Genomic DNA, 57671 nt, shown 5'->3' with positions numbered 1-57671 from the left:
GACCCGGCTGCCGATCTTCCCCAGGCCGAGGAGCCCCAGCCGGCGGCCGTGCAGGTCGGCGCCCACCGTGCTCTGCCAGGGGCCGCCCGAGCGCAGGGCGTTGTTCTCCTCGACGATGCCGCGGGCGAGGCCGAGCAGCAGCGCCCAGGTCAGCTCGACCGGCGGGGTGGAGGAACTGGCCGTGCCGCACACCGTGACGCCGTGCGCCTCAGCGGCCGCGTAGTCGATGACGGAGTTGCGCATGCCGGAGGCGACGAGCAGTCTCAGCCGGGGCAGCCGGGCGATCAGCGAGCCCGGGAACGGCACGCGCTCGCGCAGGGTGACGACGATGTCGAAGCCGGCCAGGGCGTCGGCGAGGGCGTCCTCGCCGTCGAGGTGCCGGTCGAAGGAGACGACCTCCACGTCGTCCGCGACCACCGACCAGTCGGCGACCTCGGTCGCCACCTTCTGGAAGTCGTCCAGCACAGCACAGCGCAGCCGCACGGCGAGCCCCTTTCACGGGCTGGGGTCCGGGTGTTCCGGGGGTTCGGGTGTCCGGGGATCCGGGGTTCGGGGATCCATGATCGCGCGCGGGTGGGGGTGCGGGAAGACCGAGACGCTCTACTTGCCCGGGCGTTCACGTCTCCCGGGGTGCCGCTCAGCCTGCCGGTGCCAGGTCCTCCAGCGCGGTGTCGTCGGCGGTGTCTTCGGACGGCGGGGCCTTGACGGTCACCGGCTGGTTGACCTCGAGGAAGGTGACGGTCATGTCGAGAGGGTCGCCGTCGGTGAAAGCGAGCGGGTCGCCCTCGTTACCGCCTCGCGTGGCGTAGGTATCGCCCCGAAGGCGGAACTGTTTGGTGCGGTTGTCGTTGTCGATCCACAGGTCCATGGTGAGCGTGCCGTCGAGGCGCAGAGCCATGAACTGATCAAAGCTCGCGATCTGCCGCTCGCGAGTCGCCCTGTCGGCGGCAGCGTCACGGGCGGCCCTCAAGCCGCTGCTGGTGACCGTTCCTCTGTAGTGGGTGGTGTGCGTGCCGTTGATCGTCTCGGTTCCTGTTTTCCGCAGGTCCTTCGAGCCGGTCAGCAGCGTGGACTGTACGGCTGGATTCACTTCCAGCTGGGTGGGCAGTACGCGGTAGGAGTTGTTGTCGATCGCTTCGCGGCCCCATGCGGCCCGGTCGGCTCTGATCCACCTCTTGCCGTCCAGCTTCTCTGAGTCGATCGGACTCACGCCGACATACATCACCTCGTCGAGGAACCGGACCTCCAGCCGGCGGTCTTCGCCTTGGCCGGTCGTGGTCATCCGCATACTCATGGCCGGCGGTTCCGTGCTCATGGAGGCCTCGGCCGCGAGACGCCCTGCCGCCGGCACGGTCCCGGTGATCCGGTAGCGGAGCGATGCGATGTCCTCGGAGTTCCTCGCTGCTTTCGCCACGGCCGCCGCGGGAGTCACCGGTGGCCGGTCCTCGTTCGCGGAATCACCCACGGTGCCCTTGCCGCAGGCGACCGCTCCACCGGCGAGCAGCGTGACGGCGCACGCCACGCTCGTCACTCTTCGCGGTACCGCAGCGCGCGCCGAAAACTTCATGATCCCCCCGAAGGCAGCTGTCCGATCCATGCCAAGACCGGGAGCGTATCCCCAATGGCACGTCCGGTGATCCGGTGGGTGCTCGTGAGGCGTGTGCGGGCTGCCGCAGCAAAAAGCCCTCCCCAAGGGGAGGGCGGAGACTTGCGCCCCCGGCAGGACTCGAACCTGCGGCCAAGCGCTTAGAAGGCGCCTGCTCTATCCACTGAGCTACGGGGGCCGGGTGTGGTGGCCTCTGTCTGGGTGCCCGGGTGTGGGCCGATCCGTGACGTTGCCGGGGACAAGGATAGGGCTCCCGCGTCCTTGTCCCTGTTGCTTCGCCTCCGTGGCTCGATGTGGAGGTTCGGTGAAGCGGTCCTGATAATCGCAGGCAGGTACGAATCGTGCATCGCTTTTGGCGTCTGGCGCATCGGGTGTTGTGCACTCGTTATGCCTCGCCTGTGCCTGTGTCCCAGTCGTCCCCTCTGCCCCTTCTGTTCCGTCGGCGCGCAGACATGCTCATATGCTTCAGAATTCCCCTAAAATTGGGCATTCTTCACATGTGGTGACCTTGGACGTACGGCCTCAGCTGCTCGACGCACTCTCCGCCCTGCGCGACCGTGTCGCCGCCGCACGCTTCCCGCTGCCCCTGGCGGGGGCCCCACGCGCGCGTGCCAACCGCGACGAACTCCTCGCGCAGCTCGACGACTACTTGGTGCCCCGGCTGAAGGACCCCGAAGCGCCACTTCTGGCCGTCGTCGGCGGCTCCACCGGGGCGGGCAAGTCCACCCTGGTGAACTCCCTCGTGGGGCGGCGCGTCAGCGAGGCGGGCGTGCTGCGGCCGACGACCCGGACCCCCGTGCTGGTCTGCCATCCGGAGGACCACCACTGGTTCAGCGGGATGCGGGTGCTGCCCGACCTCACCCGCGTGTGGGTGCCGCAGCAGGACGCCACGGACGACCTGCTGCTCCCCGGCGAGAACCCCGCGCGCGTGCTCCGCGTCGAGACCGCCGAGACCCTGCCCCCCGGGCTCGCCCTGCTCGACGCCCCCGATATCGACTCCCTGGTCGCCGACAACCGCACCCTGGCCGCCGAACTCATCTGCGCCGCCGACATCTGGGTGATGGTCACCACCGCCGCCCGCTACGCCGACGCCGTCCCCTGGCACATGCTGCGCACCGCCAAGGAGTACGACGTCACCCTCGTGACCGTGCTCGACCGGGTGCCCCACCAGGTGGTCAACGAGGTGTCACGGCAGTACGGCGCCCTGCTCACCAAGGCGGGGCTCGGCGAGGTGCCGCGCTTCACCGTGCCCGAACTGCCCGAGTCCGCCTGGGGCGGCGGGCTGTTGCCGGCCACCGCCGTCGCCCACCTGCGCAACTGGCTCGTCCACCAGGCCCAGGACCCCGCGGCCCGGCAGCAGGTCCTCGCCCGTACGGCCTACGGCGTCCTGGATTCCCTGAAGTCCCGGATGCCCGAGCTGGCCGGCGCCGCCGCCGCCCAGTACGCCGCCGCCCTGCGCCTCACCTCGGCCGTCGAGGGGGCGTACGACAGCGAGCACGCGCGCGTGCGGGGCCGGTTGCAGTCGGGGGCCGTGCTCGCCGGGGACGCGCTCAAGCGGTGGCGCGCCTTCCCCCTGGACTGCACCGCCGCCGAACTCCTCGACGCGCTCGTGGAGAGCCTGAGCGCGCTGCTGCTGTGCGCCGTCACCGCCGCCGACGAGCGGGTGGACGACGCCTGGCGGCGGGAACCGGCCTCGGCCGCACCCGAACTCGCCGGGCGCGAACCCGCGGCGGACAGCGCCGAGCACCGGATCGGGCTCGCCGTCCGGCGCTGGCGGCGCGAGCTGGAGGAACACGCCGAGGACGAGGTGCGCGAACTGGACCGCGCCGTCGCGCCCGACCCCGAGCTGGTCGCCGCCCTGGTCGCCACCTCCCTGCTCGGCGGCCGCCGGGGCCGGATGGCGGGGGAGGGGCTGGCCGAACGGATCGGCGCCCACGGCGCACTGCGGCTGCGGGACCGGGCCGGGCGGCTGCTCACCGAGCACGTCGACCGGGTCCTGCACGCCGAACGCGAGCGCCGGCTCGCCCCCCTCGACGCCCTCGGCGTGCACCCCGAGCCACAGGCCGAACTCATCGCCGCGCTGTCCGTACTGCAGAAGGAGAGGTGACCGGTGACCGCCGTCACTGACCAGGACCCCACCGAGCACGCCGATCAGCCGGACGACGGGGCGAACCGGGCACGCGCCGCCGGAAAACCGTCCCCGGGCACCTCGCAGGGCGAGCGCGCCGCCCGTACGGGCTCCCCGGAGTCCTGGGACGACGGGCTCATCGCGCGCCGGGTCACCGAGACCACCGACGGGACTGCCGGAACCGCGTTCCCCGTGCGCGACAGCCGCTCCGCCGCCCCGGCGACCGTGACCCCGCTCGTCTACGACGGACCGCTGCGCTCCCGGCTGGAGGCCCTGCGCGAACTCGTGGGCCTGTCCCGCACCCGGCTCGACAGCCGCACCCTGTCCGAGGCGGGCCGGGTGCTCGACGAGGCGACCGCCCGCCGCAGGCTCTCCGGGCAGCACACCGTCGTCGCCATCGCGGGCGCCACCGGCAGCGGCAAGTCGCAGCTGTTCAACGCGCTCGCCGGGGTGGCCATCTCGGAGACCGGGGTACGCCGCCCCACCACCGCGGCGCCCATCGCGTGCAGTTGGAGCGACGGGGCCGCGAGCCTCATCGAACGGCTCGGCATCCCGCCCCGGCTGCGCCGCCGTCCCCTGCCCAGCGGGGACGGCGAGTCGCCGCTGCGCGGACTCGTCCTGGTCGACCTGCCCGACCACGACTCCGCGGCCGTACAGCACCGCGAGCACGTCGACCGCATCCTGGCACTCGTCGACGCGGTCATCTGGGTCGTCGACCCGGAGAAGTACGCCGACGCCCTGCTCCACGAACGCTATCTGCGGCCGATGGCGGCCCACGCCGAGGTCATGTTCGTCGTCCTCAACCAGATCGACCGGCTGCCCGGAGAGGCCGCCGAGCAGGTCCTCGACGACCTGCGGCGGCTCCTCGACGAGGACGGCATCGCCCTCGGGGAGTACGGGGAGCCCGGTACGACCGTCCTCGCGCTGTCCGCCCTCACCGGCGACGGCGTCGGGGAACTGCGGGAGGCGCTCGGCCAGTTCGTCTCCGAGCGCGGCGCGCCGGCCCGGCGCATCTCGGCCGACGTCGACATCGCCGCAGCCCGGCTGTGGCCCGTCTACGCCACCCGGCGGCGGACGGGCCTCAGCGAACAGGCACGGGAGGAGTTCGCCGACCGGCTCGCGGACGCGGTCGGGGCGACGGCGGCGGGCGAGGCGGCCGAACGCGCCTGGCTGCGCAACGCCAACCGCGCCTGCGGCACGCCCTGGCTGCGGCTGTGGCGCTGGTACCAGGACCGTGGCGAACCCGCGACCGGCCGCATCCCCGCCCGCGCGCAGGCCGACGAGGAGGCCACCGCACGGCAGCGCGTCGAACAGGCCGTGCGCACGGTGGCCGACCGTGCCTCGGCCGGGCTGCCCGCGCCCTGGGCCCAGGCGGTGCGCGAGGCCGCCGCCCGTGGCGCGCAGGGACTGCCCGAGGCGCTGGACGAGCTGTCCGTGCGCGCGGGGGTGCCGGCCGGGCGGCCGCCGCGGCCGGGGTGGTGGCCGGTGGCCGTGCTGTCCCAGGCGTCCATGACCATCCTGCAGTTCCTCGGCGGGCTGTGGCTGCTGGGGCAGATCATCGGGTTCATGGCGCCGAACCTGGGTGTGCCGGTGCTGCTGATGGTCATCGGCATCGTCGGCGGTCCGCTCATCGAGTGGAGCTGCCGGATGGCGGCCCGCGGCCCGGGCCGGCGCTACGGCCTGGAGGCGGAACGGCGGCTGCGCGAGGCGGCGGCCGGGTGCGGAAGGGCGCGGGTGCTGGATCCGGTGGCGGCGGAGCTGCTGCGGTACCGGGAGGTGCGGGAGCAGTACGGGAGGGTGGTGGGGGCCTGAGGGCCCGAGGACCCGAGGGCCCCCAGGGCCCGGCGGACACCTTCGTCTCCCTCTTCGGCTGCTCGGCGTCACCCGTGGCGGTGACGGAGTTGTCCACAGCCTGAGGACGGTCCACAGCGCTCAGCGGGCCCCGGCCCGGCGGCGGCAGTCTGGCAGACACAGCCGTACGGGGCGGGCCCGTACGCGTGTCGGCCCGGTGCCGAGTCCGGGCGAGGGAGGGCTACGCGATGAACGAGACGATGGTGTGCGCGGTCGGCAGGGTGGCGACGCAGCCGGTGTACCGGGAGATGGCGTCCGGCCCGTCCGCGAGGTTCCGCCTGGCGGTCACCGCCCGCTACTGGGACCGCGAGAAGAGCACCTGGACCGACGGGCACACCAACTTCTTCACGGTGTGGGCCAACCGGCAACTCGCCACGAACACGGCGGCGTCCCTGACGGTCGGGGAACCCGTGATCGTCCAGGGCAGGCTCAAGGTGCGCACGGATGTGCGCGAGGGGCAGAGCTGGACCTCGGCCGACATCGACGCGATCGCGATCGGGCACGACCTGGCCTGGGGCACCTCCGCCTTCCGGCGCGGTGGCAAGCAGGAGACCACGGCCCCGCCGTCGCAGCCGGAGCCCAACTGGGAAACCACACCGGACGGTTCGAGCAGCACGCCGGCAGGCTCCACCCAACAGGGCGTAGAGCCGCATGCCTTGACGTGACGTCAATCACCGGCCGCCTGCCCGAACTGCGGCTTATCGGCGAGAGCGCCCCGAACGACCAGGGCCGATGCGGCCATCAGCCCTGCTCACAAGGGATCTTGGCGATAACGATTACGAGTCGGAATACTCATCGGACGGTCTGACCGGCGGGCGGGCTCCGCCGCCTCCCTAGGATGCCGGAATGGCTCTCGAGGCTCTTGGGGCCAGGGAGGCTTCTGAATCTGCTGGTGGGACCGTCCCCCCACGTCACGGGTCCTGCTCGAAGGAGATGTGGTGTTTGCTTCGTTGTCGGCGGTGTTCGCACGCAGGCGAGGGGCGGCCCGCTTCGCCGTCACGACGCTGGCGACCGGGCTCGTCACCGCGAGTGCGCTGGCGGGTGCCGGCCGGGCGGCCGCCGACGAGACGACGCGGAGCCAGGCGCTGAGTCGGACGGGAAGCCAGGCGGGAGGTCAGGCGGGAGGCCGGGCTGAGGGCCAGGGCGGAGCGGCCGCGACGATAGCCGGGCTCAAGACCTACGGCACCGCCGTCATACACGGCGCCGCCGGCGAACAGCAGGTGTCGGCCGGCCTGTTCGAGATGTCCGTCGAGGGCGGCGGCATGCTGCAGACGTACTGCGTCGACCTCCACAACCCCACGCAGCGGGACGCCAAGTACCACGAGACGCCCTGGAGCGGCACGTCCCTGGGCGTCAACAAGGACGCCGGCAAGATCCGCTGGATCCTGCAGAACTCCTACCCGCAGGTCAACGACCTCGCGGCGCTCGCCCGCAAGGCGGGGGTCCGCGGCGCGCTGACCGAGCAGGACGCGGCGGCCGGTACGCAGGTCGCGATCTGGCGCTACTCGGACGACGTGGCCGTCGACGCGCTCGACCCGCAGGCCGAACAGCTCGCGGACTACCTGCAGAAGAGCGCCCGCGCCCTGGCCGAGCCCCGGGCCTCGCTCACCCTCGACCCGCCGGCGGTCTCCGGCCGGCCGGGCGAGCGGATCGGCCCGGTGACGGTGCGCACCACCGCGGGGGGCGTGACGCTCACCCCGCCCACGGACGCCGCGACGACCGGGGTGCGCATCGTCGACCGGCGCGGCGAGGAGGTCACCTCGGCGTCCGACGGCGGGCAGGTGTTCTTCGAGGTGCCCGAGGACGCGCCGGCCGGCTCGGCGGCGCTGACCGCTCAGGCCTCGACGACCGTGCCGGTCGGCCGTGCCTTCGCCTCCGAGAGCCGCAGCCAGACGCAGATCCTGGCCGGTTCCAGCGAGTCCACGGTGTCGGCGACGGCCGGAGCCGCCTGGGCGGCGGAAGGCCCCCTCCCGGCCCTGTCGGCGGCGAAGAACTGCGCCGAGGGCGGCGTCGACGTCATCGCCTCGAACAAGGGGGACGAGCCGTTCACGTTCGACCTGGTCGGGCTGGAGCACACGATCGCCCCGGGCGAGACCAGGACGATCACGGTGCCCCTCGGGGAGGACCAGGCCTACGACTTCACCGTCCACGGCCCGGGCGGCTTCACCCAGCGCTTCACCGGCATGCTCGACTGCCGGACCCAGGCCGCCGAGCCGGCCACCAGCACCCAGACCCTGACCGAACCGAGCCCGGCCGCGCTGGGCTCCGCCGCGGACACCAACCTCGCCGAAACCGGCAGCTCGGGGCTGACGCCCCTGATCGGCGGCATGGCCGTCGTCCTGGTGCTGATCGGCGGGGCGACGCTGATCGTGCTGCGGCGCAGGGAGACGCCGGCCGGAGACTGACCGGGCCCTCGCGAGGTCCTTCCGGCTCCCCTCTCCGGTCACTTCCGACCAAGTGACGCTGCATCCCGGTCATCAGGCGATTCCCGGCCGCGTCTTCCCTAGCATCGCTGTCCCGTCCCCCGGCCAGAGGGGACGGGCACGCGCGGCTCTGCGTCCGACGACGGGGCGGCGACCGTCCACGCGAGGGAAGGCACCGGATGACATCCCGCCGACGCAGTGCACGCCCCGGCTCGCCACGAGCGCAGGGCCGCCCCCGGCCGACGAGGCCGCGGCCGGCCCGGGGTGAGGACAAGGTGCTGAGGGCCTTGCTGTCCTTCCTCGAACGGCTGCCCAAGCCGTACCGCCGGCTCCCGCAGCCGTGGCACTTCCTCGCCAAGCTGGTGACGGTCGCCGCGGTCGTCTACGTCTGCTGGGGCGTCATCACCGCTGTCGTCAGCGCGATCCTGTCGTTCCTCCTCCTGCTGGCCTTCGGCGGCTTCACGCTGGCCGTGCTCTTCGGCAGCTTCAAGTACGCCACGAGCGCGGAGGGCCGACGCGAGGAGGAACGCTGGTACGAGGAGAACGACCCGCGCGGCAACGGCCCGCGGGGCGCTCTCTAGGTCCGGCTGCGTCCGGGACCTGCCCGTCCCCGCACGACGGCATCGAGCCAACCGGCGAGTGCGCGGAAGTCGGCGTGGCCGAGGCCCTCGGCCGGGTCGACGCGGTGGAGGAGCGACGGGGCGGGGTGACCGGCATCGACCCACTGCCGGTCCACGCCACTGATCTCGTCGTCGACCCAGATGAAAGGCCGGCCGCCGGCCCACTCCACGAGTGGGCGGGTCTTCCAGTGCAGGCCCCGCGGGCCGTCGTCCGCCTCGGCATCCGGCCACGCCACGACGGGCAGCCGCGGCAGGCCGAGACGCGGGGCGACGACCTCGTTCGCCTCTTCCCCCCAGGTCGTCGCCCAGACGAGGCGGCAGCCCAGGGCCAGCAGACGCGGTCCGATTGCCGGGTCGAGCCGGGTCAGCAAGGGGTTGCCGGGACCGGCGGGCGCCCATGCGCCGCCGTCAGCGGCCCATGGGGGGCCGGCCGGCGATCCGAACGGGATCAGTGGGCCGTCGACATCGAGGAAGAGGAGAGGTCGCCCGGCTGCACTGGTCACGGCGGCACCATAGCCCGGCGCGCTGGAGGCGCCGCATCGCGTGCTCGGCCGTCCCCCCGGGGTACTTCGGAGCGGTTCCGGGCAGCCGCTCACCACGAACCCCCAGGTCACAGCCCCCCACTCATACGCGTTTCCGCCCAGGGCTGGCGGTACGGCAAGATGGGGTGTATCTGCCCACTGCCAGTTTCAAGCTGCCGGACGGTTTCTCTTGGCTGAGTTCATTTACACCATGCGCAAGGCGCGCAAAGCGCACGGCGACAAGGTGATCCTCGACGACGTGACGACGAGCTTCCTGCCGGGGGCGAAGATCGGCGTCGTCGGCCCGAACGGCGCCGGCAAGTCGACGATCCTCAAGATCATGGCCGGCATCGAGCAGCCGTCCAACGGTGACGCCTTCCTCACGCCCGGTTACACGGTCGGCATCCTGCTCCAGGAGCCGCCGCTGAACGAGGAGAAGACCGTCCTGGAGAACGTCCAGGAGGGTGTCGCCGAGATCAAGGGCAAGCTCGACCGGTTCAACGAGATCGCCGAGCAGATGGCGACCGACTACTCCGACGAGCTCATGGACGAGATGGGCAAGCTCCAGGAGCAGCTCGACCACGCCAACGCCTGGGACCTCGACGCCCAGCTGGAGCAGGCCATGGACGCCCTGGGCTGCCCGCCCGGCGACTGGGCCGTCACCAACCTCTCCGGTGGTGAGCGCCGCCGCGTCGCGCTGTGCAAGCTGCTGCTGGAGCAGCCCGACCTGCTGCTGCTCGACGAGCCCACCAACCACCTCGACGCCGAGTCGGTGAACTGGCTGGAGCAGCACCTGGCCAAGTACCCGGGCACCGTCGTCGCGGTCACCCACGACCGGTACTTCCTCGACAACGTCGCCCAGTGGATCTGCGAGGTCGACCGCGGTCGCCTCTACCCCTACGAGGGCAACTACTCGAAGTACCTGGAGACCAAGGCCGCCCGCCTGAAGGTCGAGGGGCAGAAGGACGCCAAGCGGCAGAAGCGGCTGAAGGAGGAGCTCGAATGGGTTCGCTCCAACGCCAAGGGGCGGCAGGCCAAGTCCAAGGCGCGTCTGGCCCGCTACGAGGAGATGGCCGCCGAGGCCGACAAGATGCGGAAGCTGGACTTCGAGGAGATCCAGATTCCGCCGGGCCCTCGCCTGGGCAGTGTCGTCGTCGAGGTCAACAACCTCACCAAGGGCTTCGGTGACAAGCTCCTCATCGACGACCTCTCCTTCACGCTGCCGCGCAACGGCATCGTCGGCATCATCGGCCCGAACGGCGCCGGCAAGACCACGCTGTTCAAGATGATCCAGGGCATCGAGGAGCCCGACTCCGGCTCGATCAAGGTCGGCGAGACCGTCAAGATCTCGTACGTGGACCAGAGCCGCGAGAACATCGACCCCAAGAAGACCCTGTGGGCCGTCGTCTCCGACGAGCTGGACTACATCAACGTGGGCCAGGTCGAGATGCCCTCCCGCGCGTACGTGTCCGCCTTCGGGTTCAAGGGGCCGGACCAGCAGAAGCCGGCCGGTGTGCTCTCCGGTGGTGAGCGCAACCGCCTGAACCTCGCGCTCACCCTCAAGCAGGGCGGCAACCTCCTGCTCCTCGACGAGCCGACCAACGACCTCGACGTCGAGACCCTCTCCAGCCTGGAGAACGCGCTGCTGGAGTTCCCCGGCTGCGCCGTGGTCGTCTCCCACGACCGGTGGTTCCTGGACCGCATCGCCACGCACATCCTCGCCTACGAGGGCGAGTCCAAGTGGTTCTGGTTCGAGGGCAACTTCGAGTCGTACGAGAAGAACAAGGTCGAGCGGCTCGGCCCGGACGCCTCCCGTCCGCACCGCGCCACCTACAAGAAGCTGACCCGGGGCTGATCTTGCGGCACATCTACCGCTGCCCGCTGCGCTGGGCGGACATGGACGCGTACGGCCACGTCAACAACGTGGTCTTCCTCCGCTACCTGGAGGAGGCCCGTATCGACTTCCTGTTCCGCCCGGACAAGGACTTCCAGCAGGGGTCCGTGGTGGCGCGCCACGAGATCGACTACAAGCGGCAGCTGGTCCACCGGCACCACCCGGTGGACATCGAGCTGTGGGTCACGGAGATAAAGGCGGCGTCCTTCACCCTCGCCTACGAGGTGAAGGACGGCGACGTCGTCTACGTGCGCGCCTCGACGGTGATCGTGCCGTTCGACTTCGAGGCGCAGCGCCCGCGGCGGATCACCGAGGAGGAACGGGAGTTCCTCCAGGAGTACACGGACGACAAGGCGGAGGCCGTCGCCGCATGACGGTGCTCCACCTCGCCGACGAGGGGGAGGCGGCGGATCTCGCGGCCTTCCTCTCCCGGCTGCTCCACTACGACCGCGGGGCCGCGGTGCGTCTGCAGGCCGCGGGCACCGCGCTCGCCGTCTTCGGCAGGCCGCCGTCCTTCGAGGTGCTGGCGATCCGCGCGGTACGGCTGGCGAAGCCGTACGAGAACGGGCTCGACGTCACGCTGGACGTGACGGTGTCCGCAGGAGAGCTGCTGGAGTCGGTGGACGAGAGGGGCGCCACGGCCGTCGTGCCGGGCGCGGTGACCGGCCCGCCCTGGGCCGGTGTGCTGCCGCCACGCGGCGGCTGGCGGCCCGAGCCGGGGCTGCCCGCGCCGGACGCGCTGCGGTCCCTGGTGGCCGCCGCGGTCGCCGAGTTCCGCTCGCGTACGGGGGAACTGCCCGACGAGCGGCGCACCCGCGCCGAGCTGGACCGGATCGGCCGGGACATCTGGTCCCGCACGGTCGGCGGCACCCGGCTGCCCGTCCGGGCCGTGCACGCCGCCCAGTCGCTGGGCTTCCTGCGGCCCGGGGCACCGCCCGCCCTGTTCTCCTCGGGCGCCTGGCTGCGGCTGCGCACGCCCTACGGATCGGTCGCCGTACGGCGGGCCGGGCTCGGGGCACTGGACGTCAGCGTCCGCTGACCGGCCCCCGGCGCCGGTCAGCCCGGGGTGTTCACCATGGAGGCCGCCGCGTACGTCAGGTAGCTCCACAGCGTGTGCTCGTGCTCCTCGGACAGGCCGAGCTCCTCGACGGCGACCCGCATGTGCTTCAGCCAGGCGTCGTGCGCCGCGCGGTCGACCGTGAAGGGCGCGTGCCGCATGCGCAGCCGGGGGTGGCCGCGGTTCTCGCTGTACGTGGTGGGGCCGCCCCAGTACTGGATCAGGAAGAGCGTGAGCCGCTCCTCGGCCGGGCCCAGGTCCTCCTCGGGGTACATGGGCCGCAGCAGCGGGTCCTCGGCGACTCCCTCGTAGAAACGGTGGACGAGCCGGCGGAAGGTCTCCTCCCCGCCGACCTGCTCGTAGAAGGTCTGCTCCTGAAGCGTGCCGCGCCGAATCTCTTTCACGCCGTCCATGGTCTCAGACGCACCGGCATAGGTCTGAAGACCTAGGTCCCGCGCGAAGATCCCCGCCTTACTGTGGAGGCATGGGCGGCCACGCATCCGGCAGGGAACTCGACACACGCGCCGCCTCAGCGCGGGCGGCGCTGGTGCGGCGGATCGAGACGAGCGGGGCCTGGGCCGCCGACCCGGTGTGGCGCGAGGCGTTCGAGACGGTACCGCGGCACCTCTTCGTGCCCTACTACTACGTCGCCGTCGCCGGCGGTTTCGAACGCCGCTGGGGCGAGAGCCCGGAACGGGAGGCGCGCGAGCGGTGGCTGCGCGGCGCCTACGAGGACACCCCGCTGGCGACCCGGCTGCGGGACGGTGAGCTGCTGTCGTCCAGCAGCCAGCCGTCCCTGATGGCTCAGATGCTGGTCGCGCTGGAGGTACGGGACGGTCACCGCGTCCTGGAGATCGGCGCCGGGACCGGGTACAACGCGGCGCTGCTCGCCCACCGGCTCGGCGACGACCACGTCACCACCGTCGACCTGGACCCGGAGATCACCGAGTCGGCCCGCCGGCACCTCGCGGTGGCGGGGTACCGTCCGGTCGTCGTCACCGGCGACGGCGCCCGGGGCGTGCCCGAACGCGCGCCGTTCGACCGGATCATCGCCACCTGCGCCCTCAGCAGCGTGCCGCGGGCCTGGCTCGCGCAGTGCCGCCCGGGCGGACGGGTCCTCACGCCGCTCGCCACCGGACTGATCGTGCTCACGGTCGAGGACGCGGGGCACGCCAAGGGGCGGTTCCTGCCCACGCCCGCCTACTTCGTGCCGCTGCGCGGCGGGAGCGGGCCGGGGGCGGAACCGCTCCCGCTGGGCGGGGTGCCGCACCGGGCCAGGGAGGACGACCTGTTCCGCTTCCTGCTGGCCCTGACCCGCGGCAGCCTCGATCCGCAGGAGGCCCACGCGCTGTGGGAGCAGGAGGGCAGGCCGCGGCGCGAGCGCTACGGCATCACCGTCGGCGGGGACCGGGAGTGGGCCTGGCTGGACGACCCGGAGGGGCCGTACGCCTGGCCCCTCCCGTCCTGATCTCCGGTCCGGCGCCCGGCCCCGTGAGCCGGGCGGGCGGGGTCAGCCGCGGCGGATCGTGATCGTCGTCCAGGCGCCGACGTGCACCCGGTCGCCGTCCTGCAGCGGTACCGGGACGAACGGCTGGATCGGCTCCTCCGAGCCGTTGACCGTCGTGCCGTTCGTCGAGTTCTGGTCGACGACCGCCCAGCTGCCGTCCGGCTGCTGCACCAGCACCGCGTGCTGGTGCGAGACGCCCGGGTCCTCCGGCGGCGTCGACAGGTCGATGTCGGGGGTGTCGCCGGTGGAGTGGCGGCGGCGGCCGATCGTGATCTGGTTGCCGGTGAGCGTGCGCTGCTGCTCGGGCGAGTACGCGGGCAGGTTCAGGCCCGCGGCCTCGGGGCCGGAGCGCTGCATCATCGCCATGAAGTACTCACGGTCCGGGCCGATCGTCGCGGTCCACGTCGCCGGGCCCTGGGGGGCCTGCGGCTGCTGCGGGAAGCCGCCGGGGCCGGGCGGGGCCTGGGTGGCGCCGGGCTGCGGGTAGCCGTAGCCGCCGCCCTGCCCGGGGCCGCCGGGTCCGCCCGGGCCACCGGACGGAGGGGAGAGCACCCAGTCGTCGTCACCGCCGCCGAAGGACGGACCGCCCTGCTGCGGCGGCCGCCGGGTCTCCTGCGGGAAACCGGGCGGGGCCGGCGGGCCGGACGGGTGGAACGCCTGCGGAGCACCACCGGGGCCGCCGGGACCGCCGTGGCCACCGGGACCGCCGGGACCGCCGTGGCCGCCCGGGCCGGGCGGCGGCGGGACCGGACGGGACGGGTCGGGACCGAATCCGGGCGAGCCGGAGGGGCTGCCGGGGCCACCGGGACCGGGGTGGCCGCCCGGACCGCCCTGGCCGGGATGACCGCCCTGGCCGGGATGACCGCCGGGTTCGGGAGGACCGCCGGGGCCGCCCTGGCCGGGCCGGCCGGACGGGTCGGCGCCGAAGGGCGGGATCGGCTCGGCCGGACGGTTCATCTGCGAGGGACGGGAGCTCTGGTAGTCGAACCCGTCACCGCCGCCGTAGGACGGACCCGACGGGCCGGGCCGGCCGGGCTGCTGGAAGCGCACGCCCTGGCCGGGCGCCGGCGGGGGCGGGGCCGCGGGCGTGTACGAGGTCGCCGTGTTCGTCAGGAAGTTCCACCGGCACTCCTCGCAGAAGGGCGCGCCGCCCTCACGGGGCGTGCGGCACTGCGGGCAGAGCTCCGGCTCGGCGTTGGGCACGGCGGACAGGTGCGGCGGGCGGCCACCGGGCTGGCCACCCGGGCCGCCGGGACCGGCGGGGGGCGGGAAGCCGTAGCCGCCGGGCGGGGGCGGCGGGGGAGGCGGAGGCACGGCACCCGCCATGCGGTGACCGCAGACCTCGCACCAGTCGTCGGAACCCGACTGGTGTCCGTTCGGGCAGGTCGGCATGTCGGCGCGTCCCTCCTTCGATCTCTTCTAGGTCACTTCTTCACGCGAACGGTCTTGGTGGACCGGGTTTCGAGCGTCATCTCGTCCGCCTCCTCGACCTTCGCCTTCAGTCGCACAGTACCGGTCGCGGCGTCGACCACGTCCACCACCTTCGCAAGCAGTTTCGCAGTATCGGCGTTCCCGGAGGCACTCGCGAGCTGAACGGCCCGGCCCAGTTTGGCCGTTGCTCCGTCGATATCGCCCGACTTGCGCAGGTCCAGCCCCTGTTGGATGACTTGTGCCAGTTCGGCCTGCCCGGTGTAGTGGGCCACCTGCGGGTTGATCGACGTCGAGGCGACCATGTCGTCGGTCCACACGGCCCGCACCAGGCCCTGCGCGCCGAGGTTCTGGACGCTGCCGTCGGGCTGCGGAACGACCAGCGAGATCCGGGCCGCGAGCATCTCCTGGCCGAGGCCGGCGGGCGGCACCTCCACGCAGACGTGGTAGTCACGGGACTCGTCGCCCCAGGAACCCAGGGGATAGTCGCCCGCGCGCGGGCCCGCCTCGGTGCGCCGGCCGGTCAGTTCCTCGACGGTGGGGGCGACCTGCTTGACGAACCTCACCGTCGTGCCCACCGGGGTCCACAGCCGCAGGGAGACGTCCGCGACCTCCTTGCCCATCGCCGTCTCCATCATGCGCGTGAAGTCGGCGGCGAGCCCGGCCGGATCGGCGACGATGTCGGCCGTGCCGAGCAGGGCGGAGGCGATGCCTGTGACTTCTTTCACTTCCCAGTCGGTGCCCACGCCGCGCGCGTCACACGTGAAGCGCCCGGCGCACGCGTCGAGCGCGGCCTTCAGGTCCTCGGGCGACTCGTGCTCGTTGCGGCCGTCGGTGAGCAGGATGCCGTGCCGGATGGCGACGTCCGTCGAGGACAGCAGGCGGTCGGCCAGCCGCAGCCAGGTGCCGATCGCCGTACCGCCGCCCGCGCTCAGCGAACGCAGCGCCTGCTTGGCCTGGGCCCGGGTGGTGGCGTCGGCGACCGCGACCCGGCCGCCGCCCGGGTAGACCTCCTTCGCCACGTGCGTCCCGCCGATCACCGCGAAGTGCACGCCGTCGCGCAGGGTGTCGATCGCGGCGGCCGTGGCGTCCCGGGCGTTGCGCATCTTGGTCGGCGGGTAGTCCATCGACCCCGAGCAGTCGACCATGACCGCCACGGCGGCGGACGGGCCCTGGCCGGGCGCGTAGAGCTGGGGCGCCGCGACCGCGCTGCCGATCGTGCCGCCGCCGGTCGCCGTCACCGTGACGATGGCGTTGACCTCGCCGGAACCCTCCGGCAGGTACTCGTTCTGGTACACGTCCACCGAGAACCGGGGCACGTTCGACTTCGAGAAATTGGCCATGCCTGCTTCGATCCCCCTTCAAAGCCCCCGCCGCGGCGGGGTGATGACGGTGGGCGGACCGGTCCCCTCCGGTCCGCCGAGGCGTCCCCGTACGTGGCCTCAGGCCGATCCTGCCCCCTGAGGGACGGCGGGGAACGGCACGAGGGCCACTGTTACGTTGTCGTGGCCCCCGCCGTCCAGGGCGTGGCCGACGAGCACCCGGGCGCTGTGCAGCGGACGCGTGGCCGCGTCGAGCGGGACGACCCGGGCCATCTCCTCGGCTCCCTCCGCGTAGTTCCACAGGCCGTCCGTGCAGACCACCACCACGCCCGGCCGGTCCGGCTTGAACGCCGCGGTGTGCGGCTCCAGTTCGTAGGCGTCGGCGCCGAGCCAGCCGGTGATCGCGTGGGCGCGCTCGTCGGCGTAGGCCTCGGCCTCGTTCATCAGGCCCGCCGCGACCATCTGCGCGGCCCAGGAGTCGTCCTCGGTGAGCCGGGCCGGGGGAGCGCTCCGGTCGACCGGCACCCAGTAGGCGCGGCTGTCGCCGACCCAGCCGACGATCAGCAGGCCCGACGTGACCACCGCGCCGACGATGGTGCACGCGGGGGCGTTCTGGTGCGGGCCCTGCTCGCGGGCCGTGGCGGGCTCGGCGGCCAGGGAGTTGACCGCGCGGGAGGCGGCGACGATCGCGTCGTGCATCGCCTGCTGCGGGTGCGTGCCCTGGGGCAGGGCGGTCAGCAGGGACTCGCTCGCCGCCCTGGACGCGGCCGCCGAGGCGTCGTCGGGACGGGTCGCCGAGGAGACGCCGTCGCAGACGATCGCCACGCAGGCGGGGGAGCCGTCGGGCAGCGCGGTGCTGCCGATGGCGAACGCGTCCTCGTTGCGGTGGTGGCGCAGGCCGCGGTCGCTGACCGCGGCGACCGGGCCGGACTCCTGCTCCATGTGGTCCCGTTCGCGCGGCTGGGCGTGGCCGCAGTTCTCGCAGTAGCCGTCGTCGTCCACGCGGCCGGCTCGGCAGGCCACGCAGACCTTGCCGCCGGAGCCCGCGGCCTGCGCGGCGGGCTCGGCGGACACCCGTGGGTCCGGTGCCTGGAGGAGGTATTCGTCCGGCTGGGGCGGTTCGGCCTCGGCCGGGGCGGCGTGGCCGCCGGGCTGCGGCGGCCGGTCGAAGCGGACGCCCGCGGCCGGGGCCGGCGGGGCGCTCGGGGGCGGGGGCGTGCCCGGCGGCAGGGCGGAGCCGCCCGTGCCCGTGCCCGGCACGCCCGTCGGTGGGTGCGCCGGGGCCGGGGCTCCGGGGCCGTCCGGCCCGGGGGCGGTCCAGGCCGGGCCGGCGTCCGGCGCGGCCCGGAGGTACGCGCCGGCCGGTGCGCCCTGCGTGGGCACCGAGCCGTTCATGGCGATGGTCGGGTTGTCCTGCGGCCGTTCGGGCACGGCGGACAGGTCGTATCCGCACGCGCCGCAGAAACGGTCACCCGATTCGAGGGGTTCCTCGCAGCTCGGGCAGGCGGACAACTGGGGCATCTGCGACATCAACTACACCCACGTCCGGGGGCGGTAACGATTGGCACGTTCCACCAGGTCGATCCTCTCCTCGCCGCCCCGCGCCAGCCGGGCCAGCGTGCGGTACGAACGTTCCAGGCCGAAGCGCAGGCCCCGTTCGTCCAGGCCGCTGCCGAGCAGCGTCCGTCCTCCGGCGGCGGGAGGGGCGGAACCCTGGCCCCCGGAGAGTACCCAGTCCAGGGCGCAACCGAGGACTTCGGCCGACAGCTGCTCGCGGCGCGCCGGATCCAGACCGTACGCCTCCAGCGCCTCCACCTGGGCCGCGGCGGCCGTCAGGTCCCCGAGGAAGGCCCCGTCCGACGCCGTCGCCGTGCGCTGCCGCAGCCGGGCCCGGACGGCCGCCACCCGGGCCGCCGTGTAGTGGATCGACGACTCCGGGACCGACTCCAGGGTCCGTACCGCGCCGCGCCGGTCCCCGGTCGCCAGCTGCACCCGGGCCAGCCCGAAGGCGGCGCTCACGTAGCTCGGATCGGTCGACCACACCAGCCGGTAGTACTCGGCGGCGTTGTCGAGCTGGCCCAGCACCTCCGCGCACAGGGCCAGCGCCAGCTTCGGGGCGATCTCGCCCGGGAAGGCGTCGTAGATCGCGTCGAAGGCCAGCGCGGCGCCCTCGTCGTCGCCCGTGACCAGGGCGGCCACGCCCCGGTACCAGACCACCCGCCAGTCGTCGGGCCGTTCGTCCTCCAGGGCCGCCAGCGTCCGCAGGGCGGCGCCCGGGTCGCCCGTCTCCAGCCAGGCCCGGGTCCGGCGCAGCCGGGTCTCGGTCGACGGGGCCGGGGCCGCGGCGAGGGCGCCGAGCAGCTCGGCCGGGGCCGAGGTCATCAGACCCGCGAGGAAACCGGCGTTGGGGTCGGTGGGGTCGACACGGGGAACCGGCAGGGCGAGGGCCGCCGCGGGGGTGTCGACGGGTTTGACGAGGCCGGGAGCGGCGGGGCCCGGCGTGCCGGGGGCGGGGAGCGCGGTGGGGGTCCGGCGGCGTCCGGTGCGCGCCGCCCGGGCTCCCAGGAGGGACACCTCGCCGGCCGGCTTCGGGAACAACTCCACGTCCGTGACCCGCAGTTCCGGCCCGAACAGGGTGGACAGCGCGGGCCGGGAGCGGCCGGTCTGGAGGGAGACGACCTCGCGCAGCACACCCGTCAGCTGCTCGGTCATCTCCTGCGCGGAGGCGAAGCGCCGGGCCGGGTCGGGGTCGGTGGCGCGCACCAGCAGGCGGTAGAACGACTCGTACTGCCGGAACACCTCGATGTGGTCCGGGTCGGGCAGGGAGTCCACGTAGACGTTCGTGTAGCCCTGGAAGTCGAAGGTCAGGACGGCCAGGGTGCGCGCGACGGTGTACAGGTCGCTGGCCACCGACGGGCCGGCCTCGGCCACCTCCGGGGCCTGGTAGCCGACCGTGCCGTAGATGGCCGACTCCTCGTCGTCCATCCGCCGCACCGCGCCCATGTCGATCAGCTTCAGCTGGTCCTCGGTCTGGATGGCGTTGTCGACCTTGAAGTCGCAGTAGAGCAGGTTCCGGCTGTGCAGGTGGCCGAGCGCCTCCAGCGCCTCGATGCCGTAGGCGCAGGCCTGCTCCACGGGCAGCGGGTCGCGCCGGCCCTGCGCCGTGCGGCGGGCGTTGGCGATCTCCTTGAGCGACTTGCCGCCGACGTACTCCATGACGATGTAGCCGTCGAGCGAGCCCGTGCGCTGGTCCAGGTGCTCCACGAAGTTGTAGATCCGCACGATGTTGGCGTGTTCGATCTCCGCGAGGAAGCGCCGCTCCGAGATCGCCGCCGCCATGGCGTCCTGGTCGCCCGTGTCCAGCAGGCCCTTGAGGACCACCCAGCGGTCCGAGACCGCCCGGTCGACGGCGAGGTAGATCCAGCCGAGACCGCCGTGCGCGAGGCAGCCGACCACCTCGTACTGGCCGTGCACCACGTCCCCGGTCTTGAGCTTCGGCACGAACGAGTACGGGTGGCCGCACTTGGTGCAGAAGCCCTCCGTCCGTCCCGGCCGCTCGCCGCGCGCCCGGCCCACCGGCGCGCCGCAGTCCGAGCGCGAGCAGAACCGCTTCCGCTCGGGCACCTCGGGACGGTCCAGGACCATCGCGCGCGGGTCGGGCCGGGGGATCGGCGGCACCTGCACCAGCCCGGCGCCCAGCCGTCCCCGGGACGACGAACCGGCCGCGGAACCGGAGCTGCGCACCGACACCGAGCGGCCCGTCGACCTGCCCGACAGGGAACGCGACAGACGCCCGGACACCGACCGGCGCGACTTCGACGACTGCGACGACGTACCGGAACTGCGGCCGCTGGAGCGGGAGCCGGCGCTGCCGGTGGATCCGCGCGAGCCGCCCCTGCCGCCCGCCGTGATGCCGGTGGGCGGTGAGCCGACCATGCCGTCCGGGGCGACGACCGGGGCCAGGCCGCAGGTGTCGCAGTACAGCTCGCCGCCGCCCACGTCCTCGTACGCGCCCTCGCAGGCGGGGCGCTGGCAGCTGCGCGCGGGGCCGGGTGGCTCGTGCGGTGCCTGACTCATGGACTCCCCCTCGTCGCTCATGCGCCCGGCCCCCTCCGGTCGTCCTCGGGCCCGCCCTGGTCCGGCACGCGCGGGCCGCCGAGCAGTTCGGCCGCCGCGTGCTGGTAGCGCAGCACGGCCTGTTCGGCGGCGCGCAGGTCGCAGGGGGCGCTCCACAGCATGCGGCGGGCCTTCTCGTAGCGCTCCACCAGCAGCGTGTCCTCCGCCAAGCCGTGCCGGGCGACCTTCGCCTTGTACGCGTCGAGCCGGCCGCGCAGCTCGGCGCGCACCGCCAGGGGCGCGGTGACGGCCGTCAGCGACTCGCGGGCGCGCAGCAGTTCGTCCTCGGCCTTCTGCTCCAGGGACTCCAGCAGCGGGGACAGCCGGTGCCACTGCCCCTGCCTGCGGTACTCCGCGGCCGCCGCCAGCTGCTCCTGCAGCACGGTGGGCGGGCCGCCGACCACCGGCACCTCCGTCGCGGCGATCTTCGCCAGCACCTCGCCGCGCGCGGTGCGCGCCTCGGCGAGCGTGCGGTCCGCGCGGCTGAGGACGTCGCGCAGCGCGACGATCCGCTTCTCCGCGTCCTGACGGACCGTCAGAACGGCGTCGATCTCCCGCCGGACGTCCTCCAGGGCGCGCGCCTCACGGTCGTACACCGTCGTGTCCGGCCGGCCGCCGCCCGGAGCAGAACTGCCCTCGGCCGGCTGCCAGAACGCCAGCGGGTCCGAGACCACCTGCTCGCGCAGCTTGGTCAGGGTGCGCGTGATGCGCTCCAGGTCGTCGCCGGCCGGGTGCTCACCGGGGCGCACGCCCACCGAGTGGGCGAGCCGGCGGGTGCGCTGCAACTCGGCCGCCAGCAGGTCGATCCGGGCCGGCAGCGCCGACCAGACCGCGTCCGCGGCGACCACCATGTCCAGGCTGGTCGCGTACAGCTCGTTCATCCGGTCGACGAGCGCGGCGAGCGAGTAGCGCTCACTGAGCTTCCCGGAAGAACCGTGCGGTGTCGCGGCGTTGGCCGCCGCGGCGGCGCTGCCCGCGACGGTGACCGACTCGCCGCCCAGGAGCTCCGTCAGCTCCACCAGGTCCTCGCGGCTGGACCAGCGGCGGCGGGCCCGGATCTCCCGGGCGGAGCGCAGCGCGCCGGAGTACGCGTCGAAGTACGTCCACAGCAGCGTGATCGACGCCTCCGTGGCCGTCCAGCGCTCCCGGGTCACGCCGGTGAGCTCGGCGCCTTCCAGGAGTCTGCGGCCCGCGTGGTCCTGCAGGGCGAGGAGCGAGGTCTCGATCGCCTCGTGCTCCGCGCCGAGCCGCGCCAGCGCACGGTCCACCTCGTCCCGGTCCATTACCGGCCCGGCGGGTCCCGTGACGCCCATCGATCACCTCTCGCTGCGGTTGTGCCGGTCGGGGGTTGGCGGCTGGTGCACTCGTCGGTCTCGGCCGGTCCTCAGCCGGTGCGGAGGTACTGCGGCGCCGGGGGCTCCGACTTGCCCGCATCCTTGCCCAGTGTCGCCGACAGCCATTTCTCGTACGACGCCTGCCAGCCGTTCGCGGTGTCCTTGCGGTAGTCCACCAGGATCTGGTTGACCCGGCGTACCAGATCGTCGGCGTCCTTCTTCATCGCCACGCCGTAGTACTCGGCAGTGAAGGCGTCTCCCTTGAGCTGGACCGTCGGGTCCTGGGCCGCCTGGCTCGCCGCGAGGGCGCCGTCCGTGACCACCGCGTCGACCTCGCCGAGCTGGAGCCGCACGAGGCAGTCGAGCTGGTTCGGGACGGTGGTGGAGATGTCCGTGGTGGCGGGCAGGTCGCCGCTCTTCTTGTCCTCTTCCAGCGTGGAGTACGCCGTCGAACCGGCCGCCGTGCAGATCCGCTTGCCGGCGAGCGTGCCGTCGTAGCCCTTGACCGGCGAGTACTTGGGGGCGAGGACCTGCTGGCCCGTCTTGAAGTAGGGCGCGGAGAAGGCGACGTCCTCGATGCGCTCGCAGTTGATCGTCATCGTGCGGACGACCATGTCCACGCGGCCTTCCTGGATCGCGGGGATGCGCTGGTTGGTCGGGATCGCCTTGAACTGGACGGCCTTCGGGTCGCCGAGTATGTCCTCGGCGATGCGGTGGACCAGGTCGATGTCGAAGCCCTCGAGCTCCGCGGCCTTGCCCCGGCCGGGGTTGCGGTAGCCCCAGCGGTAGCTGTTCTGGTCGACGCCGACGATCAGCTTGCGCTTCTCGCCCGTGCGGTTCTTGATCGCCCGGATGGTGCGGCCGTCGGCGGAGGAGGGCGCGAGGGTCTGCTTCTCGGGCTCCTCGCAGTCGTCGTCCGCCCGTCCGGTGGTCGCGGTGGCGCCCGTGGTGCGGGTCGAGACGGGATCGGTGTCGGTGGCCTTCGCGGTCACGGCCGATTTCGGGAGGCAGAGCGCGAAGACCGCCACCAGGGCGCAGACGACCGCCATCGCGGTGACCCCGCCCCAGCCCTTGAGACTGCTGCGCATCGTGCCTCCTCCTTTCGCCCGCGGCCCGTTCACCGGTACTCCGAGAGCCTGCGGCCGATGCCGAGTACCGCGCCCGCGGCGCCCAGGACCGCGAGGACCGCGGCGCCCGCCGGGAGGCCCGTCAGCGCGTCCCTGCCGTCGCCCGCCGCGTGCTTGAACTCCGTCTCCTCGTGCGCCAGGGCCGCGCGCAGGTTGGCGTCGACGCTGTCGAAGCACTCGCCGGTCGCGCCCCTGGCGCCGATGACCAGGTCCAGCGCCTGCTGGTAGTTGCCGTGCTCGTCCTGCTCGCGGGCCGCCGAGTGGCGCTCGCGCCACTCCTTCATGTTGCCCAGGGCCGTGGTGACGGGGCGTTCGCCCGCGGTGTCGTCGGCGAGTGCCCCGGCCGCCGCGAGGTGGTCGCCGAGGGCCTTGATGTCCCTGCCGAAGTCGTAGTCGTAGGCGTCGTACGTCCGGTCGCCGATCTTCTTCGTCTCCGCGCCCCGGGCGACCAGGGTGAGGTTCTCGTTGCCCCGGGCCTTCAGGGAGGCGATGCGGGCGTCGTGCAGCACGTTCAGGGAGCGGACGCCGTGGTCGTAGGAGTCGCCCAGGGCGGCGCGGGCGACGCTGTGGCCGACGACCAGCCACAGCAGGACGGCCGTGGCGGTGGCCGTGGCGGCGACCAGGCCGTGGTTGAGGACCCGGTTCGTGCGGCGGTAGGTGCGGTGCTGGGACCAGGCGAGGGCGGCGAGCGCGAGGACGCCGAGGGCGATGGCCGCCCAGGGGTAGGGGCGGGCGTCCGCGTAGTCCGCCTCCAGGCGCTGGTTCTCCTTCGTGTAGAGGTCCTCCGCGGCCGGGAGCATCTGCTGCTGCATCTTCTCGTTGGCGTAGCGGAGATAGGCGCCGCCGACGGGGAAACCCTGGCGGTTGTAGGTGCGGGCGCGTTCGATCAGGCCCTTGTACTCCGGCAGGAGTCTGTTGAGCTCGGCGATCGTCGCGGTGGAGGGGGAGTCCGGTTCGGCGTTGGCGGCCGCGTTGACGAGCTTCTCGGCGGCCGTGCGGATGTCCTTCTCGTAGCGGTCACGGGTGCCGGCCGGCTCCTGACCGCCGGCGAGGAAGCCGCTGGAGGCCGCGGTGTTGGCGTCGGCGAGGGAGCGGTAGATGTCGGCCGCGTCGGAGGTGAGGGGCTGGCTGCTGGTGAGGACGTCGTCGGCGGCGGCCGCGCGTTCGGTCATCTGCCAGGCCGTGACCGAGCCGAAGGCGAGGACGAGCGCGGCCAGCAGGGCGCCGATGATGCGCAGCCGGCCGGGCTCGGTGGTGGCGGCGGTGCGCAGCTGGTCCAGGCCCTCGGCGAAGGCGGTGCGGCGGGGGGAGCGCAGGGTGGGGGAGGGGTGCGGCGGGGGGCCCTCCGGGGCCGGCGGGGCGGGCTGGGCCGGTACGGCCGGCAGGATGGGCAGGCCGGAACTCGCCGGTGGTGGTGTGCTGCTCTTCGACGTGTACGTCACCGTGACCTCCCCCATGGTCATCCGTCGCCGCAAGTATCGCCGCCGGAACCGGCATGCGCACCGGGCTTGCCTCGATCTTGATCGGATCGCAGCGCGGAGCACCACCCCTGTCCAGGTACACGTTCGGGGGGATTGTTCGGTTCCCGTGGGGGTGGGGTGCCCGGAGCGTGTGCCAGTTCAGCCCTCGTAGTGTCCGCGCAACCGTCGCTGGGCCCCCTGCCCGGCGCCGAGGCGGTCGAGACCCAGCAGCGCCGCGCCCAGGACCGGTCTGGCCGTCACCACCCGCGGGACCGCCTTGGGAGCCCGCTCGGCGAGCACGTGCTCGATACGGTCGTTGAGCTGGGCGTGCCGGGCGGCCAGGACGCCGCCGCCCAGCAGGACCGGGGTCTCCTCGTCCAGCAGGTCGAGGCGGGTGAGGGCCACCACGGCCATGGCGACCACCTCCTCGGCCTGCCGCTCGACCAGCGCGCGGGCGATCGCGTCGCCCCCGGCGGCCGTCGCGAAGAGGACCGGCGTCAGCTCGTGGCGCCGGGGCGCCGGGATGCGCTCCAAATGCAGTGCCTCGACGAGGGCGTGGGTGGAGGGCAGGCCGAAGTGGGCGGGGAGGGTGCGGGACAGTTCCGTGGGGGCGCCCCGGCCGTCCTCCGCCCGGGAGGCGTGCCACAGGGCCTCCTCCGCCAGGCCCCAGCCGCCGCCCCAGTCGCCCGACACCCGGCCGAGCGCGGGGAACCGGGCCGTGCGGCCGTCGGGGCGCATGCCGACGCAGTTGATGCCGGCGCCGCAGACGACGGCCACGCCGCGCGGCACGGTGACGCCGGCCCGCAGGATGGCGAAGGTGTCGTTGCGGACCGTCACCGTCTCCGCCCAGCCGCGGGCCCGCAGCGCGGACGCCAGCCGCTCCTCCTCCACGGGGAAGTCGGCGTTGGCGAGGCAGGCCGAGACGTGGGTGACCGAGGTGACTCCGGCGGCGGCGAGGGCCTGCGCCACGGGTGCGGCCAGCTCCCGCATCGCCGTGTCCAGACCCACGGCCGGTGGGCGGAAGCCGCCCCCGCGCGCCGTGGCCAGGACCTCTCCGTCCGTGGTCACGATCGCCACGTCGGTCTTGCTGTTGCCCGCGTCGATCGCGAGGACACGTGCGGTCAGGCCCACGCCAGATGCTCCCGGTTGTGTGCGATGAGCCGGTCGGTGAGCGTCTCGGCGTACGCGTACTGGCCGATGAGCGGGTGGGAGAGCAGCGCGCGGAAGACGCGGTCGCGGCCGCCGTGCAGGGCGGCTTCCAGGGCCAGGTGCTCGTAGGCGGTGACGTCGGCCATCAGGCCCACGTACAGGGGGTCGACGGGGCGTACGGGGAGGGGTGCCGCGCCCTTGGCGTCCACGGCCGCCTGCACCTCGACGACGGCGTCGTCGGGGAGGAACGGGAGGGTGCCGGCGTTGTACGTGTTCACCACCTGGTGCGGCGTGCCGCCGCCGCCCAGCAGGGCCGCGGCCAGGTCCACCGCCGCCTCCGAGTAGTAGGCGCCGCCCCGCCGGGCGAGCAGCTCCGGCTTCTCGTCCAGGGCCGGGTCGGCGTACATCGCCAGCAGGCGCCGTTCCATGTCGGCCACTTCGGCCGCCCGGGAGGGCTTGGTGCGCAGCTCCCGTACGACCTCGTCGTGGGCGTAGAAGTAGCGCAGGTAGTAGGAGGGGACCACGCCCAGGGTGTCGAGCAGGGGGCGGGGCAGGTGGAGGTCCGCCGCGATGGTGTCGCCGTGGTCCGCCAGGAGCCGGGGCAGGACGTCCTCGCCCTCGGGGCCGCCGAGGCGTACGGCCGTCTCCCAGGTGAGGTGGTTCAGGCCCACGTGGTCCAGGTGGAGCGCGGAGGGCTCCAGGGAGAGCAGCGCCGCGAACTTGCGCTGAAGGCCGATCGCCACGTTGCACAGGCCGACCGCCTTGTGCCCCGCCCCGAGCAGGGCGCGGGTCACGATGCCGACCGGGTTGGTGAAGTCGATGATCCAGGCGCCGGGGTTGGCGCGGCGCACCCGGTCCGCGATGTCCAGGACGACCGGGACCGTGCGCAGGGCCTTCGCCAGGCCGCCGGCACCCGTGGTCTCCTGGCCCACGCAGCCGCATTCCAGGGGCCAGGTCTCGTCCTGCTGCCGGGCCGCCTGGCCGCCCACGCGCAGTTGCAGCAGGACCGCGTCCGCGCCGTCGACCGCCGCGTCGAGGTCGGTCGTGGTGGTGACACGGCCGGGGTGGCCCTGGCGGGCGAGGATGCGGCGGGAGAGGCCGCCGACGAGGTCGAGGCGGTCCTGCGCCGGGTCCATCAGCACCAGTTCCCCGACGGGCAGGGTGTCCCTCAGCCGGGCGAAACCGTCCACGAGTTCGGGGGTGTAGGTCGAGCCTCCGCCGACCACGGTGAGTTTCATACGTGTGCTAACCCTTCACTCCGGTGAGCGTGACACCCTCGACGAACGCCTTCTGGGCGAAGAAGAACACGAGGATCACGGGGGCCATGACCAGCACGGTCGCGGCCATGGTGAGGTTCCAGTCGGTGTGGTGGGCGCCCTTGAACGACTCCAGGCCGTAGGAGAGCGTCCAGGCGCCCGGGTTCTCCGAGGCGTAGATCTGCGGGCCGAAGTAGTCGTTCCACGCGTAGAAGAACTGGAAGAGCGCCACTGCGGCTATGCCCGGTCTGGCCATCGGCAGAACGACCTTCAGCAGGGTGCGCGGCTCGCCGCAGCCGTCCACCCTCGCGGCGTCCAGATACTCGTCGGGGATGGTGGTGAGGAACTGGCGCAGCAAGAAGATGGAGAACGCGTCGCCGAACGCCATGGGGATGATCAGGGGCCACAGCGTGCCGGACAGGTCCAGCTGCTTCGCCCAGAACAGGTACATCGGGATGACGACCACCTGCGGCGGCAGCATCATCATCGAGATGACCAGCATCAGGGCGAACTTGCGGCCGCGGAAGCGGAACTTGGCCAGGGCGTAGGCGACGGGGACCGAGGAGACGACCGTGAGGACCGTGCCCAGGCCCGCGTAGAGCAGGGTGTTCCGCCACCACGTGAGGAAGCCGGGGGTGTCGAAGACCTTGGCGTAGTTGCCCCACTCCCAGGTCCGCGGGACCAGGTCGCGGCTGAGCGCCTGACTGTCGCTCATGAGGGAGGTCAGGAGGACGAAGACGAAGGGGAGCGTGAAGAACAGGGCCGCCGCGATGCCGAGGGAGTGGACGGCGATCCATTCCAGCAGGGCCCTGCGGTGGGCCGTGCGTTGCGTGGGCGGCGCCTGCTTCAGGTCCAGGGGCTTGTCGAGCACCTGCGTCATCGGTCACCTGCCTGGATCAGGCCGCCCCTGCGGCGCATCAGAAGTGCCGTGAAGGCCATGGAGAGGGCGAACAGGACCAGGGCGACGACGCACGCCGAGCCGTAGTCGAAGCGCTGGAAGCCCAGGTTGTAGACGAGTTGGGGGAGGGTGAGGGTGGACTTGTCCGGGTAGCCGGGCTCGAACTGGGTTCCCGCGCCCTGGATGACGCCCGAGGCGACCTTTCCGGCGACGAGGGGCTGGGTGTAGTACTGCATCGCCTGGATCACGCCGGTGACCACCGCGAACACCACGATCGGGGAGATGTTCGGGAGGGTCACGTAGCGGAAGCGCTGCCAGGGGGACGTGCCGTCCAGTTCCGCCGCCTCGTACTGCTCCTTCGGCACGTCCAGCAGCGCCGCCATGAAGACGACCATCAGGTCGCCGATGCCCCACAGGGCCAGCAGGGTCAGGGCCGGCTTCGACCAGGCGGGATCGCTGAACCAGCCCGGGGCCGGCAGGCCCGCCCGCTCCAGGACGGAGTTGACGGGACCCGTGCCGGGGTTGAGGAGGAAGGCGAAGGCCATCGTGGCCGCGACGGGCGGGGCCAGGTAGGGCAGGTAGAACAGGGTGCGGAAGACGCCCGTGGCCGTCCTGATCCGGGTGATCAGCAGGCCCACGCCCAGGCCGAAGACGACCCGGAGCGCGACCATGACGACGACCAGCCAGAGGGTGTTGCGCAGAGCGGGCCAGAACAGGGGGTAGTGCTCGAACACGTACGCCCAGTTCTTCGTGCCCGCCCATTGCGGCGGCTTGAAGCCGTCGTAGCGCGTGAAGGAGAAATAGACGGTGGAGAGCAGGGGATAGGCGAAGAAGACCGAGAAGCCGATCAGCCAGGGGGAGAGGAAGGCCAGGGTGCGCAGGGCCGAGCGGCGGTGCTTCGCGCGCAGCGTGTGGGTGCTCATGGCCTACTTCGCCTGTGCGATGTCCGTGTCGATCTGCGCGGCCACCTTCCTCAGGCCCGCCTTGAGGTCGGTGGCCTTGCCGCTCTCGTAGTCGTAGCCGAACTGCTGGATGGTGGTGAGGTAGACGCCGCCGTTGACGGAGGCGGGAGCCGTCGTGGAGTCGGGGTGCGCGGCGATCTCCAGGAACGTCTTGAAGCGCGGGTCGTACGTCAGCTTCGGGGACTTCAGCGCCGCGAGCGTCGACGGCACGTTGTGGATCGCGTTGGAGAACCGCACCACCGCGTCCGTGTCGGTGGTCATGTACTTCACCAGCTCCCAGGCCGCGTTCTGCTTCCTGCTGGTCGCGGCGATCCCGGCGATCGTGCCGGTGATGTAGCCCTTGCCGTACTGGCCGGCCCGGTCGTCGGGGACGGGCAGCGGGGCCACCCCGATCTCGAACTCGGGCTCGGCCTCCAGGGCCATGCCCAGGCGCCACTCGCCGTCGAGCTGCATGGCGACCTGGCCGGTGTGGAAGGGGTGCTTGGGGCCCCACTCGTCGCCGAGCCCCGCGCGGTAGGTCTCCAGCCTGCGGTAGCCGCCGAGGGTGTCGACCAGCTTCTTCTGCATCCGGAAGGCCTGCTCGAAGGCCGGGTCCTTGCCGACGTTCGACCTGCCGTCCCGGTCGAAGTAGGTGGGCGAGAACTGGCCCAGGTAGTGCTCGGTGGTGGTCTCCCAGCCGTGGTAGTTCGGCATAAAGCCGAGCTGCTCGTAGCTGTCTCCCCGACGGATCGTCAGCTTCTCGGCGACCCGCTCGAACTCCGACCAGGTCTTCGGCGGGGCGGTGATGCCGGCCTTCTCGAACGCCGTCTTGTTGTAGTAGAGGCCGTAGGCGTCGCCGAGCAGGGGGACCGCGCAGCGGTTGCCCTCGAACTGCGTGTACTCGTTCATCGCCTTCGGGAAGGTCCTCGCCGGGTCGATGCCGGACTTCTCGAAGAACGGGTCGAGGTCGACCAGGGCGCCGGAGGAGCAGAACTTGCCGACGTTGTTCGTGGTGAAGGACGAGATCACGTCCGGGGCCTTGCCGCCGCCGGCGCGCAGGGCCTGGTTGATCTTGTCGTCCGTCATGGTGCCGACGACGTCGACGTGGATGTTCGGGTGCGCCTTCTCGAAGCCGGCGACCAGGTCCTCGACGGCCCGCACCTCCGAGGGTGCGCTCCAGCCGTGCCAGAAGGTGAGGGTCGTCTCCTTCGAGGCGTCGTCGGAGGCGCCGGAGTCCGCCTGGCCCGTACAGGCCGTGGCGAGGAGGGCGAGGGAGGCGGAGGCGGCGAGGACGACAGCCGCCCTTCGGGACATTCCGGGCATGGCAGGGTCTCCCTGGGGCACGGGAACGGAAGGGGAAGGGGGGAGAGGGAAGAGGGAGGGGATAAGGGGAAGGGGGTGGGTCAGCGGGAGGTGTCGAAGACCTCGTCCCGTGTCGTCGCGAGCGCGCTCTCCAGCGCGCCGCGCAGCACGGGGTGTTCCTGGACGTCACCCACGACCAGGCGCGGGCGGGACGCCGCCAGTTCTTCCAGTTCGGCCTGGACGAGCGCGCGCAGCGGCTCACCGCCCGCGGTGAGGGCCGCGCCGCTCAGCACGACGAGTTCGGGGTCGAGGACCGAGACCAGGGAGGCCAGGCCGGTGGCCAGTCTGGTCGCGTAGGCGCGCAGCAGGTTCCGGTGCGGTGCGTCGCCGGTCCGCGCGGCCCGGGCCACCAGCTCGGCGGCGGCCTCGGCGTACGAGCCCTGGGGGATGTCGTCGATGCCGAGGTCACGGGCCAGGCGCGGGACGGCCTGGGAGCCGGCCAGCTCCTGGTAGCCGCCGCTGTTGGCCTTGGTGACCTGCCGGACCAGGGGCGTGCCCGGCACCGGCAGGAAGCCGACCTCGCCGGCGCCGCCGGTCCAGCCGCGGTGCAGCCGGCCCCCGAGGACCAGGGCGGCGCCCAGGCCCTCCTCGTTCCACAGCAGCACGAAGTCCGTGTGGCCCCGGGCCGCTCCCAGCCGCTGCTCGGCGAGCGCGACCAGATTGACGTCGTTCTCGTACTCGAACGGCATCGGCAGGGCCGCGGCCAGCTCCTCCAGGAGGGTGGGGGAGTGCCAGCCGGGCAGATGGGAGGCGTAGCGCAGCCGGCCCGTCGTGGGGTCGAAGGCGCCGGGGGTGCCGATGACGAGGCGCCGCACGTCGTCCCGGGCCAGGCCCGCCGCCTTCACCGCGCCGTCCAGGGCGTCGGTGACCTGCCGGACCACCGGGGTGCCGGAACGCCTGCCGGGAGCGGGCAGTTCGAAGCGGCCGATCGTGCGGCCGGTGATGTCGGCGACCGCGGCGAGGATCCGCCGGGGCGTGACGTCGAGCCCGGCGGCGTACCCGGCCGCGGGGTTGACCTCGTAGAGCTGGGCGCTCGGGCCGGGGCGGCCCTCGGTGGTGCCGGTGGCCAGGACCAGCCCCGCCGCCTCCAGACGCGCCAGGAGCTGGGAGGCGGTCGGCTTGGACAGGCCGGTGAGCTTGCCGATCCGCGTCCGGGACAGCGGTCCGTGCTCCAGGAGCAGGTCCAGGGCGGCCCGGTCGTTCATGGCGCGCAGGACGCGCGGGGTGCCCGGCGTTCCGGCGGTTCCTGCCATGCGTGTCCACACCTGCCCTTCGGCTGCTCAGCTTTTCAGTGACCGGGGGCGGAAGTCCATCGGTCACTGTTAGGAAAGTTTCCTGTCGGATGCAGGGACCGTAGGGCGGCGAAGGGCTCGCGTCAAGGGCGCGGGCACCGCACGGCGGAGGGCCCCCGGCACTGCCGGGGGCCCTCCGTGTCGTACGGCTTCCTACTTGGAGACGCTCGGCGGCGTCAGGGGCGTCGCCGCCTGGGACTGCGGCGAGCTGGTGCTGGCGTACGCCGAGGGCGGGGCCATGCCCGCCGTCGGGTCGGCGGGCGTCTCCTCCACCGGGGCCGTGGCGCCGCCGACGATCCGGATGTCCGCCGCGTCGAAGGCCCGCTTCACGCGCCAGCGCAGCTCCCGCTCGACGGTCAGGGACTTGCCCGGCATCGTCTTGGCCGACAGCCGCACGACCATCGAGTCCAGCAGGACGCTCTCCAGGCCCAGCACCTCGATCGGGCCCCACAGCAGCTCGTTCCAGGGCTCCTCGGCGCCCATCTTCTCGGCGACCTCGTCCAGCGTGGTCTTGACCTTGTCGAGGTCCTCGGAGGCGCTGACCGTGATGTCGACGGTGGCCGTCGCCCAGCCCTGCGAGAGGTTGCCGATGCGCTTGACCTCGCCGTTGCGGACGTACCAGATCTCGCCGTCGTCGCCGCGCAGCTTGGTCACGCGCAGGCCGACCTCGATCACCTCGCCGGAGGCGACGCCCGCGTCGATGGTGTCGCCGACGCCGTACTGGTCCTCCAGGATCATGAAGACGCCCGAGAGGAAGTCGGTGACCAGGTTGCGGGCGCCGAAGCCGATGGCCACGCCCGCGACACCGGCGGACGCCAGCAGCGGGGCCAGGTTGATGTTGAACGCGGACAGGATCATCAGGGCGGCCGTGCCCATGATGAGGAAGCTGGCCACCGAGCGCAGCACCGAGCCGATCGCCTGCGAGCGCTGCCGGCGGCGCTCGACATTGACCAGAAGGCCACCCAGCGGACTGCCGTCCGAGCTCTGCGCGGTGCGGCTCATCCGGTCTATGAGCTTGGTGATCGCCCGCCGCACCGCGACCCGCAGCACGGCCGCTATGACCAGGACCAGCAGGACCTGCAGGCCGATCGCGAGCCAGGTCGACCAGTTCTGCTCGACCCACCCGGCGGCGTTCGTCGCGCTCTCCTGGGCGTCCTGGAGCGAGGGCACTCTCGGGGTCTGCGTATCCGACGGGGTCGGCAGGGGCGACGGGCCGGCGGCCGGCAGAACGGCGTCCGCGACGGACAGGGACACGGCAGGTACCTCCAGGTGCAGCGGTCTGCCCCGGTGCGGCGGTTCAGGGGGGTCAAGGTCACTGCTGGGTCACCGAAAGGGCAGAACCACCACACTAACGGGGCATTGTGTGTGCCCTTGACGGATGTGTGAAGGAGAGACCGGGCTCACCTGGGCTTGAACAGGCCATGATCCGGGGGATCCTCCAGGTGTGGTCGAAAACACTCCCAGCCCGTTACGGGGACATGGTGGCGCTTCCACCAGGCATGAGGGGAGACTGGCTACGAATCGTCCCGGCGCGAGCCACGCGCCGCCGGCGTCCAAGGAGGCATCCGTGCCGCACGTCCTGGTCCTCAACGCGTCGTACGAGCCGCTAGGCGTCGTACCGCTCCGCCGCGCGCTCGTCCTCGTCCTCGAGAACAAGGCCGTCTGCCTCGAGGAGTCCGGCGCCTATCTGCACAGCGCGACCGTCACAGTCCCCGCACCCAGCGTGGTCCGGCTCAAGCGATTCGTCCGGGTTCCCTACCGGGGGCCCGTTCCGCTCACCCGCAGGGCGCTGTTCGCCCGCGACGGGGGCCGGTGCATGTACTGCGGTGGCGTCGCAACCAGCGTCGACCACGTCATCCCGCGCAGCCGCGGGGGCAAGCACGTGTGGGACAACGTGGTGGCGTCCTGCCGCCGCTGCAACCACGTGAAGGCCGACCGTCACCTCGTCGAGATCGGCTGGCGGCTGCGCCACAAACCCGCCCCGCCCACCGGCCTGGCCTGGCGCATCATCGGGACCGGCCACAGGGACCCGCGCTGGTTGCCGTACTTGCAGCCGTACGGCGCGGACGACGCCTTGGCCCGGATCGACGGCATTTCCGCCTGACGGTCCGGGCCTTCGCGCAGGCGCACGCGGCACGCCCCCGGGCCCGGGAGACCCCCGTCCACCCGGGTCCGGGGGCGTTCGCGCTCACGCGTACCGCAGCTCCCCGGGGCGCATCGACCGGCGCAGTAGGGGCAGCGAGCCGGCCGCGGCGAGCAGGCAGGCGGCGTAGGCGGCGAGGGGCACCAGGGCGATCGCCCAGGGGACCGGCCGGCCCGCGAGCACGGCGTACCAGGCGCCGGCGGCCGTGCCGCCCAGGCCCGCGAGCAGCAGCGCGGGGGCCAGCGGCAGCGCGGTCTCCAGCAGCAGGGCCCGCCCGAGCACCGCTCCCGGCACGCCCGCCGCGACCTGCGCGGCCAGGCCCCGGCGGCGGCCCGCCACGGACTCGGCGGTGCCCACCGCCAGCCCTGACAGGGTGAGGGCGAAGGCGACCGCGACGGCGGCGCCGGTGAGGTTCAGGCCCGTGAGGTAGTAGGAGGCGTCCGGCCGGTCGCGCACCACGTCGGCCAGCACCCGCCGGATGCCCAGGAAGCCGGTCCCGGCGACCGTCACCAGCAGCACGGCCGCGTGCGTGCGGGCGGCCGACCACGGGTCGTCGCGCAGCCGTTCAGCGGCGATCAGCGTCGCCGCTGAACGGGCCCGCACGGCCAGGATCCGCCCGGTGACCCGGGCCGTGGCCGCGGACAGCCACACCGCACCCGCGCCGGCCGCGACGACCAGGCCCGCCAGGGGCAGCGGCGGCCCGCCGGACGACCCGTGCGGGGCGTCCGCGGCGGTGACCGCCGTCAGCAGCGCCGACACGGCGGCGAGCAGCAGACCGCACAGGAACAGCGTCCGGGAGCCCCGGCCGGCGCGCGGCGCGGTCCGGCGCACCGAACCGAGCGGCGAGGCCACGACCCGGCGCAGCGCCAGGGCGCCCGCCGCCGCGCCCAGCACCGGCACCGCGACCGCGACCACGGCGACGGCGGCCAGGACCGGAGCGGTGAGGCCGTCCCGCAGGCGCGCCAGGAACAGCACCGAGGGGACGGTGGCGACGGCCGACCCGAGCGCACAGGCGAGCCCGGTCTCCAGCGCGGCGATCCGCCGCACCTGCCAGGGCGTGGCCCCGGCGAGCCGCAGCCCGGCGAGCCTCCGGTCGCGGTGCACGGCCCCGATCCGGGCGCACTGGCCGACGAACCCGAGCACCGGCAGGAGCAGGAGCAGCAGCCCGAGCACCACCCCGGCCCGGGTGCCGGGCTGGTCGAGGATGCCCGCGGCGAACGGGAGCGGCCGGCTGCCGCGCAGCGACGCCAGGACGACGGCCGCGAGGGCGAGCGCCGTCGCCGGCGCCGCGCCCAGCGCCGTGAGCGCCGCCCGCCACCACTCCCCGCGGTCCGCACCGCGCGTGAGCTCCCAGGCGAGCCGCAGATCCGCGCGCAGCGCCCTCATGCCGTCACCCCGAGCCCCGCCACGGCCCCGTCCCGCAGCTGGACCTCGCGGTCCGCGTACGCCGCCACCTGGGCGTCGTGCGTGATCAGCAGCACCGCCGTGCCGGACTCGCGGGCCGTGTGCACCAGGGCCGTCATGACGTGCTCGCTCGCGAGGGAGTCCAGCGCCCCCGTCGGCTCGTCGGCGAAGACCACCCTCGGCCCGGTGACCAGGGCTCGGGCCAGTGCCGCCCGCTGGGCCTGGCCGCCGCTCAGCTCACCCGGGCGCAGCTCCCCCTGCCCGCGCACCCCGAAGCGCTCCAGCCACTCACCGGCCCGGGCCCGGGCGGCGGCCCGGCCGGTGCCGGCCAGCAGCAGGGGCAGGGCGACGTTGTCCAGGACCGTCAGCTCGGGGACGAGCTGGCCGAACTGGAACACCACGCCGAACTCGGTGCGCCGCAGCGCGCTCAGCCGCTGCTCGGGCAGGTCCTCCAGCCGCTGTCCGTCGTACGTCACGGAGCCCTCGTCCGGGCGCACGATCCCGGCCAGGCAGTGCAGCAGCGTCGACTTGCCGCTGCCGCTCGGGCCGGTCACGGCGAGGATCTCCCCGGCGCGCAGGTCGACGCGGGCGCCGCGCAGGGCGGGCGTCCTGCCGTGTGCCTTGGTCAGGCCACGGGCCATGAGGAGGGGCACGGGTTCGTTCATGGTCCTTCGACCTCCGCGGTCAGGGTGGTGAGCCGGGCCGCCGTGGTGGTCATCCAGCGGAGGTCGGCGTCGAGGTGGTTGAGGGCGTAGTCGGCCGAGAGCACGGTCGCCAGGTCGGTGCCCGGGGCGGCCTTGAGGGCCGTCAGCTCCCGCATCCGCTCCATGTGGGCGGCGCGCTGGGCGCTCAGGTAACCGGCCGGGTCGCCGCCGGAGAGGATCGCGACCACGACCTTCGCGAAGATCTCATTGGCCACGAAGGGCGCGGGCGGCGCGGTCTGCGCGGCCCAGCGGGACAGCTCGCGCGTCCCCTCGTCGGTCGAGCGGTAGGTCGTCCGCTCCGGGCCGCCGTCCGAGTCGGTGCCGTCGATCTCGGCGAGACCGTCGCGGACGAGGCGCTGGAGGGTCGTGTAGACCTGCCCGTAGGCCAGTGGGCGGGCCTGCGGGAAGCGTTCGTCATGGCGTCGCTTGAGGTCGTAGCCGTGGCTCGGACCCGTGGCGAGCAGGCCCAGCAGGATGTGGCGGGTGCTCATGCGGCTCATTATGTACTCAGTACATGTACTGAGTGAATAGTCGGCCGCGGAAAAGATCGGGTCCGCCTTCACCGGGGACCGGACCGGGCTCACTCCGTGACCGCGTACACCTCCGCCGACCACAGCGAGTACCCGTACGGCGTGGCCCGCTTCTCGCCCTGGACGCGGACGAAGCGCACGTCCCGTTCGTCCATGCGGACGCTCTCGACGCCGCCCCGGCCGTCCCGCACCGCGGCCGCCGTCCGCCAGCGGCGGCCGTCCGGCGAGACCTGGACGCGGTAGGCGGAGGGGTGCGCGTCCTGCCAGCGCAGCACGACCCGTCCGAGCCGCGCCGGCCGGGGCAGCTCGACCTGCCACCAGGCCCCGTCGTCGGCCGGGGAGGACCAGCGGGTGCCCGGGTCGCCGTCGATGGCCGCCGACGCGGGGAAGGCGGGCGTCTCGTCGGCCGCGGAACGGGCCGTTCTGGCGCGGGCCAGATCGGGTCCCCCGGTGGGCGGGAACGCCCGGACGGTGAGCGTGCGGGCCGCTCCCGCGAAGCGCAGCCGGACGTCGTAGGACCGCGTCGGGGCGCCGCGGTCGACGGTCACCTCGACCGGCACCTCGACGGTCGTGCCGCGCGGTACGGCCGACTCGCCCCCCGGCACCCGCACCCGGACGCCCCGCGGCGCCTCGGCGGTGAGCCTGCCGCGCGCGTCGGCCGGCCGCAGGGACTCCAGCCGCGCCGTCAGCCGCTCGGTGCGGCCGGTCTCCACGTCCACCCGGTCCCGGTCCAGGCCGAGGGAGATGGCGGGCGCGTCGGCGAACCAGGGGACGAGATGGCGCACCCGGGACGGTGCGGGGCCGCCGACCCGCACCGCCTCCACCGTCTGCCCGGCCCGCGCCCCGCCCGGCAGCCGCACCTCGGTCGCCCCCGACGCGTCCAGCCGCCCCACCTCACGCCAGCCCCGGCCGGGGACGCGCACCTCGACCCGGCCCTCCGTGCCCGGCTCGGACAGGACCGTCACGGTGGTCAGCGCACGCGCGTGCGGGAACCGCAGGGTGCGGCCGTCTCCGGGGCTGCGCGGCGGCTCGTGGTCGATGCCCGACCACGCCGTGTACGACTTCTGCGCCCGCTGCAGGAAGGCGTCCAGGACGTCCGTGCCGACCTCGACGGGAGCCGACTGGAGACGGTCCCGCAGGACCCCGAGCCTGCGGTACGCCGTCCAGGCCGCCGCCGCGTCCCCGGCGCGCTGCGCGTCCAGCATGCCGAGCGCGGCCGTGCCCGCCTCGCCGTAGCGGGACAACTGCTCCGCCCAGGGCGCGACCTCCGCGCCCAGGCCCGTGCCCGCCAGCCGGCCGGGCAGCTCGCGCAGCACCGCGAAGGCCTGCCGCAGCCGCCGCGCGGCCTCCTCGCCGCCCGCCCCGCCCGTCGCGCGGGAACGCCAGTAGGCCTCGGTCAGCGGGCGCAGGTACGCCGACTCCTCGCCGTCCAGCACCGACGACGCGTCGTTCCCGGCGAGCGCCGCCAGGGCCTGCTCGCGCCGCCGGTCCCCGCCCGCCAGGTCGGCGATCGCGGCCCGCCAGGACTCCCCGGGCCGGTAGCCGCGCGGGTTCCAGGCGTAGTCGGCGGCGGTGAACAGCGGGATGCGGGACGCCTCCGGCTGCTGCATGGCGTTGGCGAGCAGCGCGGCGGAGCCGGCCGCGACGGCCGGCTCGCGGCCCTGGTAGGGGCCGAGGAAGAGGCGGCCGGGCGCGTAGTCGTTGACCGGGTAGTTGTCCATCGTGACCAGCGGGTGTGCGAACGCCCGCCGCGCCTCGGCCAGTTCGCGGCCCGTGATGGTGCGGGGGACCACCCCGACGCCCGTCCACGCCACCTCGACGCCCTCCGCCAGGGCCCGTGCCAGGGCCCTGCGGTAGTCGGTCGTGCCGTCCGCGTAGTACTCGGTCGGCATGAGCGACAGCCCGGCGGCACCGGGGTGTTCTCGCTCCAGGTGCCGGGCGACCGCGTTCGCCACCCGCGCCTGCGCCCGGGCGGCCGCCTCCGGCCCGGACCCGTACCGGCCGGCGTCCGCCGCGCAGTGCCACTCGCTGTAGCTGACGTCCTGGAACTGGAGCTGGAAGGACCGGAACCCCAGCGCCCACATGGCGTCCAGCTTCCGCGTCAGCGCCCGCACGTCGGCGTCGGAGGCGAAGCACATCGCCTGGCCCGGGGCCACCGCCCAGCCGGGTGTGACGTGGTTGCGGCGCGCCCGCTTGGCCAGCTCCCGGAACGCGGCCCGCTGCGCCGCCGGGTAGGGCTCGCGCCAGCGGGCTTGCCGGTACAGGTCGTCACCCGGGGCGTACAGGTAGCGGTTCTGCTTGGTGCGCCCCAGGAAGTCGAGCTGTGCCAGGCGCTGCCGGTGCGTCCACGCGGTCCCGTAGAAGCCCTCGGTGACCCCGCGTACGGCGGTGCCGGGCCAGTCGCGCACCACGGCCGCCGCGAGGGTGCCGTCCGGGCGCAGCAGCTGACGCAGGGTCTGCACGGCGTGGAACAGCCCGTCCGGGCCGGTGCCGGTGAGGCTGACGCCGCTCGCGCCCACGGTCAGTTCGTAACCCTCGGAGGGCAGGGCGTGCCGGTCGCCCGGGCGGGCGGGCCGCGTCCGCGCGCGCACGACCAGGGCGCCCGGCCCGGCAGTGTCCGTGATCCGGCGCGCCCCGGCGTGCCGCAGGAGCGCGCGCAGCGCGTCGAGGGCGTACGGATCGGCGTGCGCATCGGAAAGCAGCGCGACCTCGTCCGGCACGGCGACAGGGGCGCCGTTGCCGCGCAGGGACTGCGGGCGCGGCCACACGGACGGGTCCGCGCCGGTGATGCCGGGGGCCGGCGCCGCGGCCGGGCCGGGCGGGGCCGGAGCCGCCACCGCGGCGGGCGCGGCCCCGAGGCTTCCGGCCAGGACGGCGACCGCGAGGGCCGCCGCCCGCTTCCCGTGCCGCAGTCCCACAGGCCGGCTCCAGGTGTGTTCGACCGGCGGAACGAGCCCATCACCCGCTCCGCGAGGGTGTCAACGAGAGTGGCCGATGTGACTGCTTTTGCCGGAATATGGAACCTGTGGAGGGGAGCGAAGTGTGAGCAGGAGCACGATGTTCGGCGAAGGGCGTCTGCGCCCGCGCCGACTGGGTAGGGCTGCGATGACCCGCAAGCCGTACCCGACGAGGAGGCCCCCGTGGCTGCGATGACTTTCCTTCCGCTCCCGGCCCCGTCCAAACCCGTGGCGGACGACCCGTCCGCCGATCTCGACGAGCCCCGCCACTACGACCCGCAGTACTGCGTCTTCAGCTCCGAGAGCGCCTGCACCGAGCCGCCGCTGACCAGCGAGCCGCCGCTGCCCGACGCCGAGCCCCTCACCAGCGAGCCGCCGCTCGCCGAAGCCGCCCCGCTGACCAGCGAGCCCCCCGCCTTCGTCCCGGACCACACGAGGCTCTAGATGACCGCTCCCCGGCCGGCCGAACCGCTCTCCGAGGACCTGTCCCGCCTCGCCGCCCTGCACGGCGTGGCCCCTTCCTACAGTCCCTCCCCGGACCGCACGGTCGCCGCCTCGGCCACCGCGGTCACCCTCGCCCTGGCCGCTCTCGGCGTGGACGCGAGCACGCCCGGCGCCGTCCGCGCCGCGCTCGCCGCCCGCGAGCGGGAGCTGGGCGCGCGGCTGCTCCCGCCCACCGTCGTCGCCTGGGGCACGCACCCGCCGGCCGCCCTCACCGCCCTCCCCGAGGGGACCCGGCTGCGCGTCGGGACCGAGCAGGGCGAGACCCGCGCCTCCGCCGAACACCTCCCGCCCGGCGTCCACCGGCTGACCGCCACGGCCCCCGACGGCCGCACCGCCGACGCCCACCTGATCGTCGCGCCGGAGCGCCTGCCCGCCGCGGCCGGCCGTTCGTACGGGCTCCTCGTCCAGCTCTACTCCCTGCTGTCCCGGCGTTCCTGGGGCATGGGCGACCTCGGGGACCTGGCCGAACTGGCCGGCTGGGCCGGGCGGTCGCTGGGCGCCGGCTTCGTCCAGGTCAACCCGCTGCACGCGGCCGTGCCGGGCGCCCCCACCGACCCCTCGCCCTACCGCCCCTCCTCACGCCGCTTCCCCGACCCGGTGCACCTGCGGATCGAGGACGTCCCCGAGGCCGCCCACGTCGAGGACCCCGACCGACTGCGGGCCCTGCTGGAGCGGGCGGCCCGGCTGCGCGAGACGGTGCTGCACAAGGGCGCCCTGATCGACCGGGACGCCGTGTGGGAGCTCAAGCGCGAGGCGCTCGAACTGATCTGCGCGGTCCCCCTCGGCCCCGGCAGGCGCGCCGCCTACTGCGACTTCCTCGCCGAACAGGGCCGGGCCCTGGAGGACCACGCCACCTGGTGCGCGCTCGCCGAGGTGCACGGCCCGGACTGGCACCGCTGGCCCACCGGCCTGCGCGACCCCCGCTCGGCCGAGACGACCCGCGCCCGCAACGGCCTGATGGACCGGGTCGACTTCTGGTCCCGGCTCGCCTGGCTCACCGACACCCAGCTGACCGCCGCGCAGCGCGCCGCCCGCGAGGCGGGCATGCCCGTCGGGATCGTCCACGACCTGGCGGTCGGCGTGCACCCCGCCGGTGCCGACGCCTGGGCGCAGCAGGACCACTTCGCGGCCGGCATGTCCGTCGGCGCCCCGCCGGACGCCTTCAACGCCCGCGGCCAGGACTGGGGCCTGCCCCCCTGGCGGCCCGACCGGCTGGCCGACTCCGGCTACGCGCCCTTCCGCGAGCTGCTGCGCGCCCTCTTCCGCTACGCCGGGGCCCTGCGCATCGACCACGTCATGGGCCTGTTCCGCCTGTGGTGGGTCCCCCAGGGCCACCCGCCCACCGAGGGCACCTACGTCCGCTACGACGCCGAGGCCATGCTCGCCGTCCTGGTCCTGGAGGCCTCCCGGGCCGGGGCGCTGGTGATCGGCGAGGACCTCGGCACCGTCGAGCCCGGGGTGCGCGAGGCGCTGCGCGAGCGCGGGGTGCTCGGCACGTCCGTGCTCTGGTTCGAACGCGACTGGGAGGGCGACGGCCGCCCCCTGCCGCCCGAGAGTTGGCGCGCCGACTGCCTGGCCACCGCCACCACCCACGACCTGCCCTCCACCGCGGCCCGCCTGACCGGCGAGCACGTGGAGCTGCGCGACAGCCTCGGCCTGCTGACCCGCCCGCTGCGCGAGGAGCGCGCCGAGGCCGCCGCCGACACGGCGGAGTGGCTGTCCCTGCTCTCGGAGCTTGGCCTGCTGCACGGCACCGGCGGCGGCTCCGACGCCTCCTCGGAGGAGGCCGAGATCCAGGCCGTGCACCGCTTCCTGCTGCGCACCCCGGCCCGCATGGTCGGCGTCTGGCTGCCGGACGGGGTCGGCGACCGCCGCCCGCAGAACCTCCCGGGGACGTGGGACCAGTACCCGAACTGGCGCCTGCCCATCGCGGACGCCGAGGGCCGTCCGGTGACGCTGGAGGAGCTGGCGGCCTCGCCGCGGCTGCACGCGCTGATGGAGGTGCTGAGGGAGGCCGGACCCTGAGACCGCGCCCCTTACGGCACCCCGGGCGCGCGGGCGCGGGCGGCGTTGGATACTTTGACACCGTGGACAAGAAGAACGCCCTGCGCGCCGGCGCCCTGGCAGCCGGAACGACGCTGATGATGCTGCTCATGTCGTCCCCCGCCTCCGCGCTCACCCGCGACGACGGTGACGACCCCGGCACGGGCCTGAGCGTCATCGAGACGCTGGGCCTCTTCGTCGTGGCCCCGATCGTGCTCTACCTGGTCATCGCCGGACTGGTGATGGTCGGCGACAAGTCGCACAAGAAGAAGGACCCGACGAGCTCCAACATCACCACCAAGGCCGACGCGCAGACCGAAGTCAAGGCCTGACCGAGGGATTTCCACCGAGGGCGCCGTCGCGGTCACCGCGACGGCGCCCTCGGTGTGTCAGGGGCGGTCCGCGCCCGTCAGCAGGTCCCGCAGCAGGTCCGCCAGCCGGCCGGCCCGGTCGGCGTCGAGCGCCGACAGCGCCTGCGTCTGCACGGCCAGTCCCGCCCCGACCGCCTCGTCGACCAGGGCGAGGCCCTCGTCGGTGAGCGTCACGCGCAGCCCGCGCCGGTCGTGCGGGTCGGGGGAGCGGCGCAGCAGCCCGGCGCGCTCCAGTTTGTCGAGCCGTCCGGTCATGCCGCCGGTGGTGAGCATCAGCGTGGCCGAGAGCTGCCGGGGCGAGAGCGTGTAGGGCTCCCCGGAGCGGCGCAGGGTCGCCAGGACGTCGAACTCGCCGCGGGAGATGCCGAACTCCGCGTAGACCTTCGTGGCGCGTTCGCCCATCGCGTGCGCGATCCGGTTGATCCGGCCGAAGACCTCCATGGCGGTGGTGTCGAGGTCGGGCCTGACCCGCGCCCACTGCTCGATGATCGCGTCGACGGGGTCCCTGCGCTGCTCCGCTTCGCTCATGGCAGGAGTATCGGCTCCCACCGGGTCACCCGCAAGAAAGTAGCTTGACGGAAAGTTGCTTAGCGCTAAGCTACTTCCTGCCGACCTAGTCGAAGGGTATCTCCCATGGCCGTCCCCCGCCCGGCTCTCATCGCCCTCACCGCCCTGGCCCCCGTCTCCTGGGGCACCACCTACGCGGTCACCACCGAGTTCCTCCCGGCCGACCGCCCGCTGTTCACCGGCCTGATGCGCGCCCTGCCCGCGGGCCTGCTGCTGCTCGCCCTCGCCCGGACGCTGCCGCGCGGCGCCTGGTGGGGGAAGGCGGCCGCGCTCGGCGCGCTGAACATCGGCGCCTTCTTCCCGCTGCTGTTCCTCTCCGCCTACCGGCTGCCCGGCGGTCTTGCGGCGGTCGTCGGCTCGGCGGGACCCCTGTTCGTCGCCGGGCTCTCGGCGGTGCTGCTCGGGCAGCGGCCGACCCGGCGCACCCTGCTCACCGGGGCCGTGGCCGCGTTCGGCGTGAGCCTCGTGGTGCTGCGCGCCGCCGGGGCGCTGGACGCGCTCGGTGTGCTCGCGGCCCTCGCCGCCACCGTCTCCATGTCCGCCGGAACGGTCCTCACCCAGCGCTGGGGACGCCCCGCCGGGGTCGGACCGCTGGCGCTCACCGGCTGGCAGCTGACCGCGGGCGGCCTGCTGATCGCGCCGCTCGCCTTCCTGGTGGAGGGCGCGCCCCCGGCCCTGGACGGGCGGGCCGCCGGCGGCTACCTCTACCTCGCCCTGGCCAACACGGCCGTCGCGTACTGGCTGTGGTTCCGCGGCATCGGCCGCATGACCGCCACGCAGGTCACCTTCCTCGGGCCGCTCTCCCCGCTGACCGCGGCGGTCGTCGGCTGGGCGGCGTTCGGGCAGGCCCTGACCCCGGTGCAGCTGGTGGGCATGGCCCTGGCGCTCGGGGCGACGGTGGCGGGGCAGTTCACCGGGCGCGGCGGCCCGGGCGCCACCGGGGACGTGGCACGGGACGGGGCGGGCGAGGCCGCGCGCCCGAAGGAGGTCCGCGCGGCCGCCGGCACGGCGCGACGGTAGCGGGGCGGCCGGGGAAGCGGCCACGGACGGCGCGAGGGGCGCCCGGCACACGCCGGACGCCCCTCGCTGGTGCCGTGGGGTGACTCCGCTACTGCCCGGCCGCCGCCGCGTCCGCGCGCTGGGCCCGCAGGGCACGCTCGACGCCCGCGCGGGACTCCGAGACCAGGCGGCGCAGGGCCGCGTTCGGCTCCGCGGACGCCAGCCAGGCGTCCGTCCGGTCGAGGGTCTCCTGGGACACCTGCACGGTCGGGTAGAGGCCGACGGCGATCTGCTGGGCCATCTCGTGGGAGCGGGACTCCCAGATGCCCTTCACCACCTCGAAGTACCGCTCCGTGTACGGGGCGAGCAGCTCGCGCTGGTCGGTCTGGACGAAACCGCCGATGACCGCCTCCTGCACGGCGTTCGGCAGCTTGTCGGAGTCGACGACGGACGCCCACGCCTCCGCCTTGGCCTCCGCCGTGGGACGGGCCGCGCGGGCCGTGGCCGCGTGCCGCTCACCGGCCGCCGTGCGGTCGCGGTCGTACTCGGCCGCGATCTCCGCCTCGTCGAACCGGCCGACCGCCGCCAGCCGCTGCACGAACGACCACCGCAGCTCCGTGTCGACGACCAGGCCCTCGATCGTCTGCGAACCGTCCAGCAGCGCCTCCAGCAGGTCCAGCTGCTCCGGCGTGCGGGCCGTCGCCGCGAACGCGCGCGCCCACGCCAGCTGGTGGTCGCCGCCGGGCGCCGCGGAGCGCAGGTGGGCCAGCGTTGCGTCGGTCCAGCGGGCCAGCAGGGTCTCGCGGGCGGCCGGGTCGGCGTACAGGTCGATGGCCAGCTTCACCTGCCGCTGCAGCGACTGCACGACACCGATGTCGGACTCCTTGCCGATGCCGGACAGCACCAGCGACAGGTAGTCGCGCGCCGCCAGTTCCGCGTCGCGGGTCATGTCCCAGGCCGACGCCCAGCACAGGGCGCGCGGCAGGGAGGACTCGAAGTCGCCCAGGTGCTCGGTGACCACGGCCAGGGACCGCTCGTCCAGGCGGACCTTCGCGTACGACAGGTCGTCGTCGTTGAGCAGGACGACGGCCGGGCGGCGCCTGCCGGACAGCTGCGGGACGGCCGTCAGCTCACCGTCGACGTCGAGCTCGACGCGCTCGGTGCGGACCAGCTTGCCGCTGTCCTCGTCCAGCTCGTACAGGCCGACGGCGATCCGGTGCGGGCGCAGGGTCGGCTCGCCCTTGGCGCCGGCGGGCAGGGCCGGGGCCTCCTGACGGATCGCGAACGACGTCACGATCCCGTCCGCGTCCGTCTCGATCTCCGGGCGCAGCACGTTGATGCCGGCCGTCTCCAGCCACTTCCCCGACCAGGTCTTCAGGTCGCGGCCGGAGGTCTCCTCCAGCGCGCCCAGCAGATCCGACAGGCGCGTGTTGCCGAAGGCGTGCGCCTTGAAGTACGCCTGCACGCCCCGGAAGAACTCGTCCTCACCCACATAGGCGACGAGCTGCTTCAGCACGGAGGCACCCTTGGCGTACGTGATGCCGTCGAAGTTGACCAGCACGTCGTCCAGGTCGCGGATGTCCGCCATGATCGGGTGCGTGGAGGGCAGCTGGTCCTGCCGGTACGCCCACGTCTTCATCGAGTTCGCGAACGTCGTCCACGAGTGCGGCCAGCGCGAGCCGGGCGCGGCGGCCTGGCAGGCGATCGAGGTGTAGGTGGCGAACGACTCGTTCAGCCACAGGTCGTTCCACCACTCCATGGTCACGAGGTCGCCGAACCACATGTGGGCCAGCTCGTGCAGGATGGTCTCCGCGCGCACCTCGTACGCCGCGTCCGTCACCTTCGAGCGGAACACGTACTGGTCGCGGATGGTCACCGCGCCCGCGTTCTCCATCGCGCCCGCGTTGAACTCCGGCACGAACAGCTGGTCGTACTTCTCGAACGGGTACGCGTAGTCGAACTTCTCCTGGAACCACTCGAAGCCCTGCCGGGTCACCTCGAAGATCGCGTCCGAGTCGAGGTACTCGGCGAGCGAGGGGCGGCAGTAGATGCCGAGCGGGACGGACTGGCCGTCCTTCTCGTACACGCTGTGCACCGAGTGGTAGGGGCCGGCGATCAGCGCCGTGATGTACGTCGAGATCCGGGGCGTCGGCTCGAACGCCCAGACGTTGTCCTGGGGCTCCGGGGTGGGCGAGTTGGAGATGACGGTCCAGCCCTCGGGCGCCTTCACGGTGAACCGGAAGGTCGCCTTCAGATCCGGCTGCTCGAAGCTCGCGAAGACCCGGCGGGCGTCCGGCACCTCGAACTGGGTGTAGAGGTAGGCCTGGTCGTCGACCGGGTCGACGAACCGGTGCAGACCCTCGCCGGTGTTGGTGTACGCGCAGTCGGCGACCACCCGGAGGATGTTGCGGCCCCGGAGCAGGCCCGGCAGGGCGATCCGGGAGTCCGCGAAGACCTCGGCGGGGTCGAGGGAGTCCCCGTTCAGCGTCACCTCGTGCACGGCCGGAGCGACCAGGTCGATGAACGACTCCGCGCCGTTGTCGGCGTCGACGTCGAAGCGCACCGTGGTGACGGACCGGTAGGTGCCGCCCTCCTGCGCGCCGGAGAGGTCGAGTTCGATCTCGTACGAGTCAACGGTGAGCAGCTGCGCCCGCTGCTGCGCCTCTTCGCGGGTCAGGTTTGTGCCAGGCACGCGGTCATCTCCTCGTTATGGGTGGGTTGCGCCATCTTTCCACGGCGGCTCGGCGTCAGGCGACGACCTCGGTGTCTTGTAGGGATACCCCTCGGGCGGCGAGCGCGCGGGCGAACGCCGACACCGCCGCCGACTCCCCGTCCCGGTGCCACACCAGGCCGAGCGCCGACTCCGCGAGGCCCTCCACCGGCACGAACACCACGTCCGCCCGCCGGTGGTAGGCGGCCGTGGGGCGGCACAGGAGCATGCCCGCGCGCCCGGCGGCGACCTGCGTCAGGCCCTCCTGCAGGGTGGTCACCGCCGGGCCCGGGACGGCGGAGGGGGCGTGGGCGGCGCGCCAGTACACCGGGGCCGGGGGCGCCGCCGTGACCAGCGGCGCCTTCGCCACCTCCGCCGCCGGCACCGTGGCACGGGACGCGAAGGGGTGGTCCCGGGCGACCGCGACGGTCTGCGGCCGGCGCGAGAACACCGGCCCCAGCACCAGGTCCGGCTCCTCGACGGGCAGCAGGACCACCGCCGCGTCCACCACTCCCTCACGCACCGCGCCGAAGGGATCCGCGAGCGGGATCTCCACCAGGTCCACCGCGCACTGCGGGCGGGCCGCCCCGAAGTCCCGCACCGCCGCCGTCAGCAGGGTGTCCGCCGTGCCCTGGAAACCGATCCGCAGACGGCCCCCGACCCCCAGGGCGGCGGCCCGCGCGTCCTCCACGGCGTCGCGCAGCCCCGCGTAGGCCGGACGCAGCCGCGCCAGGAACCGCTCCCCGAGCGGGGTCAGGGCGACCCGGCGGCTCGTGCGGTGCACCAGCCGCCCGCCCACCCGGCGCTCCAGCGCGCTCACCAGCTGGCTCACCCGGCTCTGCGACACGTACAGCCGCTCTCCCGTCCGCCCGAAGTGCAACTCCTCGGCCAGCACCAGGAAGCACTCCAGTTCCCGCAACTCCAGCCCCGCCACGGCGGCCGCCCTCCCCCTGCGCATCGATCAGTCCCGCTCATGGAAGGGTGAGCACTTCGCCGTTGTTCCCGCAGGGGCGTCGCAAAAGGGTGGAGGCATGCCCTCCACCACCTCCACCGGCACCCACCGGAAGACCGCCCCGGCCGGCCCCGGACGCCCCTGGCCCGCCGTCCTCGCCCTCGCCGCCGCCACCTTCTGCGTCGTCACCACCGAGATGCTCCCGGTCGGACTGCTCACCGCGCTCGGCACCGGCCTGCACGTCTCCGCCGGCACCGCGGGGCTCACCGTCACCCTGCCCGGCCTCGTCGCCGCGGCGAGCGCGCCCCTGCTGCCGGTCGCGGCCCGCCGCGCCGACCGGCGCACCGTCCTGTGCGCGCTGCTGCTCCTGCTCACGGCCGCCAACCTGCTGTCCGCGCTCGCCCCGCACATCGCCGTCCTGCTGTTCGCCCGCGCCCTGGTCGGGGTGTGCATCGGCGGGGTGTGGGCGATCGCGGCCGGGCTGGGCGCGCGGCTGGTGCCGCAGCGGGCGGGCCGGGCGACCGCGCTGATCTTCAGCGGGATAGCGGTCGCCTCCGTGCTGGGCGTCCCCGCGGGCACCGTCCTCGGATCCCTCACGGGCTGGCGCTGGGCCTTCGCGGCCCTCGCCGCCCTGGCCCCGGCCGTCGCGGCGGCCCTGTTCCGCACCCTGCCCCCGCTGCCGCCCGGCAGCCCGGTCCGGCTCGGCACGTTCCGGGCCCTGCTGCGGACGCCCGGTGTGGCGCGCGGCCTGTCGGCCGTGGCGCTGCTGGTGACCGGTCACTTCACGGCCTACACCTACGTCCGGCCGGTGCTGGACCGGGTCCCCGGGCTCGGTGCGGACACGGCCGGTGCGCTGCTGCTCGGATACGGCCTGGCCGGGGTGGCCGGCACCTTCGCGGGCGGCGCCCTGGCCACCCGGGACCCGCGCCGGGCCCTGCTCCTCGTCGCCGCCGGCCTCGGCACGCTGATCCCGCTGCTGATCCCGGCGGCGGGCTCGCCGGCCGCCGCCACGGCCCTGCTCGTGCTGTGGGGCCTGGTCTACGGGGGCGTCTCGGTCTCCGCGCAGACCTGGCTGTCGGCGGCGGCGCCCGGCGCCCGGGAGGCGGGCTCGGCGCTCTTCGCCGGCGTCTTCAACACGGCCATCGCGCTGGGCGCCTTCACCGGTGGCCGCACCGCCGACGCCCTCGGCCCCGACGCGGTGCTCTGCGCGGGCGGCGCCCTGGCGCTGCTCGCCCTGCCCGCGGTGGCCCGGGCCGGACGGCCCGGGGGAACGCGCCGTCCGGAAACCGCCGGTGACCCGGCCCCGCGCGCACGACCCTGAGAACCATGACGACGTACACCGCGCGCCCCATCGACCCCAGGGCTGCGAAGGAACTGCGCACCACCGACGACGCGGGCCGTCCCACGGCCGGCTTCACCGACCATGAGGGCGGCGCCCCGCTCCGCTGCTGCCTGCGCCGCAGCCGGCCGGGCGAGCGCATCGCCCTGGTCTCCTACGCACCGCTGCGCCGCTGGGCGGCCGCCACCGGGGCCGACCCGGGCCCGTACGACGAACAGGGCCCGGTCTTCCTCCACGCCGACGACTGCCCGGGGCCGGACACCACCGCCCTGCCCTTCACCAACAGCCCTCGCGTCGTCCGCCGCTACTCGGCCGGCGGGCGCATCCTCGGCGGACGGCTGGTCGAGGAGGCCGGGCGGTTCCAGCCGGCCTTCGCGGAGGCGTTCGCGGACCCGGACGTGGCGCTCGTGCACGTGCGGGCCGTGGAGTACGGGTGCTTCCTGTACGAGGTGCGCAGGCCCTGACCGAGGCGGCCCCCGGACAGCGCTCGGGGCGGCCACCCCGGCAGGGGGGACCGCCCCGCGACGTGTGCGGCGCCGGCGTCCTACCGGGCGGACAGCTCCGCCGCCACCAGCTCCGCGATCTGCACGGCGTTCAGCGCCGCGCCCTTGCGGAGGTTGTCGTTGGAGACGAAGAACGACAGGCCGTGCTCCACCGTCTCGTCGCCGCGGATGCGGCCGACGTAGGACGGGTCCTTGCCGGCGGCCTGGAGGGGGGTGGGGATGTCGGAGAGCTCGACGCCCGGGGCGTCCCTGAGCAGCTCCGTGGCGCGCTCCGGGGTGATCGGGCGGGCGAAGCGGGCGTTGACCTGGAGGGAGTGGCCGGAGAAGACCGGGACGCGCACGCAGGTGCCGGAGACCTTCAGCCCGGGGATCTCCAGGATCTTGCGGGACTCGTTGCGGAGCTTCTGCTCCTCGTCGGTCTCGTTCAGGCCGTCGTCGACGATCGAGCCGGCCAGCGGCAGCACGTTGAAGGCGATGGGGCGCTTGTAGACGCCGGGCTCCGGGAAGTCGACCGCCTCGCCGTCGTGGGTGAGCTTGTCGGCGTCGGCGGCGACCTTCTGCACCTGGCCGTGCAGCTCGGCCACGCCCGCGAGACCCGAACCGGAGACCGCCTGGTAGGTGGCGACGACGAGGGCTTCGAGGCCCGCCTCGGCGTGCAGCGGACGCAGGACCGGCATCGCGGCCATCGTCGTGCAGTTCGGGTTGGCGATGATGCCCTTGGGGCGGTTCGCGATCGCGTGCGGGTTGACCTCGGAGACGACCAGCGGGACCTCGGGGTCCTTGCGCCAGGCGGAGGAGTTGTCGATCACGACGGCGCCCTGGGAGGCGACCTTCTCCGCCAGCGCCCGGGACGTGGCACCGCCCGCGGAGAACAGCACGATGTCCAGGCCGGTGTAGTCGGCGGTCGCCGCGTCCTCCACCGTCACGCCGTCCAGCTCCGTGCCCGCCGAGCGGGCCGAGGCGAACAGGCGCAGCTCGGTGACCGGGAAGTTCCGCTCCGTGAGGATCCTGCGCATGACCGTGCCCACCTGTCCGGTGGCTCCGACGATTCCGACCCTCACGGTGACTCCCTCTCCTGCGTCTCTTCACGTGCTCGTTGCTTGGCCGAGGCTTTTCCATCATGCGGCCGACCACGCCCCGTCTGTCCACTTCTTTCCCCGGTCTGCCCGGGGAGTGGGACGGGGCGTCCCGCCCGATGGTTGCGGACCTGCGGTGTCGACCCCGCTGAACTGCAGGAATTCATCCCGTCGGGGTCGTGCGCCGCAAGCTCGCCTGCCCATGCCGGTTCCGGCCACACGGGAGTGTGACGTATGCCTCTGCCGCCGCGGCGGAAACTCACGCGCGCGCGGCCGAACGTTCCGGGCCGTGCCGGCGTCGTAGGACAAACACGGTGAGGGGGGTGGCTTGTGCTGCTGCGCGGAAGGGCCCGGCGCGGCCGGGAGGGGCACGCCGACGACGATCCGCTCGACGCGGCACAGGAACGCCGCGTGCGGGCGGTGCTCGCACTCGGCGGAGTGCCGCAGGCGGACCTGCCGGACGGGGTACAGCAGGTCCGCCTGCGGCTGCTGGAGCGGGCGGCCAGCGGCCGGGAGGCGCCGCGGGACGTCTCGGCGTGGGCGGCGGTCGTCGCCTCCAACCTGGCCATGGACTGGCACCGGGCCAAGCGCCGCCAGGAGCGGCTCGGGGAGCGGCTGGCCGCGCTGCGGCAGCCGGCGCACCCCTCCGGGGAGGACACCAGCGTGCTGTCCGTCGCGGTCGCCCAGGGCCTGGACGAGCTGCCGGCCGCCCAGCGGCAGGTCGTCGTGCTGCGTTTCTACGCCGATCTGCCGGTGCGCTCCATCGCCGAGCAGCTCGGCGTCCCGGAGGGCACGGTCAAGAGCCGGCTGCACACGGCGGTACGCGCCCTGCGCGCCCGCCTGCACGAGGACGAGGTGGTGTGACGTGTCCGGCTACGACAGCGAGGCGGGTGGTGCGGACAGGGACCCGCTGATGGCCGCCCTCACCGGCGAGCCGCTGCCCGGGGACGCCGGGCCCGGGGCCCGGGCGGAGCACCGCGCGGCCCGGGCGGACGTGGCCCTGCTGCGCGAGCAGCTCGCCCTCATCGGGGACGCGCTGGCGGACGCGGGGGAGGCGGCGCGTCCGCCCGGGGCGCCGCGCGCGGCGCGTCCGCGCCCGTGGCCCCGGCGGGCCGTCGCCGGGCGCGGCCCGCGGGGCGCCGGGCAGGGGCCGGGGCGCGGGGGCGGCGCGGGTCCACGGACCGCGGCAGGTGCCGGGACGTGGTCCCGGCATCCGGGATTCCGGGCCGCCGCCCTCGGGATGGCCGTCGCGGCCGCTCTCGTCGGCGCGACACTGGGCCTGGGCTGGCTCGCCTCGCACGAGGGGAGCTCGGCCGACACCTCCGCGGCGAGCGGCGAGAGCGGGAGCACCGCGGACAAGGCCGCCTCCCCGCGCGGCCCGGCCTACCTGGCCTGCGCCGAGCTGGTCGTCGAGGGCACGGTCGACTCCGTGACGCCCCTGCCCGGGGGCGGCGAGGACCGCGTCACGTTGGACGTGACCCGCTCCTACAAGCCCGCCCGGGGCGAGGACGAGATCACCTTCACGCTGACGAAGGGTTCCTGGCCCCTGCCGGCCGAGGGTGACCACCTGCTCGTCGGCATCCGGCCCGGCGAAGCGGCCCCGGACCTCTGGGCCCGGGGGGAGAAGCAGATCGCGCGCGAGCGGGCCTGGATCACCTCCGCGCTGCCGTCGGCGGACCGCACCCCCTGCGGGGAGGGGTGAGCGGCGCATGAGAAAGGGGCGGGTGTCCGGCCGGACACCCGCCCCTCGCCTGTCGTCCCGGGGGTTACGGCACGACCTTCTCGATCTTCACGCTGCCCTGGCCCGCGACCGTGCCGCGCGCGTTGAGCAGCTGGACCTGGCCGAAGAACTCACGCCCCTCGGGCGCGGGCGCCGCGGCGGTGATGCTGCCCGAGACCGTCGCCGACTCGCCCGTGCCGAGCTTCACCGCCGCGCCGTCGACGCTGACGCTGCCGAGCGAGGCGGAGAAGAACACGTCCCGGTAGTCGTAGGCGGTGGTGCCGGCCGGCACGCCGTAGCCGACGACCTTGATCGTGTACGTGCCGGCGGCCGGGGAGGGCACGGAGACCGACTCCTCCGAGTCGCCGTCGGCGGAGCTGCCGATCTGGTTGCCGGCCGCGTCGTAGACCGCGAGGTCCAGGTCGGCGGCGGCGTCCGAGACGTTGCCGATGGCGACGTCCAGCGACTTGGCGCCCGCGGGCACCTCGACCGTGGTGGTCTGCGTCTCGCCCTGCTTGATCGACGGACGGGCCGTCCTGGCCGAGCCCAGCGGGCCGCCGGCCAGCTTGCCGTCGATCGCCGCGAAGCCGTTCGTCACCTTCCAGGAGGCGGTGGCCGGGGTGCCGACCTTCGCCTCGGGCACGGTCACGGTCTCCGGCTCGAAGGCCGCGCCGAGGACGGCGACGTCCAGCTTGTACGGGTTGTCGAGCAGCGGCGACGTGCGGCGCGACTCGACCTCGATCTCCCAGACACCGGGCTGCGGGTTCGCGTACGACCGCACGTCCGGGCGGCAGGTGTTCGCCGGGTTCGGGTAGTTCGGGTAGCAGTTGATCGTCGACGTCGGGTCGGCCGGGACGCCGTACGGGTGGATGGAGATGAAGCGGGTCTGGCTCTTGTCCTGCAGACCGCTCAGCGCCACCTCCAGGGACTTGGCGCCCTCGGGGACCGTGACGAAGTAGTGCCGCGAGCTGTTGCGCTGCACGGAATCCGCCGCGGAGAAGGCGTACTTCAGCGGCTGCGAGACGACCACCGTGTGCAGGACCTGCCGGTCGATGCCCTCGGTGCGCGGGTCGTCGACCTCCAGGATCGCGCTCTTGATGCCCGCGGACTTCGGCGCGGCCTGGACCTTGACGGTCACCGGCTGGTTCAGCGGCAGCCTCACCTCGTCGGAGCCGACGATCCGGAACGTGCCGCCCGCGTTGTTCTCGAAGTGCAGCTCGTGGCGGATCGCCTTGTCGGCACCGGACGTACGGGTGATGGTGACCTCGTAGGTCTTCTTCTGGCCGGCCTTCAGGCCGCCCTCACGGTCGTACAGGCCCGTGCCGAAGCCGGGGGTCTTGAGCTTGTCGTCGATCGCGGTGTCGACCGGGGCCTTGACCGTGTACGCGTGGGAGGTGGCGCCGTCGCGGATGGCGTCCCAGGCGTCCGGGACGTTCATCAGGCCCGCGCCCTCCTCGTACGCCTGCACACCCTTGATGTGGTCGGCGGTGGAGGTGAGGGCCGTGCGCAGCGTGGCCGGGGTGAGGTCGATCTTCTTCTGCTTCGCGGCCGACAGCAGCAGCGCGGCGGCGCCGGCGGCCTGCGGGGAGGCCATCGAGGTGCCCTGCAGCATGCCGTAGCCGGCCGGCAGGGAGTAGCCCGCCTCGGCGACCGGGGCGCCCGGCAGCCAGGTCTGGATGGTGTTGATGGCGGCACCCGGGGCGACCAGGGTCGGGGTGAAGCCGCCGTCCTCACGCGGGCCGCGCGAGGAGAACGGCATCATCGCGTACTTCTTCTCCACGACCGAGCCGTAGTTGGCGGCCCAGGTCTCCTTGGAGACGGACGCGCCCACCGAGATGACCTTGTCGGCCAGGGCCGGGTCGCCGATGGTGTTGGCGCCGGGGCCGGAGTTGCCCGCGGAGATCACCAGCTGGACGCCGTAGGTGTCGATCAGCCGGGTGTACAGCTCGGCGCGGGCGTTGTTGCCGTCGTTCAGCGCCGGCAGGCCGCCGATCGACATGTTGACGATGTCGACGCCGCGCTTGGTGACGAGGTCGATCATGCCCTCGGTCAGCGCCACGTTGGTGCAGCCGCCGGACCAGGTGCAGGCGCGCGAGGAGACCAGCTTGGCGCCGGGCGCCGCGCCGTTCATCTGCCCGCCGAACAGGCCGTTGGCCGCGGTGATGCCGGCCACGTGCGTGCCGTGCTCGGACTCGATGACGCCGATGTTGACGTAGTCGGACTTGGCGCCGGCCGCGTTGTGGACGACGTCCTTGCGGATCTCGACGACGAACGGCTGCCGTTCGGCGACGTCCGTCTTCGGGTCGTCGGTGCCGAAGTAGCCGATCTGGAAGCCGTCCTTGTACGGCTTCATCGCGGTGTCGTCGGTGAAGTCGTGGTTGTCGTTCAGGTCGACGCGCACCGTGCCGGCCGCCGGGTCGTACAGCACGCCCCAGTCGTCGGTCGTGTCGCCGTCGCGATTGGCGTCGCCCGCCGCGTCACCGCCGGTGGTGTACGACTCCTTGAAGGTGCTGATCCGGTAGGAGCCGGCCGGTGCCGTCCAGGCCGCGCCGCCGTGCGTGAACGTGGGGCCCGCGACGGAGGTGTCCATCCGGCGCCAGGTGTTGTCGTTGTCGACGACCGGGTCCGTCGCCGTCACCCAGTCGACGATCTTCCGCTCGCCGGTGGTGGTCTTCTGCAGCGCCGGGTGGCCGAGGTCGACGCCGGAGTCCAGGATGCCGATGGTGATGCCGCGGCCGTCGGCCTTCGGGTGGTCCTCGACGAAGTCGACCGCGCCCGTCTCGAACGACGGGTTGTACGGGTTCTCGGCCGGGGTCTTCTTCCCCGGCGCCGGGTACGCGCCCGTCGCGGCGGCGCCCTTGGCGGCGTCCGCGCTTGGCGTCGGGTCGTCCAGCGGGATCTCCTCGCGCAGGTCGATGCCGTGCACCGAGGAGAGCTTGGCGGCGGCCGCGATGGCCGCGTCGGCCCCGGAGGTCGGGACGGTGGCGCGGACGTAGCCCAGCTTGTCGTCGGACCGGCCCACCGTGCCGCCCTCGACCGCGTCCAGCTGCCCGGCGACCTGCTCGGTCTGCCCGGGGGCGGTGGCGACCATCATCGTGACGGTCTTGTCGCCGTCGGCCTTGGCCTCGGCGAGCAGGTCCGCGTCGTCCGAACCGAGCTTGTCGTGCGCGGACTTCACGTCCGGGTCGGCCGGGGCGGCGGCACCCGGGCCGTCCGCGGCGAACGCCAGGGGGACCGGACCGGCCGCGGAGAGCGCGGCGACGAGTCCGGCGGCCACGGCGATGCGCGCCACGCGTCTCCGGCCCGATATCGGGTCACGCTGGGGGGTGAGGCTCATCGGCATCCCTTGTTGGTAAAGGAACGAGCGGGAACGACCGGGGCCGATCGGTCCTGGTCGTCACGGTCCGGAACTGCGAGCCCGGACGATCGCACAGCCTTACGCAAGGGGATGTTCTTTGGGGAGGGTTGACCGAAACGAAATGGATGTATGGGGAAAACCCCCGATGCGTTTTGCGGGTATCAGTCCCGAAGGCGGTGAAATCGGTTAACGTCCCGGAGTGCGACAGAAGTTGAGGGTGGCGGCCTACGCCATATGCGTCCGCGACGGACGGATCCTGCTCGCCCGCTCGTCCGCCCCGGACGGCACCCCCGAGTGGGTCGTGCCCGGCGGCGGCATGGAGCACGGCGAGGACCCCTACGACACCGTGCGCCGTGAGGTCGAGGAGGAGACCGGCTACACCATCGAGGTGACCGGGCTGCTCGGCGTGGACTCCTTCCGCCGCGCCTTCCGCGACCGGTTCGGACGCGCCGTCGACCACCACGCCGTCCGGCTCGTCTACGAGGGCCGCGTCACCGGCGGTGAGCTGCGCCACGAGGTGAACGGCTCCACCGACCTCGCCGCCTGGCAGGACCTGGACGCGGTGCCCGCTCTGCCCCGGATCCCGCTGGTCGACACCGCCCTGCGCCTGTGGCGGGAGCGGCCGGTGACCGGACGGCCGGCCGGCGCCCTGGACTAGTTCCGGTACCCCGGAAGATGAACGCCGTGTGACCGGCTCCGGGCCGTTCCCGGAGCGGTCGACGACGCGCCGGGTGGACCGAGATCCACGTACGGTGATCTGCGCTGCGCGTTGCCGCCTTGTTCACGCGCAGGTCATTCCCGCTGCCAACGATCCAGTACGAGCGGGGTGTTCGCGTCACGAACGCCCCGCGACCACTGCCGACGCGTTCGCACTCGGGGAGAGAAGCGCATGTCGCGCACACGCTCAGTCGCCGGCTCCGGCCAGGGCATCCACCGCCGTTCCGTCCTCGCCGCCACCGGGGCGGTCGCCCTGTCCGCGGGCGTCGGCTACGCCCTGCGGCCCAGCGACAGCCAGGCCGCCACAGCCAAGGAGGCCACCGAGGCCGTCGCCGCCTCCTCGCGCCAGGCCCCGGCCGCACCACTCGCCCCCTACACCCGCGGCACGACCGTGGCCTCCGTCGCCACCCCGCGCGCCGGCTCCGGCTACCGGCGTCTGGGCGAGGGACCGGGCTGGCAGCGGGTCGTGCGCTCCGAGCTGGCCGCCCCCAAGTCCGGCCGCGCCGGACGCCGTACCGCGCTCGCGGCGTTCGTGCAGCTCACCGACCTGCACATCATCGACGCCCAGCACCCGCTGCGCCTGGAGTACCTGCGCTGGGCCGACATCCACGCCTGGCGGCCGCACGAGGCGCTGACCGTACAGGGCGCGATCGCGCTGGTGGAACGGATCAACGCCCTGCGCGGCGCCCCCGTCACCGGCGCCCCGCTGCACTTCGCCATGACCACCGGCGACAACACGGACAACAACGCCAAGTCCGAGCTGGAGTGGTTCCTGAAGGTCATGAGCGGCGGGCGCATCACCCCCAACACCGGCGACCCGCGCCGCTACGAAGGGGTCCAGAACAGCGGCCTGAAGCTGTACTGGCAGCCGGACGCCGCCCTCCGCGACACCGACAAGCAGGCCGGCTTCCCCCGCCTGGACGGCTTCCTGAAGGCCGCGATCCGCGAGGTGCAGAGCCCCGGCCTGAACCTGCCCTGGTATTCCACCGTCGGCAACCACGACTCCCTGCCGATGGGCTGCTACGCCTCGCACGGCGACTCCTACCTGACGGACCTGGCCGTCGGCGGCAGGAAGCTGATGGACGTGCCGGCCGCGGAGGCTAAGCAGCTCCAGACCCTCATCAAGAAGGCCCGGGACCCCGAGGGCGTCCGCTACCACGACTTCCTCAAGTCCCACGCCCGCGCCATGCGTGCGGTCACCCCCGACGAGAGCCGCGCTCCGTTCACCCCGGCCGAGTACGTCCGGGCCCACCTGGACCCGGCGTTCCGGGGCGTGGGCCCGGTCGGCCACGGCTACTCCTCGGCGAACCTGGACGCGGGCACCCAGTACTACGCCTTCCGCATCTCCGACGACGTCATCGGCATCAGCCTGGACACCACCGACCCGGGCGGCCACTACGAGGGCTCCATCGGCTCCGCCCAGCTGCGGTGGCTCGACCGGACCCTGCGGGAGAACAAGGACTCCTACGCGGTCGTCTTCAGCCACCACACGAGCAGGACGATGACCAACACCCGCCCCGACCCGGCCCGCCCCGGCGAGCGGCGCCGGGGCGGCCAGGAGGTGCTGGCGCTGCTCGGCAGCCACCGCAACGTGCTGGCCTGGGTCAACGGCCACATCCACAAGAACGTCATCACCCCGCACTCCGCGCCCGACGGCCGCTCCTTCTGGGAGATCTCCACCGCCTCCCACGTCGACTTCCCGCAGCTCGCCCGGGTCATCGAACTGGCCGACAACAAGGACGGCACTATCTCCCTGTTCACCACGCTGGTGGAGTCCTCGGC

General features: G+C 73.6%; 47 protein-coding genes and 1 tRNA gene (2 of these 48 cut by a window edge). 20 read left to right on the top strand and 28 right to left on the bottom strand.

The features are described from left to right. The 3 genes from ACF07N_RS13050 to ACF07N_RS13040 all read right to left on the bottom strand — a co-directional run. Positions 1 to 483 carry the 5' portion of a D-2-hydroxyacid dehydrogenase family protein gene (locus ACF07N_RS13050; RefSeq protein WP_392111725.1) on the bottom strand. It extends 477 nt beyond the left edge of the window, so only the first 483 of its 960 coding nucleotides appear in the window; the start codon lies at positions 481 to 483; its stop codon lies off the left edge, out of view. Between the two features lie 154 nt (positions 484 to 637). Beyond that, entirely contained in the window at positions 638 to 1567 is a 930-nt protein-coding gene (locus ACF07N_RS13045; RefSeq protein ID WP_392112409.1) for a hypothetical protein, read from the bottom strand. 144 nt (positions 1568 to 1711) lie between these two features. Next, positions 1712 to 1784 (bottom strand) — tRNA-Arg (locus tag ACF07N_RS13040). Between the two features lie 321 nt (positions 1785 to 2105). On the opposite strand from ACF07N_RS13040, the gene ACF07N_RS13035 reads away from it, so the two are divergent. The 5 genes from ACF07N_RS13035 to ACF07N_RS13015 all read left to right on the top strand — a co-directional run bounded on the left by ACF07N_RS13035 (position 2106) and on the right by ACF07N_RS13015 (position 8589). Then, positions 2106 to 3713, top strand: a complete 1608-nt coding sequence (locus ACF07N_RS13035) for a dynamin family protein (RefSeq protein WP_392111722.1) — start codon at positions 2106 to 2108, stop codon at positions 3711 to 3713. Between the two features lie 3 nt (positions 3714 to 3716). Continuing rightward, entirely contained in the window at positions 3717 to 5546 is a 1830-nt protein-coding gene (locus ACF07N_RS13030) for a GTP-binding protein (RefSeq protein WP_392111719.1), read from the top strand. Positions 5547 to 5773: 227 nt separating this feature from the next. Then, positions 5774 to 6250 carry a single-stranded DNA-binding protein gene (locus ACF07N_RS13025; RefSeq protein WP_392111716.1) on the top strand — a complete coding sequence of 159 codons (477 nt, stop codon included), beginning with the start codon at positions 5774 to 5776 and terminating at the stop codon, positions 6248 to 6250. Positions 6251 to 6523: 273 nt separating this feature from the next. Further along, positions 6524 to 7990, top strand: coding sequence for a Cys-Gln thioester bond-forming surface protein (locus ACF07N_RS13020; RefSeq protein WP_392111713.1), 1467 nt, complete (start codon positions 6524 to 6526; stop codon positions 7988 to 7990). A 293-nt stretch (positions 7991 to 8283) separates the two neighbouring features. Then, positions 8284 to 8589 (top strand): hypothetical protein, encoded by a 306-nt coding sequence (locus ACF07N_RS13015; protein WP_392111710.1) that lies wholly within the window; start codon positions 8284 to 8286, stop codon positions 8587 to 8589. On the opposite strand, the gene ACF07N_RS13010 is transcribed toward ACF07N_RS13015, so the two are convergent. After that, complete coding sequence (locus tag ACF07N_RS13010; RefSeq protein WP_392111707.1) at positions 8586 to 9131, bottom strand: HAD domain-containing protein; 546 nt, start codon at positions 9129 to 9131, stop codon at positions 8586 to 8588. The genes ACF07N_RS13015 and ACF07N_RS13010 overlap by 4 nt on opposite strands. Before the next feature lie 208 nt (positions 9132 to 9339). On the opposite strand from ACF07N_RS13010, the gene ettA reads away from it, so the two are divergent. The 3 genes from ettA to ACF07N_RS12995 are packed head-to-tail and all read left to right on the top strand — an operon-like array spanning position 9340 to position 12082. Next, positions 9340 to 11004 (top strand): energy-dependent translational throttle protein EttA, encoded by a 1665-nt coding sequence (gene ettA, locus ACF07N_RS13005; protein WP_311686583.1) that lies wholly within the window; start codon positions 9340 to 9342, stop codon positions 11002 to 11004. Positions 11005 to 11006: 2 nt separating this feature from the next. Next, on the top strand, positions 11007 to 11417 hold the full coding sequence (locus ACF07N_RS13000) for an acyl-CoA thioesterase (RefSeq protein ID WP_383327988.1): 411 nt from the start codon (positions 11007 to 11009) through the stop codon (positions 11415 to 11417). After that, complete coding sequence (locus tag ACF07N_RS12995; protein WP_392111704.1) at positions 11414 to 12082, top strand: hypothetical protein; 669 nt, start codon at positions 11414 to 11416, stop codon at positions 12080 to 12082. Before ACF07N_RS13000 ends, ACF07N_RS12995 begins: the two co-directional genes overlap by 4 nt. 17 nt (positions 12083 to 12099) lie before the next feature. On the opposite strand, the gene ACF07N_RS12990 is transcribed toward ACF07N_RS12995, so the two are convergent. Continuing rightward, the gene (locus ACF07N_RS12990) at positions 12100 to 12513 is read right to left on the bottom strand and encodes a globin (protein WP_383327982.1); all 414 of its coding nucleotides are present in this window, start codon (positions 12511 to 12513) and stop codon (positions 12100 to 12102) included. 71 nt (positions 12514 to 12584) lie between these two features. On the opposite strand from ACF07N_RS12990, the gene ACF07N_RS12985 reads away from it, so the two are divergent. Beyond that, positions 12585 to 13568, top strand: coding sequence for a methyltransferase domain-containing protein (locus ACF07N_RS12985; protein ID WP_392111701.1), 984 nt, complete (start codon positions 12585 to 12587; stop codon positions 13566 to 13568). Between the two features lie 42 nt (positions 13569 to 13610). On the opposite strand, the gene ACF07N_RS12980 is transcribed toward ACF07N_RS12985, so the two are convergent. The 14 genes from ACF07N_RS12980 to ACF07N_RS12915 all read right to left on the bottom strand — a co-directional run bounded on the left by ACF07N_RS12980 (position 13611) and on the right by ACF07N_RS12915 (position 32546). After that, a complete protein-coding gene (locus tag ACF07N_RS12980) occupies positions 13611 to 14999 on the bottom strand; it encodes an FHA domain-containing protein (RefSeq protein ID WP_392111698.1) in 1389 nt (462 codons plus the stop codon). 32 nt (positions 15000 to 15031) lie between these two features. Continuing rightward, positions 15032 to 16378: a VWA domain-containing protein gene (locus ACF07N_RS12975; protein WP_392111696.1), complete on the bottom strand. Its 1347-nt coding sequence runs from the start codon at positions 16376 to 16378 to the stop codon at positions 15032 to 15034. A gap of 99 nt (positions 16379 to 16477) precedes the next feature. Then, positions 16478 to 17887: a PP2C family serine/threonine-protein phosphatase gene (locus ACF07N_RS12970; protein WP_392111694.1), complete on the bottom strand. Its 1410-nt coding sequence runs from the start codon at positions 17885 to 17887 to the stop codon at positions 16478 to 16480. A 3-nt stretch (positions 17888 to 17890) separates the two neighbouring features. After that, positions 17891 to 20434 (bottom strand): tetratricopeptide repeat protein, encoded by a 2544-nt coding sequence (locus ACF07N_RS12965; protein ID WP_392111692.1) that lies wholly within the window; start codon positions 20432 to 20434, stop codon positions 17891 to 17893. Positions 20435 to 20451: 17 nt separating this feature from the next. Further along, positions 20452 to 21786, bottom strand: coding sequence for a hypothetical protein (locus ACF07N_RS12960; RefSeq protein ID WP_383327964.1), 1335 nt, complete (start codon positions 21784 to 21786; stop codon positions 20452 to 20454). A 71-nt stretch (positions 21787 to 21857) separates the two neighbouring features. Further along, positions 21858 to 22895: a glutamate ABC transporter substrate-binding protein gene (locus ACF07N_RS12955; protein ID WP_392111689.1), complete on the bottom strand. Its 1038-nt coding sequence runs from the start codon at positions 22893 to 22895 to the stop codon at positions 21858 to 21860. 29 nt (positions 22896 to 22924) lie between these two features. Continuing rightward, entirely contained in the window at positions 22925 to 24391 is a 1467-nt protein-coding gene (locus ACF07N_RS12950) for a hypothetical protein (RefSeq protein ID WP_392112406.1), read from the bottom strand. 162 nt (positions 24392 to 24553) lie between these two features. Continuing rightward, positions 24554 to 25525 carry an N-acetylglucosamine kinase gene (locus ACF07N_RS12945; protein WP_392111686.1) on the bottom strand — a complete coding sequence of 324 codons (972 nt, stop codon included), beginning with the start codon at positions 25523 to 25525 and terminating at the stop codon, positions 24554 to 24556. Further along, positions 25516 to 26781, bottom strand: coding sequence for a 6-phospho-beta-glucosidase (locus tag ACF07N_RS12940; RefSeq protein ID WP_392111683.1), 1266 nt, complete (start codon positions 26779 to 26781; stop codon positions 25516 to 25518). The genes ACF07N_RS12945 and ACF07N_RS12940 overlap by 10 nt, the downstream gene beginning before the upstream one ends. A gap of 7 nt (positions 26782 to 26788) precedes the next feature. Beyond that, entirely contained in the window at positions 26789 to 27679 is an 891-nt protein-coding gene (locus tag ACF07N_RS12935) for a carbohydrate ABC transporter permease (RefSeq protein WP_392111680.1), read from the bottom strand. Further along, positions 27676 to 28620 (bottom strand): carbohydrate ABC transporter permease, encoded by a 945-nt coding sequence (locus tag ACF07N_RS12930; RefSeq protein ID WP_392111677.1) that lies wholly within the window; start codon positions 28618 to 28620, stop codon positions 27676 to 27678. The genes ACF07N_RS12935 and ACF07N_RS12930 overlap by 4 nt, the downstream gene beginning before the upstream one ends. 3 nt (positions 28621 to 28623) lie before the next feature. After that, complete coding sequence (locus tag ACF07N_RS12925; RefSeq protein WP_392111674.1) at positions 28624 to 29961, bottom strand: ABC transporter substrate-binding protein; 1338 nt, start codon at positions 29959 to 29961, stop codon at positions 28624 to 28626. 80 nt (positions 29962 to 30041) lie between these two features. Continuing rightward, positions 30042 to 31253, bottom strand: coding sequence for an ROK family protein (locus ACF07N_RS12920; RefSeq protein ID WP_383584873.1), 1212 nt, complete (start codon positions 31251 to 31253; stop codon positions 30042 to 30044). A 192-nt stretch (positions 31254 to 31445) separates the two neighbouring features. Next, on the bottom strand, positions 31446 to 32546 hold the full coding sequence (locus ACF07N_RS12915) for a mechanosensitive ion channel family protein (protein WP_383327941.1): 1101 nt from the start codon (positions 32544 to 32546) through the stop codon (positions 31446 to 31448). Between the two features lie 313 nt (positions 32547 to 32859). Between ACF07N_RS12915 and ACF07N_RS12910 the strand changes: the two genes are divergently transcribed. Next, positions 32860 to 33396, top strand: a complete 537-nt coding sequence (locus tag ACF07N_RS12910) for an HNH endonuclease (protein ID WP_030237121.1) — start codon at positions 32860 to 32862, stop codon at positions 33394 to 33396. A gap of 84 nt (positions 33397 to 33480) precedes the next feature. Here the strand turns inward: ACF07N_RS12910 and ACF07N_RS12905 are convergent, their stop codons facing one another. The 4 genes from ACF07N_RS12905 to ACF07N_RS12890 all read right to left on the bottom strand — a co-directional run bounded on the left by ACF07N_RS12905 (position 33481) and on the right by ACF07N_RS12890 (position 38991). Beyond that, positions 33481 to 34821, bottom strand: coding sequence for an FtsX-like permease family protein (locus ACF07N_RS12905; protein WP_392111669.1), 1341 nt, complete (start codon positions 34819 to 34821; stop codon positions 33481 to 33483). After that, positions 34818 to 35504, bottom strand: coding sequence for an ABC transporter ATP-binding protein (locus ACF07N_RS12900; protein WP_383327935.1), 687 nt, complete (start codon positions 35502 to 35504; stop codon positions 34818 to 34820). The genes ACF07N_RS12905 and ACF07N_RS12900 overlap by 4 nt, the downstream gene beginning before the upstream one ends. Beyond that, complete coding sequence (locus ACF07N_RS12895) at positions 35501 to 36034, bottom strand: PadR family transcriptional regulator (protein WP_392111665.1); 534 nt, start codon at positions 36032 to 36034, stop codon at positions 35501 to 35503. The genes ACF07N_RS12900 and ACF07N_RS12895 overlap by 4 nt, the downstream gene beginning before the upstream one ends. A gap of 89 nt (positions 36035 to 36123) precedes the next feature. After that, complete coding sequence (locus ACF07N_RS12890; RefSeq protein WP_392111662.1) at positions 36124 to 38991, bottom strand: beta-N-acetylglucosaminidase domain-containing protein; 2868 nt, start codon at positions 38989 to 38991, stop codon at positions 36124 to 36126. Positions 38992 to 39213: 222 nt separating this feature from the next. On the opposite strand from ACF07N_RS12890, the gene ACF07N_RS12885 reads away from it, so the two are divergent. From ACF07N_RS12885 to ACF07N_RS12875, 3 genes are all read left to right on the top strand, one after another. Further along, a complete protein-coding gene (locus tag ACF07N_RS12885) occupies positions 39214 to 39474 on the top strand; it encodes a hypothetical protein (protein ID WP_392111659.1) in 261 nt (86 codons plus the stop codon). Further along, positions 39475 to 41559, top strand: coding sequence for a 4-alpha-glucanotransferase (gene malQ, locus ACF07N_RS12880; RefSeq protein ID WP_392111656.1), 2085 nt, complete (start codon positions 39475 to 39477; stop codon positions 41557 to 41559). It abuts the gene before it with no gap. 62 nt (positions 41560 to 41621) lie between these two features. Continuing rightward, positions 41622 to 41909: a hypothetical protein gene (locus tag ACF07N_RS12875; RefSeq protein ID WP_383327920.1), complete on the top strand. Its 288-nt coding sequence runs from the start codon at positions 41622 to 41624 to the stop codon at positions 41907 to 41909. Positions 41910 to 41966: 57 nt separating this feature from the next. On the opposite strand, the gene ACF07N_RS12870 is transcribed toward ACF07N_RS12875, so the two are convergent. Further along, positions 41967 to 42476 (bottom strand): MarR family winged helix-turn-helix transcriptional regulator, encoded by a 510-nt coding sequence (locus ACF07N_RS12870; protein WP_392111653.1) that lies wholly within the window; start codon positions 42474 to 42476, stop codon positions 41967 to 41969. 105 nt (positions 42477 to 42581) lie between these two features. Here ACF07N_RS12870 and ACF07N_RS12865 point away from each other — a divergent pair, with 105 nt between their 5' ends. Further along, positions 42582 to 43535 carry an EamA family transporter gene (locus ACF07N_RS12865; protein ID WP_392111650.1) on the top strand — a complete coding sequence of 318 codons (954 nt, stop codon included), beginning with the start codon at positions 42582 to 42584 and terminating at the stop codon, positions 43533 to 43535. Between the two features lie 88 nt (positions 43536 to 43623). Here the strand turns inward: ACF07N_RS12865 and pepN are convergent, their stop codons facing one another. Both pepN and ACF07N_RS12855 read right to left on the bottom strand, forming a co-directional pair. After that, the gene (gene pepN / locus ACF07N_RS12860) at positions 43624 to 46206 is read right to left on the bottom strand and encodes an aminopeptidase N (RefSeq protein ID WP_392111648.1); all 2583 of its coding nucleotides are present in this window, start codon (positions 46204 to 46206) and stop codon (positions 43624 to 43626) included. A gap of 55 nt (positions 46207 to 46261) precedes the next feature. Next, positions 46262 to 47182 carry a LysR family transcriptional regulator gene (locus ACF07N_RS12855; protein ID WP_392111645.1) on the bottom strand — a complete coding sequence of 307 codons (921 nt, stop codon included), beginning with the start codon at positions 47180 to 47182 and terminating at the stop codon, positions 46262 to 46264. Positions 47183 to 47255: 73 nt separating this feature from the next. Between ACF07N_RS12855 and ACF07N_RS12850 the strand changes: the two genes are divergently transcribed. Both ACF07N_RS12850 and ACF07N_RS12845 read left to right on the top strand, forming a co-directional pair. Continuing rightward, on the top strand, positions 47256 to 48497 hold the full coding sequence (locus tag ACF07N_RS12850) for an MFS transporter (RefSeq protein ID WP_383588182.1): 1242 nt from the start codon (positions 47256 to 47258) through the stop codon (positions 48495 to 48497). A gap of 5 nt (positions 48498 to 48502) precedes the next feature. Then, complete coding sequence (locus ACF07N_RS12845; protein WP_383327902.1) at positions 48503 to 48979, top strand: DUF1203 domain-containing protein; 477 nt, start codon at positions 48503 to 48505, stop codon at positions 48977 to 48979. A gap of 80 nt (positions 48980 to 49059) precedes the next feature. Here the strand turns inward: ACF07N_RS12845 and ACF07N_RS12840 are convergent, their stop codons facing one another. After that, positions 49060 to 50079, bottom strand: a complete 1020-nt coding sequence (locus ACF07N_RS12840; RefSeq protein WP_392111640.1) for an aspartate-semialdehyde dehydrogenase — start codon at positions 50077 to 50079, stop codon at positions 49060 to 49062. Positions 50080 to 50427: 348 nt separating this feature from the next. Between ACF07N_RS12840 and ACF07N_RS12835 the strand changes: the two genes are divergently transcribed. Both ACF07N_RS12835 and ACF07N_RS12830 read left to right on the top strand, forming a co-directional pair. Then, positions 50428 to 50958, top strand: coding sequence for an RNA polymerase sigma factor (locus ACF07N_RS12835; protein ID WP_383328657.1), 531 nt, complete (start codon positions 50428 to 50430; stop codon positions 50956 to 50958). A gap of 1 nt (position 50959) precedes the next feature. After that, positions 50960 to 51796 (top strand): hypothetical protein, encoded by an 837-nt coding sequence (locus ACF07N_RS12830; RefSeq protein ID WP_392111637.1) that lies wholly within the window; start codon positions 50960 to 50962, stop codon positions 51794 to 51796. 64 nt (positions 51797 to 51860) lie between these two features. Here ACF07N_RS12830 and ACF07N_RS12825 read toward each other — a convergent pair whose 3' ends face one another. Then, on the bottom strand, positions 51861 to 55151 hold the full coding sequence (locus tag ACF07N_RS12825; RefSeq protein WP_392111635.1) for a S8 family serine peptidase: 3291 nt from the start codon (positions 55149 to 55151) through the stop codon (positions 51861 to 51863). A gap of 220 nt (positions 55152 to 55371) precedes the next feature. Here ACF07N_RS12825 and ACF07N_RS12820 point away from each other — a divergent pair, with 220 nt between their 5' ends. Both ACF07N_RS12820 and ACF07N_RS12815 read left to right on the top strand, forming a co-directional pair. Continuing rightward, on the top strand, positions 55372 to 55830 hold the full coding sequence (locus tag ACF07N_RS12820) for an NUDIX hydrolase (protein WP_392111632.1): 459 nt from the start codon (positions 55372 to 55374) through the stop codon (positions 55828 to 55830). Positions 55831 to 56061: 231 nt separating this feature from the next. Beyond that, positions 56062 to 57671 carry the 5' portion of a TIGR03767 family metallophosphoesterase gene (locus ACF07N_RS12815; RefSeq protein WP_392111629.1) on the top strand. 148 nt of this gene lie beyond the right edge of the window, so only the first 1610 of its 1758 coding nucleotides appear in the window; the start codon lies at positions 56062 to 56064; the stop codon falls past the right edge of the window.

Source organism: Streptomyces sp. NPDC015242, from assembly GCF_043079125.1.
Classification (GTDB): domain Bacteria; phylum Actinomycetota; class Actinomycetes; order Streptomycetales; family Streptomycetaceae; genus Streptomyces.
Note: the sequence above shows the minus strand (reverse complement) of the source record. Positions and strands in the feature narration are given on the sequence as shown.

Bases quoted from the DNA above. Each gene is read 5' to 3' on its own strand.
- ACF07N_RS12985 (WP_392111701.1), top strand. From the start codon at position 12,585: ATGGGCGGCCACGCATCCGGCAGGGAACTCGACACACGCGCCGCCTCA.
- ACF07N_RS12990 (WP_383327982.1), bottom strand. From the start codon at position 12,513: ATGGACGGCGTGAAAGAGATTCGGCGCGGCACGCTTCAGGAGCAGACC.
- ACF07N_RS12850 (WP_383588182.1), top strand. From the start codon at position 47,256: ATGCCCTCCACCACCTCCACCGGCACCCACCGGAAGACCGCCCCGGCC.
- ACF07N_RS12905 (WP_392111669.1), bottom strand. From the start codon at position 34,821: ATGAGGGCGCTGCGCGCGGATCTGCGGCTCGCCTGGGAGCTCACGCGC.
- ACF07N_RS12865 (WP_392111650.1), top strand. From the start codon at position 42,582: ATGGCCGTCCCCCGCCCGGCTCTCATCGCCCTCACCGCCCTGGCCCCC.
- ACF07N_RS12825 (WP_392111635.1), bottom strand. From the start codon at position 55,151: ATGAGCCTCACCCCCCAGCGTGACCCGATATCGGGCCGGAGACGCGTG.
- malQ (WP_392111656.1), top strand. From the start codon at position 39,475: ATGACCGCTCCCCGGCCGGCCGAACCGCTCTCCGAGGACCTGTCCCGC.
- ACF07N_RS12950 (WP_392112406.1), bottom strand. From the start codon at position 24,391: ATGGGGGAGGTCACGGTGACGTACACGTCGAAGAGCAGCACACCACCA.
- ACF07N_RS12995 (WP_392111704.1), top strand. From the start codon at position 11,414: ATGACGGTGCTCCACCTCGCCGACGAGGGGGAGGCGGCGGATCTCGCG.
- ACF07N_RS12940 (WP_392111683.1), bottom strand. From the start codon at position 26,781: ATGAAACTCACCGTGGTCGGCGGAGGCTCGACCTACACCCCCGAACTC.
- ACF07N_RS12900 (WP_383327935.1), bottom strand. From the start codon at position 35,504: ATGAACGAACCCGTGCCCCTCCTCATGGCCCGTGGCCTGACCAAGGCA.
- ACF07N_RS12845 (WP_383327902.1), top strand. From the start codon at position 48,503: ATGACGACGTACACCGCGCGCCCCATCGACCCCAGGGCTGCGAAGGAA.
- ACF07N_RS12980 (WP_392111698.1), bottom strand. From the start codon at position 14,999: ATGCCGACCTGCCCGAACGGACACCAGTCGGGTTCCGACGACTGGTGC.
- ACF07N_RS12870 (WP_392111653.1), bottom strand. From the start codon at position 42,476: ATGAGCGAAGCGGAGCAGCGCAGGGACCCCGTCGACGCGATCATCGAG.
- ACF07N_RS12975 (WP_392111696.1), bottom strand. From the start codon at position 16,378: ATGGCCAATTTCTCGAAGTCGAACGTGCCCCGGTTCTCGGTGGACGTG.
- ACF07N_RS12925 (WP_392111674.1), bottom strand. From the start codon at position 29,961: ATGCCCGGAATGTCCCGAAGGGCGGCTGTCGTCCTCGCCGCCTCCGCC.
- ACF07N_RS12960 (WP_383327964.1), bottom strand. From the start codon at position 21,786: ATGGGCGTCACGGGACCCGCCGGGCCGGTAATGGACCGGGACGAGGTG.
- ACF07N_RS12935 (WP_392111680.1), bottom strand. From the start codon at position 27,679: ATGACGCAGGTGCTCGACAAGCCCCTGGACCTGAAGCAGGCGCCGCCC.
- ACF07N_RS13045 (WP_392112409.1), bottom strand. From the start codon at position 1,567: ATGAAGTTTTCGGCGCGCGCTGCGGTACCGCGAAGAGTGACGAGCGTG.
- ACF07N_RS12855 (WP_392111645.1), bottom strand. From the start codon at position 47,182: ATGCGCAGGGGGAGGGCGGCCGCCGTGGCGGGGCTGGAGTTGCGGGAA.
- ACF07N_RS12895 (WP_392111665.1), bottom strand. From the start codon at position 36,034: ATGAGCACCCGCCACATCCTGCTGGGCCTGCTCGCCACGGGTCCGAGC.
- ACF07N_RS12965 (WP_392111692.1), bottom strand. From the start codon at position 20,434: ATGAGTCAGGCACCGCACGAGCCACCCGGCCCCGCGCGCAGCTGCCAG.
- ACF07N_RS12930 (WP_392111677.1), bottom strand. From the start codon at position 28,620: ATGAGCACCCACACGCTGCGCGCGAAGCACCGCCGCTCGGCCCTGCGC.
- ACF07N_RS12970 (WP_392111694.1), bottom strand. From the start codon at position 17,887: ATGTCGCAGATGCCCCAGTTGTCCGCCTGCCCGAGCTGCGAGGAACCC.
- ACF07N_RS12955 (WP_392111689.1), bottom strand. From the start codon at position 22,895: ATGCGCAGCAGTCTCAAGGGCTGGGGCGGGGTCACCGCGATGGCGGTC.
- ACF07N_RS13025 (WP_392111716.1), top strand. From the start codon at position 5,774: ATGAACGAGACGATGGTGTGCGCGGTCGGCAGGGTGGCGACGCAGCCG.
- ACF07N_RS12920 (WP_383584873.1), bottom strand. From the start codon at position 31,253: ATGGCAGGAACCGCCGGAACGCCGGGCACCCCGCGCGTCCTGCGCGCC.